This window comes from Nonomuraea sp. NPDC050478 (genome assembly GCF_044458265.1).
GTDB lineage: Bacteria > Actinomycetota > Actinomycetes > Streptosporangiales > Streptosporangiaceae > Nonomuraea > Nonomuraea ferruginea.
Genome location: NZ_JBITHT010000002.1, coordinates 775701 through 831673 on the forward strand (window position 1 = coordinate 775701; position 55973 = coordinate 831673).

A 55973-nucleotide genomic window follows, 5' to 3' on the forward strand; every position below is an offset into this window, starting at 1 on the left:
CTCGCGAAGTAGTGCTGGACCAGCCCGATGGACATGCCCGCCGCCGCGGCCACCTCGCGCATGCTGACCGCCTCCAGGCCGCGCGAGGCGGCGATGCCCCACAGCGCCTCGGTGATCTGCTCGCGCCGCTGCTCGTGGTCGACCTTCTTCGGCATCCGCCCGCCTTCCCGATTTTCGCCATATGATCGTACGACAAAGGACGCAATACGATCGTATGGCAAAGGAGGGTGAGATGCCGAAGATCGGCCGCTTCGCCACGCCCGCCGCGCGGGCGGCGTACGAGAAGGTCTATGACGAGACGCTGGCCGCGCTGCCGTCACCGGCCGGGACGCATGACGTGGCGACGCCGTTCGGGCGGGTGCGCGCGTACCGGTTCGGCGAGGGCGGCGGCACGCCGCTGGTGCTGCTGCACGGCAAGTCGGCGACCGGCGTCATGTGGCTGCCGAACCTCCCCGGGCTGGCCGCGGCCCGCCCCGTGTACGTGCTCGACCTGCTCGGCGAGGGCGGCCGCAGCGAGCAGACCGCGCCGATCAAGGACGCCGGCGACCAGGCCGCCTGGCTGTCGGCCGCGCTCGACGGGCTCGGGATCGGCGCCGCCCACCTGGTCGGCATGTCGATCGGCGGCTGGCTGGCGTGCAACCAGGCCGTGCGGGATCCGCGCCGCGTGGCCTCGATCAGCCTGATCGACCCGGCCAACACGCTGGCCCCTATACCGGCCGGGCTGATCCTGCGGACGATCCCGGTCATGCTGCCGTTCGTCTCGCGCTGGGCGCGGCCGCGCTTTCTCAGGTGGATCGACGGCACCGGCGGCGAGATCGCGCCGGACGACCCCGTGGCCCGGCTCATCTCCGCCACGATGGCGCACTACCGGCCCGCGCTCCCGCCTCCCGCGCGCTTCACCGACGAGCAGCTGCGCTCCATCACGGTGCCCGCGCTGGTGCTGGTGGCCGGGCGCAGCGTCATCCACGACCCGGCCCTGGCGATCCGGCGGGCGCGCGACCTCATCCCCGGCGTGCGCGCCGAGCTGTGGCCGGAGGCGACGCACTCGATCTCCGGCCACTTCGCGTCCGAGGTGAACGAGAGCGTGCTGGAGTTCACCGCCTCCCTCCCTTGAGACCTCCCCATACGGAAGACGCCCCGCCGGAGCGGGGCGTCCTCGTACGGATCAGGCGGCGACGCTGCCGGCCACCTGAGCCGGGACGAGCGCGATGTCCAGGACCTCGCGCACGTCGCTGACCGCGTGGATGGTGAGCTCGTCGCGGACCTCCTGGGGCACGTCGTCCAGGTCCGGCTCGTTGCGCGCCGGGATGAGCACCGTGGAGATGCCCGCCCGGTGCGCCGCCAGCAGCTTCTGCTTGACGCCGCCGATCGGCAGCACCCGGCCGGTGAGCGAGATCTCGCCGGTCATCGCCACGTCCCCGCGGACCTGCCGGCCCGACAGCAGCGAGGCCAGCGCGGTCGTCAGCGTCACGCCCGCCGACGGGCCGTCCTTGGGCACGGCGCCCGCCGGGAAGTGGACGTGCACCGAGCGGTCCTTCAGCGCGGTGACCGGCAGCTCCAGCTCCGCGCCGTGGGAGCGCAGGTAGGACATCGCGATCCTGGCCGACTCCTTCATCACGTCGCCGAGCTGGCCGGTCAGGGTCAGGCCGGTCTCGCCGGTCTCCGGGTCGGCCAGCGACGCCTCCACGTAGAGCACGTCGCCGCCCGCGCCGGTGACCGCCAGGCCGGTGGCCACGCCCGGCACCGAGGTGCGCTGGGCGTTCTCCGGCAGCGACGACTCCGGCACGAACCTGGGCCTGCCCAGATAGGCGGTCAGGCCGTCGGCGCCGACCGTGACCGGGAGCTCGTCTCCGGCCGCGACCTTGCGCAGGATGCGGGCGACCGACCGCTCCAGGGAGCGGACGCCGGCCTCGCGGGTGTACTCGGTGGCCAGCCTGCGCAGCGCCTCGTCCTCGACGGTGACCTCCTCGGCCGTCAGGCCGGCCAGCCCGAGCTGACGGGGCACCAGGTGGTCGCGGGCGATGGCGACCTTCTCGTCCTCGGTGTAGCCGTCGAGCGTGACGACCTCCATCCGGTCGAGCAGCGGGCCGGGGATCGCCTCCAGGACGTTGGCCGTGGCCAGGAAGAGCACGTCGCTCAGGTCGAGCTCGACCTCCAGGTAGTGGTCGCGGAACGTGTGGTTCTGCGCCGGGTCGAGCACCTCCAGCAGCGCGGCCGTCGGATCGCCCCGGTAGTCGGCGCCGACCTTGTCGACCTCGTCGAGCAGCACGACCGGGTTCATCGAGCCGGCCTCGCGGACGGCGCGGACGATGCGGCCGGGCAGCGCGCCCACGTAGGTGCGCCGGTGGCCGCGGATCTCCGCCTCGTCGCGGACGCCGCCGAGCGCGACGCGGACGAACTTGCGACCCATGGCGCGGGCGACCGACTCGCCGAGCGAGGTCTTGCCGACGCCGGGAGGGCCGGCCAGGGCGAGCACGGCGCCGCTGCGCCGGCCGCCCACCACGCCGAGCCCCTTCTCCTGGCGGCGCTTGCGCACGGCCAAGTGCTCGATGATGCGGTCCTTCACGTCGGACAGGCCCGTGTGGTCGGCGTCCAGCACCTCGCGGGCGCCGACGATGTCGTAGTTGTCCTCGGTACGCACGTTCCACGGCAGGTCGAGGACCGTGTCGAGCCAGGTGCGGATCCAGCCGGTCTCCGGGGACTGGTCGGAGGTCCGCTCCAGCTTGTCGACCTCCTTGAGTGCGGCCTCGCGCACCTTCCCGGGCAGGTCGGCCGCCTCGACGCGGGCGCGGTAGTCCTCCTCCTCGGTCTCGGCCGAGTCGCCGTTGAGCTCCTTCAGCTCCTTGCGGATGGCGGCGAGCTGCTGGCGCAGCAGGAACTCGCGCTGCTGCTTCTCCATGCCCTCCTGGACGTCCTTGCGGATCGTCTCGGCCACGTCCAGCTCGGCCAGGTGCTCGCGGGACCATTCGACCAGCTTGGCCAGCCGGTCGGCGGGGTCGCCGGCCTCCAGCAGCTCCACCTTCTGGGCGGTGGACAGCCACGGGGTGTAGCCGGAGCTGTCGGCCAGCACCGAGGGGTCGTCGATCTGGTTGACCTGGTCGACCACCTGCCAGGCGCCGCGCTTCTGCAGGATGGTGGTGGCCAAGGCCTTGTACTCCTTGGCCAGCTCGGTGGCGCGCTCACCGGCGGGGACCGCGTCCACGGTCACGGCCTCCACCCACAGCGCCGCGCCGGGGCCGGTCGTGCCGGCGCCCATGCGCACCCGGTCGACGCCGCGGACCACGGCGGCGGGCTCGCCGCCGGGCAGCCGCCCGACCTGCTCGACGACGGCGCGCACGCCGACGGCGCCGTAGCGGCCGTCGATGCGGGGAACGAGGAGCACCTGGGGCTTGTTGCCACCGGATGCCTGGGCCGCGTCGATCGCGGCGCGCACCTCGGAGTCGGACAGGTCCAGGGGAACCACCATGCCCGGCAGCACGACGGCGTCGTCCAGCGGCAGAACCGGCAGGATCAAGCTCTCACTCATGCGAACTCCAAAGGGTTGAGTTATACCGACTCAATTCATCGGAGCCTCGTAATGTTCCCTTGCTTGCCGATGTTCGCTCAGAGCGAGCGTAATCATGTAAGTGATACCTAAGGGTGAGAGCGGATCAGACCTGGGTGCGACGCGCGGCGCGTACCCGGCTCGTAGTCTTCAACCGTGTTCTCGGCCGTGCTGCGCCCCATCCCTCTCGTGCTCTACAAGGGCGAGGCCGACCCGCCCACGCCCCGGTCCCGCCGGCTGGCCATGCCGGTGCCGCGCTGGCTCGGGCTGCTGCCGTTCCGCACGCTCGACCTGGTGCGGACGGTCGACGCGCTGCTGGCCCTCGTCCTGTTCCTGACCACCTACGACCGGGTCCTCCAGCACGACGGACGCCTGGCCGTCGCCTATCTGGCCGCGCTGGGGGTCGCGGTGCCGCTCGTGCTGCGCGACCGGAGGCCGCTGGCGGCCTGGCGCGCCTCGCTGGCCCTGCTGCCCGCCGGGCTCTGGGTCTCCTTCGAGCTGGGCATCGACTACGAGGACAACCCCTACACCCCGGAGATGGTGCTCTCCTACCTGCTCGTGGCCTACTCGGTGGCGGTGCGCTGCGATCGGCGGATCACCGGCGCCGCCTGGGTGATCAGCGTGCTGGTGATGTGGATCGCCTTCCCCAACGGCATGCCGCTCGGGTCGGTCATCGTGGGCGCCGTCATGCTCCTCGGTTACAACGTCCGGGTGCGGCGCAGCGCCACCGAGCGGCTCGCCCTGGAGGAGCGGCGCAGCCAGGAGGCCATGGGCGCGCAGGCCGTGCTGGAGGAGCGCGCCCGCATCGCCCGCGAGCTGCACGACGTGGTGGCCCACCACATGTCGGTGATCGCGATCCAGGCCGAGGCGGTGCCGCTCAAGGCGGCGGGCGACCCGGCCCAGCTGGAGGCGGGGCTGGCCGGCATCCGCGCGCTGTCGCTGGAGGCGATCGCCCAGCTCCGGCAGGTGCTCGGCGTGCTGCGCGACGAGGAGGGCCGCACCGACACCGCCCCGCAGCCCGGCCTGGAGCAGGTGGACGACCTGGTGGCCAACGCGCGGGCGGGCGGGCTGTCCGTGCTGGTCAGGCGGCCCGAGTCGCTGGAGGGGGTGCCCCAGGCGGTGGGCATGTCCGCCTACCGGATCGTGCAGGAGTCGCTGAGCAACGCGATGCGCCACGCCCCCGGCGCGACCGTCGTGCTCGACATCGGCCGCGACGACCACGGCGTGCGCCTGCACATCACCAACGGCCCCGGCTCCTCCCCCGCCCACTCGCCGGGCGCCGGTCACGGGCTCGTCGGCATGCGCGAGCGGGCGGCGCTGCTCGGCGGCACACTGGAGGCGGGGCCGGTCCCGGTGGGAGGCTTCCAGGTGACCGCGGTGCTGCCGACCGGACGGGGTTCAGGGTGATACGGGTTCTGATCGCCGACGACCAGGGCATGGTGCGCACGGGCTTCACCGTGTTCCTGAGCTCCCAGCCCGACATCGTGGTCGTGGGCGAGGCGGCCGACGGGCGGGAGGCGATCGAGCGGGCCGCCGAGCTGGCGCCCGACGTGGTTCTGATGGACGTGCGGATGCCGGTGATGGACGGGCTGGAGGCCACCCGGCGGCTGTGCTCGCCCGGCTCGCGGTCCAAGGTGCTCATCCTGACCACGTTCGACCTCGACGACTACGTCTACGAGGCTTTGCGGGCCGGCGCCAGCGGGTTCCTGCTGAAGGACGCCTCGGCCGCCCAGCTCGCCGAGGCCGTCCGGGTGGTGGCGGCCGGCGACGCGCTCATCTCACCGGGCGTGACCAGGCGGCTCATCCACGAGTTCGCCCGGCTGGGGCCGCGGCCCGCGCCCTCGGCCGTCCGGCTGAGCCAGCTGACCGAGCGCGAGAGCGAGGTGCTCACGCTGGTCGCCCAGGCGCTGTCCAACCAGGAGATCGCGCGGAAGCTGGTGCTGGCCGAGCAGACGGTCAAGACGCACGTCGGGCGGGTGCTGATGAAGCTGGGGCTGCGCGACCGCGCTCAGGCGATCGTGTACGCCTACGAGACCGGGCTGGTGCGGCCGGGCGAGTGACGGGCCGGGGTTCCGGTCGTACAGTCGGCTGGTGGACCTGGTCAAGCTGTTCCATGACGTGGTGGAGACGGTGCCCGCGTACCGGGCGTTCCTGGCGGAGCACGACATCGACCCCGCCCAGATCCGGACATTTCAGGATTTTGTGGGCTTGCCGATGACAAGCAAGGACACGTACACGCGACGCCACCCGCTCCCTGACCTGTGCCGTCATGGGGTGATCGGTGACATCGTCGCGGTGTCGTCCGGGTCGACGGGTGAGCCCGCGTTCTGGCCGCGCACCGCCGCCGACGAGAAGGCCGTCGCGGCCCGCTTCGAGGAGGTGTTCCGCGACTCCTTCGCCGCCCACGAGCGGCGCACGCTGGCGGTGGTCTGCTTCACGCTCGGCACCTGGGTGGGCGGGCTGTTCACGCTCGCCTGCTGCCGCCGGCTGGCCGAGCTCGGCTACCCGGTGACGGTGGTGGCGCCGGGCGGCGACAAGCGGGAGATCCTGCGGGTGGTGCCCGAGCTGGCGCCGCACTTCGACCAGGTGGTGCTGCTCGGCTACCCGCCCTTCCTCAAGGACGTGATCGACGCCGGGCTGCCCTGGTCCCGCTGGCAGGTCAAGCTGGTCACCGCCGGCGAGGTCTTCAGCGAGGAGTGGCGCACGCTGGTGGCCTCCCGCGCCGGCATCGCCGATCCGGTGCGCGGGATCGCCTCCCTGTACGGGACGGCCGACGCGGGCGTGCTCGGCAACGAGACGCCGCTGTCGGTGGAGATCCGCCGCTTCCTGGCGGAGCGGCCGACGGTCGCGCGTGAGCTGTTCGGCGAGTCGCGGCTGCCCACGCTGGTCCAGTACGACCCGGGGGCGCGCTTCTTCGAGGAGCACGAGGGGACCCTGCTGTTCTCCGGCGACAACGGCATCCCGCTGATCCGCTACCACATCGCCGACGACGGCGGCCTGATCCCGTACGAGCGGATGCTGGCCTTCGTCCGCGACCACGGGCTGGAGCCGTCGGCGCCCGGCCCCGAACGGCCCTTCGCGTACGTCTTCGGACGCAGCCGCTTCACCGTGTCGTACTACGGGGCGAACGTGTACCCCGAGAACATCTCCGTGGGGCTGGAGCAGCCGGAGGTGGCCGGGCTGGTGACGGGCAAGTTCGTGATGGAGGTGGCGGAGGACGAGCGGCGCGACCGGCACCTGACGGTGACGGTGGAGTTGGCCCCCGGCGAGAAGCCGTCGGACGGCACGGCCGAGGCCGTGGGCGCGTCGATCCTGTCCCAGCTGCGGCGGCTCAACAGCGAGTTCGCCCACTACGTGCCGGAGGCGCGCCAGACGCCGGTGATCCGGCTGCGGGAGACCGGCGACCCTGACTACTTCCCCCCGGGGGCTAAGCACCGCTACACCCGCTGATTCCCCCGGAGGCCAAGCACCGCCACACCCGCTGATTCCCCCGGAGGCCAAGCACCGCCACACCCGCTGATTCCCCCGGAGGCAAGCACCGCCACACCCGCTGACTCCCCCGGAGGCAAGCACCGCCACACCCGCTGGCGTCCCGAAGGTGGCGGGCCCCACCCCTGACGCGGGGGTCGGCCGGTCATCCTTCCGGCGTCGCGATCCGACTCCGGTACTACCCGCAAGATCAGCCCGTGCGGTGACGCGGAATCCGGGTCCGGATCCGTACCTTCGACGCCATGCGATTCAGGCACGGGATCCTCGGCATGCTGGCGCTCGGCGCGCTGCTGGCCCCACCCGCCCAGTCCAGCGGACGGCTGGTCCGGGTCTACGGCGATGTGGCCACGGCCGACCGGGTGGCGGTCATCGTACCGGGCGCCGACATCACGGCGGAGACCTTCGACACCGGCAGCCACCGGCCGGGCGGCTCGGCCCGCGCCCTCCTGGCCGAGGCGGACGACCAGTCACCGGGCACGCGCCTGGCGGTCGTCGCCTGGCTGGGATACGACTCCCCACCGACCTGGAGCCTGAAGGTCATGACCGACTCCGCGGCCGGTGAAGGCGCGCAGGCGCTCCGCGGCATGGTCACCGACCTCCGCCGCCGGACCGCGGCCCCGATCGCGCTCCTGTGCCACAGCTACGGCTCGGTGGTCTGCGCCGAAGCCGCCGCCTCCGGCCTCCCGATCGCGGATCTGGCCCTCGTCGCCAGCCCCGGCGTGGAGTTCCCCGCCGCCACGTTCAGCCCCGTGCGGGTCTGGGCCGGCCTGGGCTCGGACGACTGGATGAGGTTCGTCCCGAAGACCAAGCTGGGCCCCCTGGGTTTCGGCCAGGACCCGACGGACCCCGCCTACGGCGCCCGGCTGTTCGACGCGGGCGAGGCCGGCCACAGCGACTACTTCCGCCCCGGCTCCACGTCCCTCCGCAACCTCACCCGGATAGCTCTCGGCCACATTGAGGAGGTCGGCCGTCCCCCGCCAGGGAAGACGACCACTGGGCCATGAGCGCGCGATCGCCGCCTCTCCGGGCGCATGCGGCACCGTCCCCCGGACGGCCACCGCTTACATGCAGCGCTGTTCCGGCAGGCCAGCGCTTGCCTCCGGCACATGCAGCGCCGTCCCCGACAGACCATCGCTTGCCTCCGGCACATGGAGCGCCGTCCCCCGGACGGCCATCGCTTGCATGCGGCGCTGTTCCGGCAGGCCACCGCTTGCCTCCGGCACACGCGGCACCGTTCCCGGCAGGCCACCACTGGAGGGTGCAGTCCTTACTCCGACCGGCCATGCTTGCTGTGCTCGCGGCCTCGATCCGAGTGAGCACGGCGATGAGTTGGAGTATGTCGGCCCACACCGTGACCGATGCCGTCCTCGACGTCCGCATCATGACGGTTCGCTCGGCGAGATCGGGGGTCGACATCCTGCTGGCCGACTGGAGCGGCGTGCTTCTGCCGCACCTGCTCGCCGCACCCGATCCACGGGTGGTCACCGTCAGCAGTGAGGGGCAACGCTTCGCCCGCTTCGACCTGGACAACCTCAACGCCGAACGCCGCTACCGCACGGCGTTCGCCTATGTGCAGTCCAAGCGGGCCAACCTCTACTTCGCCGTCGAACTGCAGCGCCGGGCCGACGCCGCCCGGCTGAAGCTGCGCAGCATGGCCGTGGCGCCCGGGCTGACCCGCACCAACGTGCTCACCGGAGGCGCCAACGGCAGCAGAGAACGGCTGCATGCGACTCGTACGCGCCTGCTGGTCCGCGTCGCCTTCTTGCCCACTCTGGAGGGCGCGAAGACCTCCCTGTACGCGGCGACCGTGCCCGATCTGCCCGGCGGCAGCTACATCGTTCCGGACGGGCCGCTGCAACTGCGCGGCGAGCCGACTCCCCGTACTCGCGAGCGCGCCATCCACGACACCGCCACGGCCGCTCACCTCTGGCGGCTGTCCGAACGGCTGGCCGGCGTCACCTATGTCCTGTCCGCCGCCGCGGCGACCCGCCTGCCGTAGTGTTAAACGCCGTTGAGTACGCCTACAGGACGTCTTCGCCGGGCCAGTTGCGGAGAACCCCTGAGGGTCGGCGGTGGGCCTGACGAGCCCGGTGAGCCCGCTGAGCCTGCTGAGCCCAGTAAGGCCGGTGAGCCCAGTAAGGCCAGACCCGGCGTCCGCAGCCGCCGGTACGCACCAGGGCGTCCCTACAGGTTCGTAGCCGCGGGCTCGTCGGGAAGCCGGGCGCGAAGGGCTTCCAGGTCGGGGAGGAACCAGAGCTCGTCGCCTCGGTTGGCTTCGCGTACCCAGTCCCTGAGGGCACCGCTGGAGGCCACGTATTCGGAGATGTCGCCGATGACGGCGACCTTGATGCGGTAGTTGGCGAACTTTTGGATGATCTCGCCGGCGACGCGGGTGCTGAGGCGCCAGAAGTCCTCGTGCAGCCTGCCTGCGGGGATGGCCACGAGGTGAGCGCGGTGATACCAGGAGTCGCCGATCAGGTCGAGGGCGTCGCGCTCCGTCCGCACCGGCGGGCCGTCCGCCTCGCACAGCAGGACACCGGGCATCGGGGTGGCGGGAGCGGGCTGGTCAGGCATGCGAGATCTCCAGGAGTAGGTCCGGCCGGTCACGGGCCGGGCAGGTCATGCGCCCAACGGGCGGGTCGGTGATGCGGCTAACGGACGGGGCTTTAATGCGACTAACAGGCGGGTCGGTGGCCTGGCGGGCGGTCAGAAGTACGTCTGGTGGGCTGGGCCGGTCATGGCGCCGACGGGTCGAGGGCTACCGTTTGACCAGGGCGTGAACAAGACGGAGCACCTGGGCGAATGCGCCTGGCGGGCTCGGCCAGTCATGACGCCGGTCGGTCCGGTCTACCGTTTGACCAAGGGCGTCGACCAGCCGGAACACCTGGGCGGATGCGCCTGGTGGGCTGGGCCGGTCGTGACGCCGGTCGGTCGGGGCTACTGCTTGACCAGGGCGTCGATCAGCCGGAGGACCTGGGCGGTCGCCTCGAGGTCGCCCAGGACGACGACTTTCAGCCGGCCGCGTTCCTCGTCGTACACGCATTCGGCGCGGACGCCGGTGGGCCGGCCGCCGAGCGAGGCCAGGAGCATGGTGCTGACCCTGTCCATCTCGGCACGGTCGATGCCGTCGACGTTGACGATGGCCGACGCCTCGGCGTGCCGACTGGCAGGGGGTGGGGCGATCGGCAGGCCGGTGAACGCCTCAAGGTCTTCGCGGGCGATCCGATACTGCTTGCCGATCTTGACGGCCTTCAACCGGCCGTCACGGACGTACGCGCGGACGGTCTTGACGTGCAGGTCGAGCAGGTTGGCCACCTGCTCGACGGTATATCGTTCCATATACTTCCTCAACCTACCCTATTCCAGGGAGTGATAGGGAATGGATCGCCGTTAGTGAAGAAGCTCTCGGGACCGGAGAGGCGGACGTACGTTGCCCGCATGGAACTGATCGAGCTGACCCCTCAGTTGCGTCTCCTCCGTTTCCCCGTCGGCAACGCCTACCTGTGGCACGAGCGCGACGCGCTGACCCTGATCGACACCGGCGTGGCGGGGTCGGGCAAGGACGTCGAGGGCGCGATCCGCTTCCTCGGCTTCACCCTCGCCGACCTGCGGCACGTGATCGTGACGCACGGGCACGACGACCACCACGGCGCGCTGGCGGAGATCGCGGCCGATGCCACCGTCATGGTCCACCGGGCCGACGCGCCGGTGGTGCGGGGAGAGGCCGCGCAGCAGACGCCTGAGCGGGCGGACATGCCCGAGTGGGAGCGGGAGATCTACGACAGCCTGCCTCCGATGCCTCCCGTGCCCGCGGCCCGGGTGGACCGGGAGCTGGAGGGCTGCGAGGTGATCGACTTCGGGGGCGGCGCCGAGGTGATCCCCATTCCGGGACACACCGACGGCAGCATCGCGCTGCACCTGCCGGCGCACCGGCTGCTGTTCGCCGGCGACACCGTCGCGAACGTGAACGGGCAGGTCATCCTGGGCGTGTTCAACGCCGATCGGGCCAGGACGGCCGCGTCCTTCCGTCGGCTGGCCGACCTGGACCTGGGCCTGGTCTGCGTCGGGCACGGTGACCCGATTTCCGGCGACGCCTCCGCGTGCCTGCGCGAGGTCGCGGCCCGGCTCTGAGCCGCATACCGCCTGCGCGAGGCGGCGGCCCGGCTTTGAGCCGCATGCCGCCTTCGCCCCCCTGCGCGAGGTGACGGCCCAGCTCTGAGCCGCATGCCGCCGCGCCTGCGCGAAGGTCGCGGCCCAGCTCTGAGCCGCATGCCGCCGCGCCTGCGCGAAGGTCGCGGCCCGGGTCTGAGCCGTATGCGCGAGGGACGCCGCCCGTGATCCTGGTGCCCGGGGTTGAGCTGCGGGGAATGCCTGAGGCCGCCGGCTGTGCTGCTGCCTGGGGAGGTTCGCAATGGACGACGGGCACATCGAGCTCCGATCGGCGCGTGGCCGGTGGGTGCTGGCGGCGACCGTGCTGGGGTCGGGGCTGGCGATGCTCGACAGCACGGTGGTCAACGTGGCGCTGCCCTTCCTCGGCGCCGAGCTGGGGGCCGGCATGGCGGGCCTGCAGTGGACGGTGAACGCCTACACGCTCACGCTCGCCGGTCTGATCCTGCTGGGCGGCTCGCTGGGCGACCGGTTCGGCAGGCGCCGGGTGTTCCTGATCGGGATGGTCTGGTTCGCGCTGGCGTCGGCGCTGTGCGCGGCGGCGCCGACGATCGAGTTCCTCATCGCGGCCCGCGCCCTGCAGGGGGTGGGTGGGGCGCTGCTCACGCCGGGCTCGCTGGCGATCATCCAGGCGTCGTTCTCCAAGGCGGACCGGCCGCGGGCGATCGGCGTCTGGTCGGGGCTGGGCGGGGTGGCGAGCGCGGTGGGGCCGTTGCTGGGCGGGGCGATGGTGCAGACGGCCGGCTGGCGGTGGGCGTTCCTGATCAACCTGCCGCTCGCGGCGCCGGCGCTGCTGGTGGCGGCCCGGCACGTGCCGGAGAGCAGGGACGAGCAGGCGGCGGGCCGTTTCGACGTGCTGGGGTCGGTGCTGGCCGCGCTGTCGCTGGCCGGGATCACGTACGGGCTGATCGAGCTGGACGCGCCGGTGCCGCTGGTCGCGGGCGTGGTGCTGGGAGCGGCGTTCGTGGTGCTGGAGTGGCGCCGGTCGCCGGACGCGCTGGTGCCGGTCGGCCTGTTCGCCGACCGGGTGTTCTCGGCGGTGAACGCGGTCACGCTCGTCATGTACGGGGCGATGGGCGTGGTGTTCTTCCTGCTGGCCGTGCAGTTGCAGGTGGTGTCGGGGTTCTCGCCGCTGGCGGCGGCGTCGGCGCTGCTGCCGGTGACCGTGCTGATGCTGCTGCTGTCGCCGCGCGCCGGCGAGCTGGCCAAGCGGCACGGGCCGCGCTGGCCGATGACGGGCGGGATCCTGCTGGCTGGCGTGGGGTTCGTGCTCATGAGCACGATCGGCGCCGACGTGTCGTACGCGCTGGTCGTGCTTCCGGCGGTCACCGTGTTCGGGCTGGGGCTGTCGGCGGCGGTCGCGCCGCTGACCGCGACCGTGCTGGCCACCGCCGACGACCGTCACGCGGGCACCGCGAGCGGGATCAACAACGCGGTGGCGCGCACCGGCGGGCTGCTCGCGGTGGCCGCGGTGCCGCCCCTGGTGGGGCTGGTCGGGGACGCCTTCAGGAACCCGGCGGTGTTCGACGCGGGGTTCCGCCGGGCGATGCTGGTCAGCGCGGTGATGATGGGCGTGGCGGCGCTGGTGACGGCCGTCGCCGTCAGGGAGAACGTGCTCGACCCTCAGAAGGTGAAGGCCTGACTGCGGACGCTGTTGTCGAAGTTGGACTCCAGCAGCTCCGGCTCCCCGACGGTGCGGATGCCGGGCAGCCTCGTCAGCAGCGTCCTGAACATGGTGCGCAGCTCCTGCCTGGCCAGGTTGGCGCCGAGGCAGAAGTGGGGGCCGGGGCCGCCGAAGCCGACGTGCGGCTTGGTGTCGCGGGTGATGTCGAACCGGTCGGGGTCGGGGAAGACGGACTCGTCGCGGTTGGCCGAGCCGTAGAAGAGCACGACCTTGTCGCCCTTCTTCAGCTCCAGCCCGCGCAGCGAGTAGTCCTGCGTGAGCGTGCGCCGGAACTGCATGATCGGCGAGACGTGGCGCACCATCTCCTCGATGGTGTTGCCGATGTGCGCGTCGAAGTCGCTCATGAGCAGCTCGCGCTGCGCCGGGTTGTCGGTGAGCAGCTTGATGCCGTGGGCCATGGTGTTGCGCGCGGTCTCGTTGCCGGCGACCAGCAGCAGCGCGAAGAACGAGCCGAGCTCGCGGTAGGTGAGCTTCTCGCCGTCGGGGTTGGCGGTGACCAGGAGGGAGACCAGGTCGCCCTTGGGGTCGGCGGCGCGTTCGTGGCCCAGCTTGATCACCATGCGCTGGAGGGCGAGCAGGGCCAGCATGTTCTGCCCGGCCATCTGGACGGTGCGGGCCAGGCTGGGCCGGATGCCGGTGTAGGCGGTGGAGATGTCGACGTGCTTGTGGACCCGTTCGCGCCACTCCTGCGGGATGTCGAGCATGTCGCAGATGACGTGGATGGGCAGCCGGGCGGCGACCTGCTGGACGAAGTCGCGCGGCCCCTGCGCGACGGCGTCGTCGACGATGCGCCCGCAGGCCGACTCGATGTCGGACTGCAGCCCCGCGAGCATCTTGGGGCTGAACGAGCGGGTCACGATGCGGCGCAGCCGGGCGTGTCGCGGGTCGTCCATGTTGACCATCGACTCGCCGAACACCTGCTTGACCCAGCCGGGCGGCTCGGGGTTGGTGACGGCCGGCTCGCTGGAGAAGACCTTGGCGTTGCGGCTGGCCTCGACCACGTCGGCGTGGCGCACCAGGGCGTAGAAGCCGGCGCCGGAGCGCAGGAACGGCACCTTCTTCTCCGGGAAGAACACCGGATGGTCCAGCTGCCGGAGCCGGGCGAACGCCTCGTGCCGCTCCTTGAGCGGCCTGCGCCAGAAGTCAAGATCAGCGAGGTCGATGTCCACGTGCCTATCCTGGCACGTTCCCGGGGCGTTCAATCCGGGTTCGGCTGGGCGCGACATGACTTGAGGTGTGAATGTTCTGCTCTCCGCGTGCCTGATTCTTCCCCTCGTCACCGGTACGGGCGCGGCGCTCCCGGCGTGTTCCGGCGCCCCCTCCGACTTCGACGGCGACGGCCGTCCGGACCTGGCCGTGGCCGCCCCGTACGACGACCGGCGGTCCGGTTCCGTGACCATCCTGTACGGGTCGGGACGCGAACAGCGGCTGGCCCAGGACGAGCCCGAGCCGGGTGACGCGTTCGGCGCGTCGCTGGCCGTGGGCCACTTCGACGGCGACCGGTGCGCCGACCTGGCGGTGGGGGTGCCGGACGAGTTCCTCGGCGACCGGGTGCCCGGCGCGGACGGGAACGGGGTGGTGCGGCTCTACCACGGCTCCCCCGGCGGGCTGCGGCCCGGCGAGGAGCTGTCGCTGCACGAACCGTCGAGCGACCGGTTCGGGGCGTCGCTGGCCGCCGGCGACTTCGACGGCGACGGCCGGGACGAGCTGGCCGCGGGCGCTCCCGGGCGCGGCCGGGGCGGCGGGGTGACGGTGTACTGGATGAAGGGGCGCGACCCGTACCCGATCACCCAGCGCACCGGCTGGGTGCGGCAGGCGGCGCGATCCACCGACGGGTGGGGAGAGACGCTCGCCGCGGGCGACTTCGACGGTGACGGGCGCGACGAGCTGGTGGTGGGCGCGCCCGCCGACACGGTCACGAAGGACGGCCAGGGCTCGGTCACCGTGCTGGACCCGCACCGTCGGCGGGCGCTGCGGCTGACCCAGAGCTCGCCGGGGGTCGCCGGCTCGGCGGAGAAGTGGGACGCGTTCGGCGCGGCGCTGGCGACCGGCGACTTCGACGGCGACGGGCGCGACGACCTGGCCATCGGCGTCCCTGGCGAGGGGCTCACCGCCGGGCAGCGGGCGATGGACTACGGCGACGGCGCCCTGCACGTGGTGTACGGGACCCGGAACGGGCTGCGCGGCGCCCGGTCGGAGATGTGGACGCAGCGGCTGCTGAAGGGCGAGCCGCGCTACTACGACCGGTTCGGGGCGTCGCTGGCGGCGGGCGACCTCGACGGCGACGGGGACGACGAGCTGGCGGTGGGGGTGCCCGGCGAGGACTCGGTGCAGGTGATGCCGGGCTCGCCGCGGGGCGGCCTGTCCCGGTACGGGGACGTACGGATCAAGGAGAAGGGCAGCACGGTGTCGGTGCTGCCCGCGCCGGGCGGGGGGCCCGCCACGCTGGTGGTGGCCGCGCCGGGCAGGGGCGTCGTGACGTCCCTGCCGGGGAGGCGCGGCGAGGGGGCGGCGCCGCGGTTCGGCAGGGCGCGCGAGATGGGCTCCGGCGAAGGGTTGTACGGATACGCGCTGGGCGCCCGGTGACCGGCGGCCGCGGCGTTCAGGCCGACTCGGCCGGGATGGTGGTGCGGTGGGACGTGCGGGCGGGGGCGCCGCGGCGGGAGACGTAGTCGAGGGTGCGGAAGTCGACCGACAGCTCGTCGCCCGTCAGCCGGGCCATGAGGTACCCGCGCCGCTGGTCCATGTACGAGATGTGCGGGTTCTCCGCCAGGGACTCGGCGATCCAGGTGCGGTCGCGGTAGCCGTCGCCGTCGCTGGCGATCGAGGTGGCGATCAGTTCGCGGGCCACCACGGGCGCGTCCGGGTCGTCGAAGTCGGTCTTGAGGTCGGCCAGGTGGTGCATGTGGGCGTCGCCGGTGAGGACGACGGGGTTGGCGGTGCCGGACAGGGCGTTCAGCACGCGGGTGCGCTCGGGGGCGTAGCCGTCCCAGGAGTCGAGGTTGACGTCCCGTCCCGGGCCGGCGCGGAAGTCGCGGTGGGTCATCATGATCTGCTGGCCGAGCAGGTTCCAGCGGGTGTCGGAGCCCTGGAGGCCGTCCTCCAGCCAGCGCCACTGGCCGTCGCCGAGCAGGGTGCGCCCGGTGGACAGGCGCTCGTCGCAGCCGGAGCGCACGCCGTCGCCGCAGGCCTGGTCGTCGCGGAACTGCCGGGTGTCGAGCAGGTGGAAGCGGGCGAGCGAGCCCCAGGAGACGCGCCGGTTCACCTGGATGGCGGCGCCGCGCAGGCTGCCGCGGCGCAGCGGCATGTTCTCGTAGTAGGCGCGGAAGGCGGCGGCCCTGCGCCGGGCGAAGGCGGGGGCGCCGGTGCTGGAGACGGGGCCGGCCCAGTTGTTCTCCACCTCGTGGTCGTCGAACGCCACCAGCCAGGGGGCGGCGGCGTGCGCGGCCTGGAGGTCGCGGTCGCTCTTGTACTGGGCGTGCCGCAGCCGGTAGTCGGCCAGGGTGGCGCACTTGCCGGGGGTGTGGGTACGGACCCGCTTCCCGGACAGCGCGGTGTAGCCGCTCGGCGCGTACTCGTACAGGTAGTCGCCGAGGAACACCACCAGGTCGGGCTCCTGCTCGGCCAGGCGCCGGTAGGCGGTGTAGAAGCCGTGCTCGAAATGGGCGCAGGCGGCGACGGCGAAGGCCAGCGGCGTCTCCACGCCGGCGGCGGGCGTGGTCCTGGTGCGGCCCTCGGGTGAGAGCCGGCCTTCGGCGCGGAAGCGGTAGAAGTACTCCCTGCCCGGGTCCAGGCCCTCGACCTCGACGTGCACGCTGTGGGCGTCGCGGGCGCGGGCGGTGACCGTACCGGAGGTGACGATCTCGGAGAAGCGCTCGTCGGCGGCGAGCTGCCAGCCGACGTCGACGTCGCGGGAGGGCATGCCGCCGAGGCCGGCGCCGCCGAGCGGGTCGGTGGCCAGGCGGGTCCAGAGCACGACCCCGCCGGGGGACGGGTCTCCGGAGGCGACGCCGAGGGTGAACGGGTCGGCTCTGAGCGTTCTGCGCGACGTGCCGGCCCGCGGGGCGAGGAGGCCCGCGGCGGCCGCGGTGAGGAAGGATCTGCGGTCCACGCTCCAGGTATGTCCGCACCCGCTGACCAGGCCGTGAAAGCGGCGTCAAAGGGGGATGAACAACACCCGTCGCCCTCCTCCGGCCCCCGGCTCACTCCAGGTGGGCGCGGAGGGCCGGGGCACCGGTGTAGCGGACCGCCCGCATGCCGGCCGCGCGGGCGCCCTCGACGTTGTCCTCGCGGTCGTCGACGAAGAGCACGTCGGCGGGGTCGGCCGCGAGCTCGGCGGCGACGTGCTCGTAGATCCGCCGGTCGGGTTTGACCAAGCCGAGCCGGGCGCTGTAGAAGCGGTGCGGGATGGCGGCGATCCAGGGCAGCTCGTCCAGGGCGTCGGCGACGCAGGCGGGCGCGTTCGACAGCAGGGCGACGTCGCGGCCCTGCTCCAGCAGCTCGCGCAGGATCGCCAGGGAGCCCTCGTCGGGGTGCGACCAGCTGGCCGCGTCCATGGCGATCAGCCGGTCGAGCTCGGCCGCGGACAGGGACCGGCCCGCGGCCTTCGCCCAGTACTCGGCCGGGCCGAGGGCGCCCCGGTCGAACTCCAGCCGGTGGGCCCAGTATTCACGCAGGAACTCGGCGGGGTCGGCGCCGGCGGCACGGGCCATGGCCTCCGCCTCGGCGACCGGCTGGGCGAGGGACAGGACGTTGCCGTAGTCGAAGAGGATCCATCTCATCCGAGGAATGGTCGCAGATGCGGCCCGAGCGCCGGGCAGCCGAGGTACTTCTCGGCGGTGTGGAAGTCGATCCAGTCGAGGTTGACCAGCTCCTCGGCGTCAACGCCGGTGAAGCAGCCGGCCAGCGCGGGCGGGATGGCCGCGATGTCGTCCTTGTCGGCGATGTTCACCCAGCGCCGCACGCCCTTGGGCCGCTCGCCGCGACCGTTGACCGGGGCGGGCAGCAGCCGCTCGAAGATCACCTCACGCATGCCGAGCGGGCTGCCCAGCGTGATGAGCAGGTCCGTCTCCAGGTCGGGATAGGCCCAGAAGGTCTCGTACGTGACGACGCTGCCGAGAGAGTGGGCGATGACCACCCTGGGCCGGTTACGGCGGATGGTGTCGGCGACCGCCCCCCTGACCCGCTCGCGCCTGCCCTGGTCGGTGAGGTACGCGGCGACCTCGGGGGCGAACAGCTCGGCGAACGCGGCCGACCGGCCCTCCAGCCGGGACAGCACCCAGGCGGTGAACGACCTCAGCGTACCGGTGACGTACTCGCCGAAGCCGAGGTTCGCGGCCCAGCCCGCCGCCTCGCCGCGGGCGGCCCGCAGCGAGGCGGCGCGCGTTGCGGCGGGGTCGCGGAGCAGGTGGGAGAAGTACGCGACCTCGCTGAAGTACGTCCTGGCCGGGCCGCCGAGCGAGGCGTGCAGGTAGCGGTCCCACTTCTCGCGCATGGCCGTGGCCGCCCCGGCGGCGGACCCGCCCGCCCTGAGGTAGTAGTCGTACTTGCCGATGCCGTGCACGCCGACGATGCCTGCCGTCATGACTCCCCCAGGTGATGGATGCGCGATAGTGGCATACGCCGCTTGCGGGGCGCCGTCAACCCCGCGGAATCACGCACATACCGGGGGTGTTGGGGGTATGACAGGAAATGTCGTTGCCCGGCACTCCCGCCCGTCTATACGTTGACCGTGCACAGAGGAAGGATCGTCATGCCCGCCACGCTGGTCGTCAACGACTCGGTCGTCATCCCCGACGCCGAGCTCGTCTGGCGTTTCTCCCGGTCCTCGGGCCCGGGCGGGCAGGGGGTCAACACCACCGACAGCCGGGTGGAGCTGACCTTCGACGTGGCGTCCAGCACGGCGCTGCCGCCCGCGCTGAAGGCCCGCGCCCTGGAGCGGCTCGGCTCGCCGACGATCACGATCGCCGCCTCCGAACACCGTTCCCAGCTCCGCAACAGGGAGGCCGCGCAGCAGCGGCTGGCCCAGCGGATCCGTGAGGCCATCGCGCCGCCGCCCAAGCGCAGGCGCCCCACCAAGCCGACCCGCGGCTCGGTCGAGCGCCGCCTGGCGGGCAAGAAGCAGCGCTCCGAGGTGAAGCGGCTGCGCCGCGATCTCTGATCAGACCGACAGCACCGGTTCGCGCAGGTGCGCCTGGCACAGCTGCCCGACCGTCTCGCACACCTGGGCGCGCAGGTCGCGGGCCCAGAGCCGGCCGTCGTCGTCGAAGTGCGGGCACACGGGCGAGATCACCAGCTCGGACCCGACGGCCACCGCCCCCGCGCCCAGCAGCTCCTTGTACAGCTCGGCCTGCGCCCACATGGCGCCGCACGCGCGGGCGCTGGCGCACATGACGGCCACGTGCTTGCCGTCCAGCACGCCGGCCCGCGCCATCCAGCCGAGCGCGTACTCCAGCTCCACCGGCAGCAGGCTGTGCTCGGGCGCGGTGAGCACCAGCGCGTCCGACTCCCCCACCAGCGCGAGCAGCTCGCGGACCACCGAAGGGGCCGGTCCCGGCTCGTGCGGGGGCACCTCGTGCAGGCGGGGCCACGCCTCGAGATCGGCGCCCGGCGGCAGTTCGCAGCGGATGGCGTCGAGGAGCCGGTTGACGTACGAACCCGCGTGGAGGCTGGCGGCGATCCCGATGATTTTCACCCACTGCTCCCCAAGGGGTCTTGTGTACGGCTGATGGGTCAGAAACCTGCCCGATGCCGTGGTTGTCCAAGACCATCCCTAAGTCAAGAGGATGTACGTTTCGCCGGAGTGTCCCGGGGGCGGCGGAAGATCAGAATCAGCACGCGCAGGACGAGCACGGCGCTGATCACCAGCAGGTTGTAGCCGATGAGCTGGAACAGCGTCATGCCGAGCTCCTCGCTGGCCACCGGCCCGCCGTCGACGCCGAGCAGGATGACGGCCATCAGCCCGGCGGTCGCGCCGAGCACGGTGAGCAGCACCTGGTGCAGCAGCCCGGTCAGGAAGCCGCGGTCGCGCTCGTCGGCCAGCAGCCGGACGTTGAGGCCGAGCCTGCCGTGCTCGGCGGCGCTGGCGATGCGCTCCACGCGCCGCGGCAGGCGGCGCAGCATCGGCAGCAGGGCGGCCAGCTCCTGCGCGGCCGCCTCCTTGAGGTTGCCGCCGTCGAACTGCTCGGACAGGTAGCGGCCGGCGAAGGCGCGGGCCTCGCTCATCAGGTCGAAGCCGGGTGAGAGCCGCACCAGCGTGCCCTCCAGCGTCGCCAGCGCCCTGAAGACGGCGGCCACCTCGGGCGGGATCGAGAGCCCGTACGAAGAGACGATCTTGAACAGGTCGGTGAACATCCGCACGCTGTCGAGGCCCGGCCCCAGGTGCTTGGCCATGAACTGGCCGAGCGCCCGCTCCAGCGCCGGCTCGTCGATGTCCTCCGGCCTGGGCACCACCTCCAGCAGGGCGTCGGTCACCGCGAGCGGGTCCTGCCGGTTCATGGCGAGCAGGAAGCGCTGCAGCGCGGCGCGGGCGGAGGCGTCGAGGCGGCCGACGGAGCCGAAGTCGAGCAGGCCCAGCGTGCCGTCGTCGAGCAGCATGAGGTTGCCCGGATGCGGATCGGCGTGGAAGACGCCCTCGACGAGAATCTGCCGCAGCAGGCAGTCGAGCAGGTCGCGGGCCAGGCGGGGGCCCTGCTCGGGGGTGGCGGCGGTGACGGGCTTGCCGACCAGGCGCTGCATGACCAGGACCCGCTCGGTGCAAAGCGCGCCGACCGGGGTGGGATAGGTGACGCCGCCGCCGTCGGAGGCGGCGACGGCGGCCATGTTGGCGGCCTCGACGCGGAAGTCCAGCTCTTCCCTGATCGCCACCGCGAACCCCTCGGCCAGGTCGCGCACGCCGAGCCCGCGACCCCACCGGGTGCGTGACTCCAGGGTGACGGCCAGGCGGCGGACGATGTCGAGATCCCTGGCCACGGTGCGGCCGATGCCCGGCCGCCGCACCTTGACCACGACGTCCTCGCCGGTGCGCAGCCGGGCGGTGTAGGCCTGCGCGATCGAGGCGGCGGCGAGCGGCGTGCGGTCGAAGGCGGCGAACACCTCCTCGACGGGCCCGCCCAGCTCGGCGCGGAGCACCGGCTCGACGAGCTCCCACGGCTCGGCCGCCACCTGGTCCTGCAGCCGGCCCAGCTCCTCGATGAACTCGGGCGGCAGCAGGTCGCGCCGGGTCGACAGCACCTGCCCCAGCTTGACGAAGGTGACGCCGCCGTCGTCGAGCGCGAGCCGCAGCGAGCGGGCCAGCCGCACGGCGCCGGTGTGGTCCTCCGGCCGGTCGCCGCGCCCGCGCAGGTACGGGCCGAGCCCGTGCCTGACGGCGATCCGGGTGATCTCGGAGTAGCGCCTGGCCCGCGACAACCGGCCGCGCAGCGACCTGACCAGCTCCAGCGGCCCGGGGATCGACCCCGTGGGCACCAGCGCCTCGGCGACGACCAGGATGACCATCGGGATGAGCACGATGCACATCACGACCAGGATCAGCACCCACAGCGGGCCGAGGCCCACGTCCCGCGTGCCGTCCATCTGCGGAAAAGGGCTCAGGATCGGCGTGGTCAGCGGCCCGGCCAGCGAGAACGCCAGGAGGGCCGCCAGGAAGGTGCGCACCGCGCCGAACCGGACGCCGAGCAGACGCTGGGCGGCCGCGGCCAGCGCGATCACCATGACGATCGTGACGACCGCGACGACGAGCGTGACGGGGAGATCCATGGGGACGAATCATCCCATGCTGGATCAGCCTCTGGCTCGGGCCCTGCGCTCCTCGCGGCGGGCGACGAACCGGGCGGCCGTCTCGTCGGTCCTCTGCAGGAACTCCGACAGCTCCTCGCGGGCCCGCTCGCCCTCGGGGCCGAGGCCGGTCTTGTCGAACACGGACCACTGCCGCAGCACCGGCATGAGCACGTCGTCGAGGTGGAGGCGCAGGTCGTAGATGCCCTCGTGGGCGATGGTCATCGCCATGCGGGTGAAGCCGGCGATGTTGGAGCCGGGCATCTGGAAGGTGGTCACCACGTCGGTGACGGCCCGCATGGTCTGGTCGGGGTCGAGCTCGAAGGCCGCCTTGAGCAGGTTGCGGTAGAAGAGCATGTGGAGGTTCTCGTCGGCGGCGATGCGGGCGAGCAGGCGCTCGCAGCCCTCGTCGCCGGAGGCCGTGCCGGTGTTGCGGTGCGCGATGCGGGTCGCCAGCTCCTGGAAGGAGACGTAGGCGAGCTGCTGCAGCATCGTGCCGTAGTCGGTCATGAAGCCGCTCTGCATGTGGGCCATGCGGGCGCGCTCCAGCTTGACCGGGTCGACGGCGCGGGTCACGGTCAGGTAGTCGCGGATCGCGGTGCCGTGGCGATCCTCCTCTGCCGTCCAGCGGTGCACCCACGTGCCCCAGGCGCCGTCGCGGCCGAAGGTGGTGGCGATCTCGTGGTGGTAGCTGGGCAGGTTGTCCTCGGTCAGGAGGTTGACGATGAGCGACACGCGGGCCGGCTCGGGCAGCTTGGAGTCGCCCTCCTGCCAGGCCTCACCACCGTAGGGGCCGTCGAAGTCGCGCCCCTCGCTCCACGGAACGTACTCGTGGGGGAACCACTCCTTGGCCATCTTCTCGTGGCGGTCGAGCTCACCTGCCACGATCGGCTCGAGCTCGTGGAGCAGTTGCGTCTGCGTCATCGGCATGAAGGGATCCTCTCCTCCTCAAGGTTACGGCACCGTAGGTTAGGGTACCCCAGGGACGCCCAGGTGAAATATGGTGTCCTCATGCGACCCAGCGTCCGGGGCCTGCTCCTCGACGACGACGAGCACCTGGTGATCTTCCGCCGCACGGTGCCGGGCCGCGCCGTCTACTGGTCGGTGCCCGGCGGTCACGTCGAGCCCGGCGACGCCACGCTCGAACACACCCTCCGCCGCGAGCTGCTGGAGGAGCTGGGCGCGACGGTCTCGGCCGTGACGCCGCTGACCACGGTCAGCTATCCGTGGGAGGGCGGGGTGAAGACCCAGCACGTGTACGGGTGCCGCCTGGTGGCGATGGACCCCGCGCTGCGCCACGGGCCCGAGCTCGACGACCCGGGCCGGGGCGTCTACGAGGTGGAGCGGCTGCCGCTGGAGCGCGAGGAGATCACCTCCCGCCACGTGGTCCCCGAGGCGGTGGCCGCCTATCTGTCCGGCCACATCGAGGCGCTGCCCCGGCTCATCGAGGATCGTCCCCCCGCCGGCGCGGCCGTCAGCGACGGTCCTCGATCTCCCACAGATGGTCGATGACGTGCCAGGCGAGGCGGCGCCGGGCGTAGGCGGGCGGCCAGGCGGTCTCCACCGGCGGCCGCCACGGGCGCGAGAGCACCTCGGCCAGCTCGGCGCGGAGCGCGTCCACGTCGGCGCGTGACCGGTAGGGCTTGTGGCGCACCCCGACCTGCCGGGCGTAGGCGCGCTCGGAGTCCTGCAGGTGGTTCACCATCTTGGTCAGGTCGCGCCCGCCGCCGCGCGGCCCCTTGCGCAGCTCTTCCGGCGACTCCCCCGCGACCTCGTCGAAGAGCTCCCAGGCGGCCCGCAGCAGCGCCACCTCGCGCCGGGCGGTCTCCTCGCCGACCGGTTCCAGGTCCTGCTCCGGGACGGTCTCGGGAGCGCCGAAGTCGGTCGTCGTGCCGCCGCGCACGCGGGCGACGACCTCGGGCTCGCCGGGGTCGAAGGCCAGGCCGGCCCGCTCGGCGATCACGCGGTAGCGCGGGGCGTACTCCATCAGCCGGTCGATCGCGGCCTCCCCGCCCTTGGCCACACGGCACCAGCCGGGCCAGGCGAACGAGCAGGCGAAGACCTTCTTCGGCCCTTCTTCCAGGTAGATCCGGGTCATGGCGGCAAGCCTGCCACCCATACCTGTCAGTCTCCGGCAGGTTCCACCAGATCGACGAGGTCGGCGACCGAGTCGACGATGAGCGACGGACGGAAGGGGAAGCGGTCGACCTCGTGACGCTGGGTGACGCCGGTCAGCACGAGGATGGTGAACAGCCCGGCCTCCATGCCGCACACGATGTCGGTGTCCATCCGGTCGCCGATCATCGCGGTGGTCTCGCTGTGGCCGCCGATCTCGTTGAGCGCGCTGCGCATCATCCGCGGGTTGGGCTTGCCGACGAAGTACGGCTGCACCCCGGTGGCGCGAGTGATCATGGCCGCGACGGCGCCGCAGGCGGGCAGCGACCCCTCGGTGGACGGGCCGATCGGGTCCGGGTTGGTGGCGATGAACCGGGCGCCGCCCTCGATGAGCCTGATCGCGCGGGTGATCTGGGTGAAGCTGTAGGTGCGGGTCTCGCCCAGCACGACGTAGTCGGGGTCGAGGTCGGTGAGCACGTAACCGGCTCCGTGCAGGGCGGTGGTCAGCCCGGCCTCGCCGATGACGTAGGCGGAGCCGCCGGGCCGCTGGTCGTCCAGGAACTGGGCGGTGGCCAGCGCGGAGGTGTAGATGGACTCGGCGGGCACGTCGAGCCCGGCCGCGGCCAGCCGCACCGACAGGTCGCGCCGGGTGTAGATGGAGTTGTTGGTCAGCACCCGGAACCGCTTGGAGGAGTCGCTGAGCCGCTTGATGAAGGTGTCGGCGCCGGGCACCGGCCGCCCTTCGTGCACCAGGACCCCGTCCATGTCGGACAGCCAGAAGTCGATCCGCTTACGCTCGGTCACCGGATCATCCTAGCGAGTGCGGCATATCGACTTCTCCACCGGTGCATGAAGAATGTGACTCATGTCGTTCACCGAAGCCGCACAGGACATGCGGGACGAGCTCGTCCGGCTGCGCCACTCGCTGCACACCACGCCGGAGATCGGCCTGACGCTGCCCCGTACCCAGGAGAAAGTGCTGGCGGCCCTCGACGGACTGCCCCTGGAGATCACCCTGGGCAAGGCGCTCAGCTCGGTGACCGCCGTCCTGCGGGGCGGCCGGCCGGGACCGGCCGTGCTGCTGCGCGGCGACATGGACGCGCTGCCCGTCGCCGAGCGCAACGACCTGCCGTACATCTCCCAGGTCGAGGGACGGATGCACGCGTGCGGGCACGACCTGCACACGACCATGCTGGCGGGCGCGGCGCACCTGCTGAGCGCGCGCCGCGAGGAGCTGGCCGGAGATGTGATCTTCATGTTCCAGCCGGGCGAGGAGGGGCAGCACGGCGCCAGGCACATGATCGAGGAGGGGGTGCTGGACGCCGCCGGCGACCGGCCGGTGGCCGCGTACGGGATGCATGTCGTCTCCTCGATCCTGCCGGCGGGCGTGTTCGCCTCGCGGCCGGGGCCGATCATGTCGGCGGCCGACGTGTTCGAGGCCACGGTGAAGGGGCGCGGCGGGCACGGTTCCACCCCGCACCTGGCGCGTGACCCGATCCAGGCCGGGTGCGAGATGGTGACGGCGATGCAGACCATGGTCACCCGGACGTTCGACGCGTTCGACCCGGTGGTGGTGACCGTCGGCAGCTTCCACGGCGGGTCGGCCGACAACGTCATCCCGGACGAGGCAAGATTCGAGGCGACGGTCCGGACGTTCAGCGCGGGCAACCGGGCCCTGGCCAAGCGGCGCCTGGTCGAGGTGGTGGAGTCCATCGCGGCGGCGCACGACCTGAAGGTGGAGGCGTCGATCCGCATGGGCTATCCGGTGACGGTCAACGACGCCGCCGAGGCGGCGTTCGCGGGCGCCGCGGTGGACGAGCTGTTCGGTCCCGGCCGCTACGTCGTCGCGCCGAATCCGGCCATGGGGTCGGAGGACTTCTCGTACGTGCTGCAGGAGGTGCCGGGGACGTTCGTGTTCCTGGGCGCCTGCCCGCCCGGCCGCGACCCGGCGACCGCGCCCTACAACCACTCCCCCGAGGCGCTGTTCGACGACTCCGTGCTGCCCGACGGGGCGGCCCTGTACGCCTCGCTGGCCCACAGGCGCCTGGCGGCGGCCGATGCGGGCCTGGGCGGTTGACCGGCCGGGGCCGATCGCGTCCCGGCCGCTGGTCATGGTGGAGCGCCCGATGCCCGAGCCGGGCCCGGGCGAGGTGCTGGTGCGGGTGGAGGTGTGCGGCGCCTGCCGCACCGACCTCCACCTGGCCGAGGGCGACCTGCCGCCCCACCGGCCGCTGACCACGCCCGGCCACCAGGTGGTCGGGCGGGTGGTGCGGCCCGACGGGAGCGACGGGGAGCGGGTCGGGGTGGCCTGGCTGCGCTCGACCTGCGGGAGGTGCCGCTACTGCCGGCGCGGCGTGGAGAACCTGTGCCCGGAGTCCACGTACACGGGCTGGGACGCCGACGGCGGCTTCGCCGACTACCTGACGGCGCCGCGCGACTACGTCTACCCGCTGCCTGACGACGTGCCGGCCGAGCGGCTGGCGCCGCTGCTGTGCGCGGGCATCATCGGCTACCGCGCACTGCTCCGCAGCGACCTGCCCGAGGGCGGGCGGCTGGGCATCTACGGGTTCGGCGCGTCGGCCCATCTGACCGCGCAGGCGGCCATCGCCATGGGCGCGGTCGTGCACGTGGTCACCCGCGCCGCCCGTCACCGGGAGCTGGCGCTCGAACTGGGCGCGGCCTCGGCCGGGGACCGGCCGCCCGAGCCGCTCGACTCGGCCATCCTGTTCGCGCCGGTCGGCGACCTGGTGCCGCCCGCGATGGAGGCGCTGGACCGGGGCGGCACGCTCGCCGTCGCCGGGATCCACCTGAGCGACATCCCGCCGCTTGACTACGACCGCCATCTCTTCCGGGAGCGGACGCTGCGCAGCGTCACGGCCAACACCCGGGCGGACGGGCGCGCGTACCTGGAGCTCGTGCGCGAGCACCCGCCGCAGGTCAGTAGCGTGGCATACACGTTCGAAGAGGCCGGCAGGGCGCTCTCGGACATCGCGCGCGACCGGGTCAAGGGCGCCGCCGTCATTCTCGTGGGCTGACGAGCCCGAGGCCTGTGGAGACAAACGCCGTCACGAGCACCCATGAAGGAAAGTTACATTAGCCTCACAACCACTGGAGATTATTGACGCACTCACCGCCTGACCGTAGGGTCCGGTCAATCCCACAGATCCTCATCAGGTCCGAACTTCCCCGGAGCGGTACATGAAGCGACTAGCAGCTGTAGTGGCGTTGCTGGGCCTTACCGCCGTCACAGCAGCGTGCAGTGGCAGCGGCACCCCCACCAATCAGTCCTCTTCGGGCGGCGGTGGCGGCGGGCTCTTCACCACGATCGACGTGAACAGGCCGGGCATCGACGCGAGCGGCCCCGCGAACCCGTACAACCCGAAGGGCAACTCCTTCCTCGGGTACAACGCGATGAAGCTCGCATGGGTCAAGAACCACCTGACCGACCCGAACCAGTTCTACCCGGGCATCGCCGAGAGCTGGGAGATCGCCCCGGACAACTCCGCGATCACCATCAAGCTGCAGCCGAACAACAAGTGGTCCGACGGCAAGCCGGTGACCGCCGAGGACGTCAGGCTGTCCATCGGCATCGCCTACACGCAGGGCAGCACCGCCTTCGCGATCACCCCCGGCGCGGCGGGCGCGGCGGCCGACGTCGAGGTCGTCGACGACAAGACGGTCAAGGTCACGCAGGACATGACCAACCCCAGCAGCAAGTTCGCCCGCGGCGTGCTCGACACCTTCGTGGCCCCCGCGCACATCTGGGGCAGCGTGCTGCCGGCCGACTTCTGGGACAAGCTCAAGGCCTCGCGCGGTGAGGGCGCGGACGCCGAGAAGGCCCGCGAGGAGATCACCGCCCTGGGCGAGAAGATCATCACCTTCGCCCCCGAGAAGGACGTCTCCGCCGGCCCCTTCATCCTGGAGCGGGTCAACCCCGGCGAGGCGCTGCTGGTGAAGAACAAGGAGTTCTACAACGCCGCCAACGTCGCCCCGGACCAGGTGAAGTTCCTCAACTACACCGGTAACGAGCAGATCTGGAACTACCTGATCTCCGGCAAGCTGGACCACGCGGGCTTCACCGCCGCCCCGGCCGACGTGATGAACCGGATCAAGCAGGCGCCCGGCACCAACATCATCAAGGGCTTCTCGCCGGTGGCCGTCGGCATGGCGTTCAACCAGACCAAGAAGCCGTACGACAACGTGCACGTGCGCCGCGGCCTGGCCTACCTGATCGACCGCGCCGAGGTCACCAAGGTCGCCTCGCCCGAGGGCGGCAACGCCGCGGTGACCACCTCCGGCATCCACCAGAAGCCGGCCCAGGAGTGGCTGGGCGCCGAGCTGAACAGCCTGGAGCCGTACAACGTCGACCCGGCCAAGGCCGAGGAGGAGTTCAAGGCCGCCGGGCTGCAGAAGAAGGACGGCAAGTGGGCGCTGGCCGACGGCAGCCCCTGGAAGGTCACCATGACCGCCCCGTCCGGCTTCTCCGACTGGATCTCCGCGCAGGAGAACATCAAGGGCCAGCTCGTCGAGGCGGGCGTGGACGCCGAGGTCGTCACCGTCGCCGACTACCCGCTGTACCTGGAGGAGATCGCGGCCGGCAAGTACGACGTCGGCTTCTGGCTGATCGCGCTCGGCCCCGCGCCGTACGACATCTACCAGCGTCTCTACGGCGCCTCCAACGGCTGGACCAACGTGGCCGGCAAGATCAAGCACGCCGAGCCGGGCAAGAGCGGCAACTGGATGGGCGGCGCGGAGAAGGTCGAGGTCGACGGCACCGAGATCAACCCGGGTGAGCTCACCGGCAAGCTGAACTCGGTCAGCGCCGAGGAGGCCAAGCCGATCATGCTCCAGCTGGCCAAGGCCGCCAACCAGGACCTGCCGGTCATCCAGCTGTGGGACTACGTGAACACCCAGTTCACCAACACGAGCCGGTTCACCGGCTTCCCCGAGCAGGAGAGCGACCTGCTCCGCCTGCCCGCCGGAGTCTGGATCCAGCTCGGCATGGTCAAGAAGACTCAGTAGGCATGACGGTCATCGCACGACGTCTCGCGGGCCACCTGGCCCGCGGGATCGTCATGATTCTCGTCGTCGCCACGATCAGCTTCTTCATCGTCCGCAACATCCCCGGCGACCCGGTTGCGGCGCGCTACCAGAAGCTGCTGGAGCAGGGCATGTCGCCGGAGGCGGCCGAGCGCGCCACGGCCGTGATGTACGGGTTCCTGCCCGAGGGCACGCTGTGGCAGCAGTACACGGACTACATGGCGGGCCTGTTCAGGTTCGACCTCGGCGTGTCCGTCACCCACCCCGGCTCTCCCGTGACCTCGGTGCTCGGCGAGGCCGCCAAGTGGACCGTTCTACCGGTGCTGGCCGGCACGCTGCTGAGCTTCCTGGTGGGCGTGATCATGGGCGTGTACGCGGCCATCAAGCGCTCCGGCAAGCTCGGCGACTTCCTGGCCATCTCCGGCTCGCTGCTGCACGGTGTGCCGCAGTACGTGCTGGCGCTGCTGATGGGCGCCATCTTCACGACGCTGATCCCGATCCTGCCGCAGGGCGGCACCGCCGACATCCTGTTCGAGCCCGGGTTCAACGCCGGCTACATCGGCTCGCTGATCGAGCACGCCACGCTGCCTGTCGTGACGTACGCGCTGGCCAGCTACGGAGGCTGGATCCTGGCCATGAAGTCGAGCGTGGTCACCGTGCTGGGCGACGACTTCATCCTGGCGGCCGAGCTGCGCGGGATGCGGCGGTCGATCATCTTCAGGTACGTGGCGCGCAACGCGATCCTGCCGCTGTTCACGATCCTGGCGCTCTCACTCGGCCTGCTGTTCGGTGGCGCGATCTTCATCGAGAAGATCTTCAACTACCCGGGGCTCGGGTTCCTGCTCATCGACAGCGTCGTCAACCGCGACTACGCACTGATGGGCGGCGCGTTCCTGCTGATCACGGCGGCGATCATCGTGGCCAACATCCTGGCCGACCTGTTCTACACGGTCATCGACCCGCGGGTCCGCTCCGGTGAGGAGGCGTCGGCGTGAGCAGCGCGATCCTGGAGACCACCAGCACGGCGGCGACCATGCGCCGCAACTTCTGGCGCGGCGTCTGGCGGGTGATGAAGCGCAAGCCCAGCCGCCTGGTCGGCGCCGTCATCGTGCTCGGCTTCACGTTCATGGGCGTGTTCGGGCCGATGTTCTACCCCGAGGTGCTGCCGCGCGACACGAGCCAGCTGTACGCGCCGATGAGCGCCGAGCACTGGTTCGGCACCGACGGGCAGGGCCGCGACGTGCTCGCCCAGGTCATCACCGGCTCCCGGTACGTGCTGCTGAGCGCGCTGGTCACCGCGGTGATCACGGTCGTGCTCGGCACCGCGATCGGGCTGTTCTCCGGCTTCAAGCGGGGCCGCTGGGACACCGTGCTCATGCGGCTGACCGACATGAAGCTGACCATCCCCGGGCTGCCGCTGCTGCTCGTGCTCTCCACCGTGTGGTCGTTCGGCAGCGCGCTGGAGATGGGGCTGCTGCTGGGGCTGCTCGGCTGGGGCGGCGTGGCGCGGGCGGTGCGCTCGCAGACGCTGTCGCTGCGCGAGCGCGGCTTCATCGAGGCGGCACGCGGGCTCGGCCTGTCCACCACCCACATCGTGGGCAAGGAGCTGCTGCCGAGCATGGCCCCGTACATCGCGATGAACATGCTCATCGCGGTCACCGGCGCCGTGTACGCGCAGGTGGGCCTGTTCTTCCTGGGCGTGCTCCCGTACGAGGCGGACAACTGGGGCGTCATGCTCAACCTGTCCGTGTTCGGCGGCGGGGCGCTGACCACGACCGCCGCGCTGCCGTACATGCTGGCGCCGCTGCTGGCGATCCTGCTGCTCACGCTCGGCATCGTGCTCGTGGTCGACGCCATGGACGAGATCTTCAACCCCCGGCTGCGTGAGGAGTAGGAGTGCCAGGACAAGCGCCGGGAGTGCGCATCGACGGCCTGACGGTCGTCTACAAGACACCCGCGGGCGAGCTGCCCGCCGTACGGGACGTGGCGCTGACGCTGGAGCCCGGTACGATCACCGGCATCGTCGGGGAGTCCGGCTCGGGCAAGTCGACGCTGGCGCTGTCGCTGCTGAACGCGGTGCAGCCGCCCGGCCGCATCGCGGCGGGCAGCGTGGACATCGACGGGCTCGGCGACGTGGTCGGGCTGCGCGGCGAGGAGCTGCGCAAGGCGCGCGGCAAGCACGTCGGGTACGTCTTCCAGGCCGCCCAGAACTCCCTCAACCCGCTCAAGACGGTCGGCAAGCAGGTGCTCGACCTGGGCCGCTCGCACGGCGTGGAGGACCTGCGCGGCCTGGTCCGCGACGCCAGGGAGCTGCTCGGCCGGATGGGCCTGGACGGGGCGCGGGTGCTCGACTCGCACCAGCACGAGCTGTCGGGCGGCATGCGCCAGCGCGTCGGCATCATGCTGGCGCTGGTGCTCAACGCCCACCTGGTGGTGCTGGACGAGCCGACCACCGCGCTCGACATGATCACCCAGGCGAACATCCTGAAGATCGTCCGCGAGGTGCACGCCGAGCGCGGCCTCACCACGCTGGTGATCACCCACGACATCGGGGTGGTGGCCGAGGTCGCCGACCGGCTCGCGGTCATGTACGGCGGCAGGCTGGTCGAGCAGGGGCCGACCAGGCAGGTGCTCGGCGACCCCCGCCACCCCTACACCAAGGGCCTGATCAGGGCCATCCCCAGGCTGACCGGCGACATCGCCGAGGCGCGGGCGCTGCCCGGCCGGCCGCCGACGCTGACGACCGTGCCCGAGCGGGGCTGCGTGTTCAGGGACCGGTGCGAGCTGCGGATGGACGTCTGCGACACCGACGACCCCGCGGCCGTCGCGCACGGGGACCGGATCGTGGCCTGCCACGCGGTGAAGGTGAGGGAACACGCGTGATCACCGGAGAAGGCATCGTCAAGACCTTCAAGCAGCGCGGCAACGTGCTCGGCGCACGCGAGGTGCGGGCGCTGCGCGGGGTGGACTTCGCCATCCCCAAGGGCGGCGCGGCCTCGTTCATCGGCGAGTCCGGGTGCGGCAAGACGACGCTGGGCCGGATCATCGCCGGCCTGGAGACCTACGACGAGGGCGAGCTGACGCTCGACGGCGTGCCCATGTCGTCGCTGAAGCCCAAGCAGCGCCAGCCGCACTTCCGCAAGATCCAGCTGATCCACCAGGACCCGTACTCGGCGCTGAACCCGACCCGCACCATCCACCAGACGCTGAACGCCCCGCTGACCCTGCGCGCCAAGCAGACCGGCCGGTCCAAGGCGTGGATCGAGGAGCGGGCCGCCGAGGTGCTGTCGATGGTCGGGCTCGACCCGGCCAGCGTGCTGGCCCGCTATCCGCATCAGCTGTCGGGCGGCATGCGGCAGCGCGTGGTCATCGCGCGGGCGCTGACCGTGGACCCGGAGATGCTGGTCGCCGACGAGGCCGTGTCGATGATCGACGTCTCGCTCCGGCTGGGCATCCTGGCGCTGCTGAAGGACCTGCGCGAGCGGCTCGGGGTGGCGGTGCTGTTCATCACCCACGACGTGGCCACCTCGCGCTACATCGGCGACGACGGCGAGCTGTACGTGATCTACCGGGGTCAGGTCGTGGAGCGGGGGCCGGTGGACACGGTGATCGCCGACCCGGTGCATCCGTACACGCAGTCGCTGCTGTCGGCGATCCCGGTGCTGCACGGCCTGGAGCGGCCCGGCGAGCAGCCGGTGACGCCGGTGGAGTCGATGGAGGCCGGGCAGGACGAGTCGGGCTGCCTGTTCGCGCCGCGCTGCCCGTTCCGCGGCGAGCGCTGCGCGGACGAGCGCCCCCTGCTGCAGGTGACGGAGGGCATCCCGCAGGAGCACGCCTGCTTCTACCCGGAGCGGCGCAGTGTCGTGGCCCGCCCGATGAGCGAGGTGTGAGGTGACCTCCCACCCCACCGTCCCCACACCCCCACCCGGAGAGACGGGGGAGGTCCGGGTGCTGCGCAAGCTGCGCGGCGCCGATCTGGCGCGGGCCGCCGAGGTGGCGCGGGCGGCGCTCGTCCATGACGCGGAAGAGGCCGGGGCGCTGGTGGAGAGGCTGGCCGCGCCGCCGGCCAACCGCCGCTGGGCCGCGCTGGTGACCGGCGGCGGCCTCGCCATGGCGTCGATGTCCACCGCGGACCCGGCCGTCGGCCACGTCGACCTCCTCGCCGTACACCCCGATCACCAGGGCCTGGGCGGCGGCCGGGCGCTGCTGCGCGCGGCCGAGGAGTGGCTGCGCGGCCAGGGCGCCCGCCGGGTCCGCCTGGCCGGGAACCCGCCCTGCTACGCCTGGCCCGGCATCGACGTGCGGTACACGCCCGCCGCCTGCCTGGCCGAGAGCCTCGGCTACGAGCTCGACCGCACGGCCTGGAACATGACCGCGGACCTGGACACCGACCTGGACGTGCGGGCCGACGTGGAGCGCCTGGCCAAGATCGGCATCGAGGTCCGCGCGGCCGGCGGCGACCGGGAGCGGGTGGCGGAGTTCGCCCGTGAGCACTGGAACGACGCCTGGGCCTGGGAGGCCGTCAACGCCTCCGGCCTGCACTACGCCGAGCGCGACGGCCGCGTGCTGGCCTTCGCCGCCTGGGGCACCCGCCCGTCCTGGTTCGGGCCGATGGGCACCGCGCCCGAGGCCCGCGGCACCGGCCTGGGCCGGGTGCTGCTCCGGCTCTGCCTGGCCGACATGCGGGCGGCCGGGCAGCGGACCGCCCAGATCGGCTGGGTCGGCCCGCTGCGGTTCTACGCGCGCGCCGTCGGCGCCCGCGCCGAGCGCGTCTTCTGGCTGTACGGGCGCGAACTGGCGTGAAGTCAGCCGTAGAGGAGAGGTCCGTCAGGGGGAGCGGGCTCGGCGCACAGGCCGCGCGGATCCTCCCCGGCGTCCAGGCACCTGGTCAGGCTGCCGGACCCCCACAGGTGGTCCATGAACTGCTCCGGCCCCCGCCACTCCAGGTGCCCCGGGTAGAGCGTGCGCGCCACGTGCAGCATGCTCACCCCGGTCAGCACCGGCCGGAACGCCTCCGGGTCGTGCACGTGCAGCTGAACTCCCCGTACCGGGAGGCCGGCGTGCTTGTGGAAGGTGGGCGTGAACCACGTCTCCCTGAACCGCACGCCGGGCAGGCCGAGCGCGGCCAGCGCGGGGGCGAACCGCTCGTCGGCGTAGGGGGCGCCGACGAGCTCGAAGGGCCGGGTGGTGCCGCGGCCCTCGGAGAAGTTCGTGCCCTCGAACAGCCCGGTCCCCGGGTAGACGAGCGCGGTGTCGGGGGTGGGCATGTTGACCGACGGCATCACCCAGGGCAGGCCGGTGGCCGCGAACGTCATGTCGCGCCGCCAGCCCTCCATGGTCACCACGCGCAGGTCGGCGTCGAAGCCGAACAGCGTGGCCAGCTCCCCCGCGGTCCTGCCGTGGCGCAGCGGCAGCGGGAAGCGGCCCACGAAGCTGGCGAACGCCGGGTCGAGCGGCGGGCCCTCGGTGACGGTCCCGCCGAGCGGGTTCGGCCGGTCCAGCACGACGAACCGCAGGCCCAGCCGGGCGGCCGAGGCGAGCAGGTCGTACATCGTCCAGATGTAGGTGTAGAAGCGGGCGCCCACGTCCGCGATGTCGAACACCAGCGTGTCCACGCCGGAGCGCTCCACCAGCTCGTCCAGCGCCTCGCCCTCGGTCTTGTGCGTGTCGTGGACCGGCAGCCCGGTCCTGGCGTCCACCGCGTCGCCCTCGCTGAAGCCGGCCTGCGCGGTGCCGCGGACGCCGTGCTCGGGGCCGAACAGCGCCGTCAGCGGCACTCCGGCAGCCAGCAGCGCGTCGGCGGTGGGGGTCAGATCGGGCAGGACCCCGGTGGGGTTGGTGATGAGGCCGAGGCGCGTCCCGCCGGCCAGCGACGGATCCGCGGCCAGCCGTTCGGCTCCGGTGCGTACGTATGACATGAACCCATTGTCTGAAAGATATTTACAAGAGAGAAGTAGAGGGTGGAAATTAGCGTCATGATTGATCCGCTACCAGAGCCGTCCACCGAGCAGAGCGATCCCCGTTACAGCCAGATCGACCGGCTGCCGACGCTGCAGATCGCCCGACTGATGAACGAGGCCGACGCCGCGGTGCCGGCGGCCGTGGCCCTCGCCATCCCGGCCATCTCCGACGCGATCGACGCGATCTCCGAGCGGATGAGCAAGGGCGGCAGGCTGCTGTACGTCGGCGCGGGCACGTCGGGCCGGCTGGCCGTGCTGGACGCGTCCGAGTGCCCGCCGACCTTCGGCACCGACCCGGAGCTGGTCCAGGGCGTCATCGCGGGCGGTCATGAAGCGCTCACCCGCTCGGTCGAGGGCGCCGAGGACGACGCGGACGCGGGCGCCGCCGCCCTGGCGGAGCTGGAAGTGGGCCCCCTCGACTCGGTGGTGGGCGTCTCGGCCAGCGGGCGCGCCCCTTTCGTGCTGGGGGCGCTGGCGGAGGCGGGCCGCCGGGAGGCGCTCACCGTCAGCCTGTCGTGCAACGAGGGCGCGCCGCTGTCGGCCGCCGCCGAGCACCCGATCGAGGTCGTGGTGGGCCCCGAGGTGGTGACGGGCTCCACCCGGCTCAAGGCGGGTACGGCCCAGAAGCTGGTGCTCAACATGATCTCGACGATCTCGATGGTCCGGCTCGGCCGCACGTACGGCAACCAGATGATCGAGATGTCGGCGATGAACAGCAAGCTGGCCTCGCGCGCGGTGCGCATGGTCAGCGACATCACCGGGGCCGGCCACGAGGCGGCCGGCCGGGCGCTGGCCGAGGCGGGCGGGCAGGCCAAGGTGGCGGTGCTGATGATCAGGCACAAGCTGGACGCGGAGGGCGCCCGCGCGCTGCTGCGTTCCCACGGGGAGCGGCTCAGCGACGCGCTGAGCGGCTGACGGGGATCTGTCGACTCGGGGGTCCTGGGTTTGGGTTCATTCGACGTACGGGGGGCTAGAGGATGTCCGATCGGCTGGACGCGATCTTGGCGGAGGCCGTGCCGGGGGTGTGCCCGGCGGCTGTCGCGCTGATCGCCGTGGACGGCGCGGTCGTGGCGGCCTCGGCCGCCGGCGAGCTGGTGCGCTACCGGGACGCCGCGTTCACGCTCGCCGAGTACAGGCCGCCCGCGAGCCGCGAGGCCGTCTTCGACCTGGCCTCGATCAGCAAGCTGTTCACCACGGCCGCCGTCCTGTCGCTGGCCGAGGAGGGCGTGCTGGGCCTGGACGAGCCGGTGGCGGCCTGGCTGCCGGGCCGCGACCCGCGGATCACCCTGCGCCGCCTGCTGACGCACACGGCGGGGTTCCAGCCCACCCGCCGCATCGACCTGGAGCTCCCGGACGCCTCTCCGGCCGCGCGCATGGCGGCCATGGTCTCGACACCGGTGACCTCTCCGGTGGGCGGGCCGTACCTGTACTCGGACGTGGGCCTGGTGATGGCGGGCCGGGTGGCGGAACTGGCCTCCGGCACCCCCCTCGACCAGCTGGTCCGCGCCCGCGTGACCGGCCCCCTGAACCTGACGGCCACGGGTTACCGCCCGGTCTCCAGCACTCCCACCCAGCCCACGACCGACAGCGGGCCCCCGTACGAGATCGGCTCCCCCACTCACGGCGAGCCACCGTACGAGAAAGGCTCCCGCACTCGCGGTGGGCCGCTCCACGAGATCGGCTCCCCCACCCCGCCTGCGCCCACGGGCGGGCCGTCTCAGGGGGCCGCCGACCTTTCACGGGTCGCCGCCACCGAGTGGAAGCCCGAGCGACCGGGGCCGGGCTGCGTGCGGGGTGAGGTGCACGACGAGACCTCGTACGCGCTCGGCGGGGTGGCGGGACACGCCGGCGTCTTCGGCACCGCGGACGACGTGCTGGCGCTCGGCGAGGCGCTCAGGCTGGGCGGCGGGGCGGCACTGCGCCCGGACACCGTGGCCGAGATGCTGCGCGACCAGGGCGTGACCGGCGCGCCGTTCCGGCACGGGCTCGGCGTCCGCATCGGCGACCCGGGCATCGTCGGCCCGCTGGACGACGCGTTCGGCCACTCCGGCTTCACGGGCACCTCCCTGATCGTCTCCCCGTCCCACCGCCTGACGGCGGTCCTCCTGACGAACGCCGTACACCCGCTACGCGGCCGCCCGGGCATCCGCGACCTACGCACCGCAGTCGCGACCGAAGCCCTGCGCCTGTCCTCCTAGACCCCACTCACCAACCCCGCACGCGCTACGCAGCCACCCGCAAGCCACGTACGAGTGTCGCGACCATGCGGACAACCGCCCCTCACCAACACCACGCCCCCCGCGAACCGCGCACGACGGTCGCGACCGCGACTATGACAGCGGTCGCCTTCGGGTGCCGGCCCGACCTGCTGCGCATGGCCAGGTCGCCGGGGCATGCCACGCCGTACGCCGCACGCGGCGAAGGTTCTGTCGGACCCGGCCTACCGCCCGGTCGAGGCCTGATGCCTACTCCCTTCGGGGTAATGCGTACAGCGAACGGTGCAAGGTCAAGTGACGATCAACGGACGACGCGCTCCCGCTGCGGCCCGGCCTAGCGTTTCTCCTCGAGATAGCCGGATGAGAACAGGAGGAATCGCCATGAGCAAGAGAGTGCTGACTGCGGTCGCCGGGCTGGGCTTGACAGCCGGTTTGCTGGGACTGGCCGGCGCGCCGGCTGGTGCCCAGGCCGGCACGGCCGGCGAGGCTGCCACCGCCGCGATGGCCGCGCCGAAGCCGCCGAAGGGCGCCAGGGCGGTGGTTCAGGTCAGCCCCAACCCCACCACCAAGCGCAGCCAGGAGGTGACGATCACCGGCCACTGCGGCGGCGGCAAGGGGCTCAAGGCCGTGCTCGCCGGGCTCGACAGGAAGCACCCGGTGTTGCAGAACATCCGCGTCGTCAAGGATGACCCGAAGGGATTCGTGGCCAAGGCGACCCTCAACCCCAAGATCGGTAACGGCGTCGGCCCCGTGTTCGTCGACTGTGGCGGCGAGGCAGGCGTGACCCTCTTGGTCACCCACGTCTGATCCGAACCTGCCCGGCCCAGGCTGGGGATCCAGAACTTCCCCAGTCCTTGAGCCCGCCGGTCCACGCAACTACGGAAGCCGAACACCACGACGGCGTCGCCCATGTCACCACCTGGGCGACGCCGTCCGGTACGCCCCGGCCCCGCGTTACACCTGTCGCCCCTCGAGAAAGAGCCTCCGCATGGCCGAGCCGCCCCCACGGCGCGAACCCGCTCCTGTCCGGCACCTTGCCCGGATCACCGATATCACGCTCGCTGCCCTCACCTTGGTCTTCTTCGTCGCCGTAGCCCTCGCCACCGGGGTGCATAACCCCTGGCAGGGCCCGATCCCCCTCGGGTTGCTTCTCGGAGCACTCCTGCTGGTCAGACACCGCTGGCCGATGACCGTGCTGCTGCTGTCGATCAGCGGGATCTTCGTCTATCACCTCACCGGACATTGGTCTCCCGCCGGTTGGATCTGGCCGGCCGCGGTCGCCTACTTCACCGCCGCCACCACACCGCGCGTGCGCTGGGTGGCCGCCATCGGCCTGGCCCAACTGGTCTACTCCGCGGTCGAATTCCGCTCGGTCCTGGACCGCAACCCGACCCACTACGTGCTCCACGTCGCGGGGGAAGGACTGCTCCTGGCGATCCTCATCGCCGCGGGCCTCACCTACGCCGCCGCGATGCGCTGGCGCGAGCGGCTGCGCGAAACCGACAGCCGTGCGCACGCCGCCGAGGAACGGCTGCGCGTCTCGCACGAGGTTCACGACGTCATCGCCCACACGCTGGCCGTCGTCGGCGTGCAGCTCAATGTCGCCGCCGACGCGCTGGAGGAGGACCCGGCAGCGGCCGCCGCCGCGCTACGCCTGGCAAAGGATGTCAGGAACCGGGCGATGACCGACCTCCGCTCCCTCATCACGATCTTGCGTGACAATCCCGGCGACACCGCGCCCCAGGCGGATCTGGCCTCCTTGGACACCCTCATCGCCGACGCCCGCACCGCCGGACTCGAGGTGACCCTCGACGAGCACGGCGACCGCGCGGCCGTCCCCGCCATTACCGCCATCGCCGTTCACCGTGTCGTACAGGAGTCCCTCGCCAACACGCTCAAGCACGCCGGGGCGAGCGAAGCCAAGGTGACGATCGGCTACCAGCCTCGCTCGATCATCGTCGAGATCGCCGACAACGGCCGCAGCGTCCCGGGCGGCACCGATGTCACTGAAGGCCATGGCCTGGCCGGCATGCGCGAGCGGGTGAGCGCACTCGGGGGCGCACTCACCGCAGGACCTGTCCCCGGCGGCGGCTTCGCCGTGCGGGCCGACATCCCTGTGGCAGGCTCGACGGCATGACGATCAAGGTGCTCATCGCCGACGACCAGGCACTCGTACGGGCCGGCTTCCGCAGCCTGCTGGCCCGCTCCCGGGACATCACGGTCGTCGGCGAAGCCCTGGACGGCGACGAAGCCGTACGGCTGGCCGCGAGCACCCACCCCGACGTGATCCTCATGGACATCCGCATGCCGGGCACCGATGGGATCACCGCCACCCGGCGCATCGTCACCGACCCGGCCACTCTGGGCTGTCGCGTCATCATCCTCACCACGTTCGACACCGACGAACACGTCTTCGCCGCCCTACGCGCCGGAGCCAGCGGCTTCCTCACCAAAGAGGTCGAACCCGCCGAACTTCGCCGGGCGGTCGCCGCCGTCGCCGGCGGAGACGCGCTCCTGTCTCCAGGCGTGACGCGGCGCGTCATCGAGCAGTTCGCCCACCGGCAGGACCTCATGCCCGGTGCGGGGCAGCGGCTGGCCGCCCTCACCTCCCGGGAACTGGAGACGGTCAAGCTCGTGGCGCTCGGACTCTCCAACAAAGAGATCGCCGAGCGCCTCGTCATCAGTCCGCTCACTGCCAAGACTCACATCACCAGGGCCATCGCCAAGCTGAACGTGCGCGACAGGGTCCAGTTGGTCATCCTGGCCTACGAGAGCGGCCTGATACGGCCCGGCGCCTGACATCGCCGTGCGACACAGAATACGAAGTGGGCATGTTCGGGAAGGCTAGGCGGACGGGGCGAGGGCCTCCAGGAGGTCCTCGGCGTGGCGCAGTGCCTCGTCAGGGGAGGCGGTGACGACGTGCGGGTCGAAGTTGAGGTCGTGGAAGAGGTCGGTCACGCCCTGCTCCGCCAGCCACGCGACATCGCTCCTGATCTCCTCCACGGTGCCCGTCAGCCGCCGCCGCTCCCCCGGCTCGGGCCGCACCCGGGTGACGCCCCGGCAGACGAACCGCAGCGACCCGGCGTCCCGCCCCGCCTCCGAGGCCGCCGCCTTCACCAGGGCGATGCGCCCGGCGATGCCCGACAGGTCCTCGCGACTGGAGCTCACCCACCCGTCGGCCAGCCGCCCCGCCCTGCGCAGCGCCACCTCGGCCGTGCCGCCCAGCAGGATCGGCGGCGCCGGGGACGGCTTAGGGTCGGCGTACGACGGCGAGATCCGGTAGAACTCGCCCCGGTGCTCCACCACCTCGTCGCCCCACATCTTGCGCAGCACCTCGACGAACTCCTCGCCCCTGCGCCCGCGCCGCGCGAAGCCGACCCCGGCCGCCTCGAACTCCTCCTCCACCCACCCGAGCCCCAGCCCGGCCGTCAGCCTGCCGCCCGAGAGGGTCTGCAGGGTGGCGAGTTGCTTGGCCAGCGGCACCGGCTGCACGAACGCGTTCACCACCGCCACCCCGAGCCGGATCCGCTCGGTCACGCCGGCCAGGTAGGACAGCGTGATCAGCGGGTCGTGCACGCTGCGATAGGTGGGCCCCATCTCGTGCCCCACCGGGTAGAGCATCCGCTGGAAGGTCCACAGCTCGTGGTATCCGAGCCGCTCCGCCCGGGTGGCGATCGTGCGCATGGCCTGCGGCGTGGCCCACGCCCCTGACTGGGGCACGGCGAATCCGATTCTCATGCCCCTAGTCTGACCGACCCGCACTCCTCCCCCAGAGGGGCTCATGACCTGGGAGGAGGATCGACACTCACGGTCCACCGGTGCGGCCATTGCGCGCATACTCCGTAGCGGCGTCCTGGGTCACGTCCACGGACGTGACCTTCGCCGTGAAAGCCGCAGGCTAGTCCCTTGGACGTCACCCTCGTTCCGGGCCTCCGCCACGAGGCCACGCATGAACTGCATGACGAACCAAGACTCCAGCAGCAACGCGATCAGGATCGTCGGCAGAATCTGCGCGGCCGTGGCAAGAACGCTTCCGTCCCCATGTCACGTAATCGCGATCAAGCGGGTCAGCGTTCCACCACCCGGCGCAGCACGGACGGGCCAGGCGACATGTGCACCAGCCGCTGACCTTCATCACTGATCACCACCTCCTCCCGCTACGCCACGCGATCAGATGCCCCCAGCAACACAATGGGGTATGGGACGGAAGCCGCCACGGCGAACACCAATCCTGCGCACCGCACCACGCCCCTTCGCGCGAACCACCACACGACTCGCCGCTCGCCCCCGGCCGCGTCCGCGGCGGCGTGTCCGAGACGTCCGCTGGAACGTCCAAGCATGGGCCGCCGTCGCCACCGTCCTAGCTGGCCTCATGTCCATCCCCGCGCTCCTCATCTCCATGAACGCCTTAGAGATCAGCGAACAACAGCGGACCGACGCACTCGCGCAACGCGCTGAGGACAAGCGCGAGAAGGAGAGAGCCAAGGCCGAGGAAGAAGCCAACGCGAGAACGGCGTTCATCCGAAACTTCGATGTTTCGGGCGGCCCATCTGTCGGGGGAGCTCACTACAACATCCGCAACGCCAACCCTCGCCGAGCCCAGCTGTGGGTTAGGGCCACATCATCAGACCTGGCTGAGGGGACGTACATCTACTCGGTCATGATCGATGCTTGCAGCGAGGCATCAGTCATCGTCCCCATTCCCTTTAGCCCCGGCCCTTCAAGAAGCAACTCGTACGACCCCGGACAAAAGGTCAGATTGGCCGTGGCGGAAGGGCGCTCGGTGGACGTCCGGGATCTGAAGAGCTCGGTGGGCGTCTGGGATCTGAGTGATGGGAACAAGCCGATCAGCCTTTCTCAATGGGCCGGAGGCGAGCTGCCACTCATACTTGGGGACCCGACGAACGTCCGGAAAGACATCCTGCCCTGCACCTGACAGCACGTCACCCCACCTCGTCCGCGACCAGGCCCACCCCTCGACCCCGCTCACGTAATTCCCACACGACCCGCACACGAAGAACCCCGCCTTCGCGTCCCACCACAGATTCCGATCACCGCACGCGCACCGCGCCAGCGTCAAGCTCGGCGGCTCGTCCTCCACCGTCCTCCTACCCGAGCGCCCCCTTCACCAGCTCACCTAGGCCGGCCGCTGCCGCGGCGAGCACCGCGTCCAGGTGATCCACCAGCGCGGAGTTCCAGTACATCGGGGTCTTCGCGCAGAGCACGCAGGGCCGTCCGCTGGTCGGAGGCACGGCGCCTGCCACGCGGCACCCCGGCGGCGTCAAGCGCACAGGATGGCGCGCCGGCGAGGTCGACCAGCTCCGACACGCCCGTGACTCGCCGCCGGATGATCCACGGTGCGGCTGCGGGGCTTGTTGATCGGCGGGTGCCTGCCGGACGGACAGCGTGCGGGTGCGCTCCCGCAGGCACGGCGCATGGTTGCGCGCCGTGTTGGTGCTGTCGTGGGCGGCTCGCGTCATGGTGCAATCGCCAGGGAAGCCGTGGCCACGAGCCGCAAGGTCATTCCACGCACCTTCCGCAACCAGCGGCATCCGCAGGCTTCGACTGGCACACACCGAACGTGGGCGGGCCGCCGCAACCGCAGGTCCCGCCGGGGGTTTGGCCCCATCCGGCGGTGGCGTCCGATCGCACTCGCCCCCGCACCGGCGAATACTCTGTACGCGTGGGTCTTGAGGGGGAGCTGGCCGGGGTCGCCGGCACGTACGGGGGCAGCGGCGATCCGGTGCGTCACCAGACGCGCTCGGACTCGGTGGTGGTGCGGCGCGGCGAGGTGGTGGTGAAGGCGCACGCCGTCCGGGAGGACGTGCCCGGCCTGCGCGCGCGATTACGCGCCTGCGCGTCCGCCGCGCTGGCCGGGGTGATGCTGGCGCCGCTGGTGCCCGACGTGCTCACGGTGTCGGGGCGGGCCGTGACGGTGTGGCCGGCGGGCCGCCCGATCAGGCGGGAGGAGGCGGATGACGCTCCCTGGGAGGAGGGCGCCAGGCTGCTGGCCCGGCTGCACGCGGTGCCTCTCACGCTGTTGCCGCGGCTGCCCGCGGCCGGCGGCCCGGGCAGGGCGGCCAGGGCGGTGCGGCGGATGGAGGGCGACGGGCCGGTGGAGCGGCTGATCCGGCGCGCGTTCGCGGAGCTGCCCGAGCCGGAGCCGGGGCCGGGGCTGCTCGCGCACGGCGACTGGCACCTGGGCCAGCTCGTGTTCCGCGACCGGTGGCTGCTGATCGACGCCGACGACCTCGGCGTGGGCGACCCGGCGTGGGACCTGGCCAGGCCGGCCGCGTGGTACGCGGCGGGCCTGCTGGAGCCGGAGGTCTGGGACCGCTTCCTGGGCGCCTACCTGGCGGCGGGCGGCCCGGCGCTGGGCGGCGACGACCCGTGGCGCCGCCTCGACCTGCCCGCCAGGGCGGTGACGGCGCAACTCGCGGCCGTGGCCGTCTGCCATGCCCACCGGGAAGGCAGGGAACTGGACGAGGTCGAGCATTCGTTGGTCGAATCGTGCAGCAGAATCGTCAGAGCGTGACGGCGACGCGCGCGATAGGTTTCACCCAGGACATCGAGGCCAAGGAGTGCGTGTAGATGCAGTGCCCGAAGTGCCGCGGCAACATGCGGACGTATGAGCGCAACGGTATCCACATCGAGCAGTGCGACAACTGCCGTGGGATCTTCCTGGACTACGGCGAGCTCGAGACGCTGACGCAGATGGAGGCGGCCTACCACGCCGCTCCTCCGCCGCCCGCGCCGGGCGGCCCGGCCTGGGGCGCGCCCCGGCCCGGCGGCCACTACGGCCACAGCAAGCATCACCGCCAGCGCAGCTGGGTGGGCATGCTCTTCTCCAGCTGATCCGTCAGAACGGGGCCGCGCGACCGCGAGGCCCCGTTTGCGCGATCAGGCCGGGAAGTCGTCCGGGTCGACCTTCGCGGTGCGGGCGTTGCCGCCGGAGATCGCGTGCAGGGTGATCCGCCAGTCGTGCCAGCGGATCTGCGTGGCGGTGTAGGTGGTCTTGAACCGCACCGACTTCTGGAAGCGCTCGAAGCTGCACTCCCGGGTGAACGAACGGCTCTTGCCGTCCCAGTCGACGCCGTGGGTGAAGTAGATGCGGTAGTTGCCGTCACCCACGTTGTTGATCTTGAACTTGGCCTTCTTGCGCACGTACACGCTGTAGACCTTGGACTTGCCGCGCACCAGGCTGATCACCGCGTCGCGGGTGCCGCCGTTGTGGATCTGCAGTGAGCTGCGGCCGCCGGAGCCGCCCTTGCGCAGGAAGTGGCCGTTGCCGAGCCGCCTGTTCTTCTTGCCCGCTGCCTTCACCGACACGATGTCGGCCTCGTAGTCGCCGGCGTCCTCCAAGGCCTTGCCGGCCCGGCCGAGCGCGGTCAGCGGGTCGTCCAGGTCGGTGAAGACGGCGGACGGGGTGCACAGGTCCCTGCTGCCCACCTTGGTCGCCGACGTGCCGAGCTGGAGCGCGACCTCGCGCAGGCTCTCGACGTACGCCGTGTGCTGGGCCTGGACCTCGGGCGGCGGGCTGAGCCGGGCCAGTTCGTCGGCGGCGCTCTGGAGGGTCTCCTGGGCCTTGACGACGCGCTGGTCGAGCGACTTCAGCGAGCGGGCGCCGGCCAGGGACTTGATGGCCTTGCTCATGTCGTCGCGCCGACCGTCGAGCTCGCCTTTGTAGGCGTCGGCGGTCAGCGCGGTGGGCACGGGGGTGGACGAGGTCGACGGGTCTCCCGCGACCGCCGCGCCGTCGCCGCCCGCCACGCCGCTCGCGCTGGTCTCACCACCGGTGACGGTGGGCGCGGCGCTGCACGCTCCGATTGTGAGAGCCGCCAGGGCGAGCGTGCAGGTGAAGATCCGAGGGGCAGTCACCTGCCACACTATCGCCCGCTTCATCCCCCGACGTCAATTCACGTTCCCGTGAGTCCCTTCTGCCGGGTACGGTGCGCCGCCACGTTGACCCGGTTGGCGCAGGAGAGCGAGCAGAAGCGCCTGCGCCCGTTGCGCGAGGTGTCCACGTACACGGTGCGGCACCCCTCACGGTCGCAGCGGCCGAGCCTGCGCCCGTCGGAGAAGCAGATGGCCATCGCCAGGCCGCCGGCGGTGGTGTCCTTGGCCCTGGCCACGATGTCGCCTTCGGTCGAGGAGAAGTGCAGGTGGGGCGTCAGTCCGTCGTGGGTGCTCACGAACGGCCTGGCAGCGGTGATCTCCAGCAGGTCGTTGACCAGGGTGATCTGCTTGGCGACCTCGGGCTCGCCGAAGACCGGGTCGAGACGGAGAGCCCAGGCCTCCATCTCCCCCGCCTGGGCGGGCGTCATCGCGGTGCGCAGCATCTCGTGCTCGGTCAGCAGCCCGGCGAGCGGCTCCGGCCGGAAGTCGGTGGCGTTGACCAGGGCCGCCGAGAGCGCGGCCCCGTTGCCCCCGTAAGTGTTGAAATGCACAAGACCATTACATCACCTTGGGGGCATGGACTCCAGACACCTCCATGACCCGCTCGCCCTGACCCTCGTCTCCACCCACGCCACCTCCGACGGCGTGGTGTCGTATCTGCGGTGCGCCTGCGGCGCCTGGGAGGTACGCACGTCGTGCCTCGTGGGCAGGACCTCGGGGGGCCGGGGGCGCAGCCCGTCGACTGGAGGCGCGCACTCGTCCTAGAGTCTGCTGCAACACCCCCACAGGAGGTCAGGCATGTCCAGCATCCCCTCTCTTCTCCGCGACCGGATCGCGGCCACCCCCGAAGCCGAGGCGTACCGGACGCCGTCAGGCGACGGATGGACGTCGCTGTCCTGGCGCGCCACCGGGGAGCGGGTCCGGGAGCTGGCGCTCGGCCTGGCCGCCCTCGGCGCGGGCCCTGACCGCCGGGTCTCCATCCTGTGCTCCACCCGCCTGGAGTGGATCCTGTGCGACCTGGCGGTGCTGTCGACCGGCGCGGCGACGACCACGATCTACCCGTCCAACACCGCGGCCGAGTGCGCCTTCGTCGTCAACGACTCCGGCACCTCGATCGTGATCGCGGAGAACGACGACCAGGTGGCCAAGCTGCGCTCGGTGCAGAAGGAGCTGCCTGACGTCACGCAGGTGATCGTGATCGACGGCACCGCGAGCGACGACGGCTGGGTGATCAAGCTCGACGACGTGCCGGGCAAGGCCGCGGCCGAGGCCGACTACGACGCCATGGTCGACGCCATCGGCGAGGCCGACCTGGCCACGCTCATCTACACCTCCGGCACCACGGGCCGCCCCAAGGGCGTGGAGCTCACCCACGACAACTGGCTGTACGCGGCGAGCGCGGTCCGCGAGCTCAACCTGATCACCTCCGACGACCTCCACTTCCTGTGGCTGCCGCTGTCCCACTCGTTCGGCAAGCTGCTGGAGGTGGTGATGATCGACATCGGCACGCCGACCGCGATCGACGGGCGGCTCGACCGCATCGCCGACAACCTGGGCGCGCTGCAGCCGTCGTTCATGGCCGCCGCCCCGCGCATCTTCGAGAAGATCCACAACACCGTGGCGGCCACCCAGCAGCGCGAGGGCGGCGCCAAGCTGAAGATCTTCAACTGGGCGCGCAAGACCGGCGTCCGGGTGGTCCGGGCGCGCCAGCACGGCGCCCCGATCCCGCTGACGACCAAGATCGAGTACGCGATCGCCGACCGGCTGGTGTTCAGCAAGCTGCGCGCCCGCTTCGGCGGCCGGATCCGCTACTTCATCTCCGGGGCGGCGCCGCTCTCGCAGGACATCGCCGAGTTCTTCGACGCGGCCGGGCTGACGATCCTCGAAGGCTACGGGCTGACCGAGTCCTCGGCGGGCAGCTTCCTCAACCGCCCGGCGAACGTGAAGTTCGGCTCGGTGGGCCAGCCCCTGCCCGGCACGGAGGTGCGCATCGCCGACGACGGGGAGATCCTCATCGGCGGGCGCGGCATCATGCGCGGCTACCACGGCCTGCCGGAGGAGACCGCCGAGGCGCTCGAAGACGGCTGGCTCCACACCGGCGACATCGGCGAGCTCGACGACCAGGGCCGACTGACCATCACCGACCGCAAGAAGGAGCTGATCAAGACCTCCGGCGGCAAGTACGTCGCGCCGACCCACCTGGAAGGCCGCATCAAGGCCGCGTGCCCGTACCTTTCGCACGTGTTCGTGCACGGCGACCGCCGCAACTTCTGCACCGCGCTGATGACCCTCGACATGGACGTGACCAGGCCGTGGGCCGAGGCCCAGGGCCTGCCGACCGACCCGGAGGAGCTGCGCGCGCACCCCCGGATGCGCGAGGAGGTCCAGAAGGCGGTCGACCAGGTGAACGCCGACCAGGCCAGCTACGCGACGATCAAGAAGTTCTCGATCCTCTCGCAGGACTTCGCGGTCGAGACCGGCGAGCTGACGCCCAGCCTGAAGGTCAAGCGCAAGGCGGTCGAGGAGCGCTACGGCGAGACCCTCGACTCCTTCTACGACGGCCAGGCGTAGCTCAGGAGCGCTTGAAGGCGGCCAGCAGGCGGTCGGCGGCGAGCGACGGGGTCAGGGTGCCGGCGAGCACCTCGCGCTCGATCCCGTCGCGGATCTCCGACACCCGCGGGTCGTCGCGCAGCTCGGCCAGCAGCCGGTCGTGCACCATCGTCCAGGTCCACCGCACCTGCTGGCGGCGGCGCTTGTCCGCCAGGTCCAGGCCCTCCTGATGGGCCAGGACCTGGCGCCACAGCTCCTCCAGCCCGTCGCCGGTCAGGCCGCTGCAGGTGAGCACGGGCGGCGGCGCGCTGTCGGAGCGCAGCATGCGCAGCGCCCCGGCCAGCTCGCGCGCGGCCTTGCGCGCCGCGAGCGCGTGCTCGCCGTCGGCCTTGTTCACCGCGATCACGTCCGCCAGCTCCAGCACGCCCTTCTTGATGCCCTGCAGCTGGTCTCCGGTACGGGCGAGCGTGAGCAGCAGGAACGTGTCGACCATGTCCGCGACCGCGGTCTCCGACTGGCCGACGCCGACGGTCTCGACCAGCACCACGTCGAACCCGGCCGCCTCCACCACGACGATCGCCTCCCTGGTGGCCTTGGCCACGCCGCCGAGGGTGCCGGACGTGGGCGAGGGCCTGATGAACGCGGCCGGGTCGACGGCCAGCCTCGACATCCGGGTCTTGTCGCCGAGGATGCTGCCGCCGGTCCTGGTGGAGGACGGGTCGACGGCCAGCACCGCGACCTGGTGGCCCTCCCCGGTGAGCATGGTGCCGAACCCGTCGATGAACGTCGACTTGCCCACCCCGGGCACTCCCGAGATGCCCACCCGCCGCGCCTTACCGGTGAGCGGGGTCAGCTCGACCAGCAGCTCCTGGGCCATCGCCCGGTGGTCGGGCCTGGTGGACTCCACGAGCGTGATGGCACGGGCGACCCAGGCCCGCGCCCCCGCCTTGACGCCCCGAACGTAGTCCTCCAGCGAGCGCACGCCACGCCCCTTCCTCGCAGATCCGGCTACAGCCTGACATCTTCGCCCACGCCGCAATGACACCGCCCCGGCACTTCGGATGCCGGGGCGGTGTCACGCGGAAAGCGCTACGCCCGCCCGCGCAGATCCTCCAGCAGTTCCAGTGCGGCGGTGGCGATCACGGTGCCCGGCGGGAAGATCGCGGCGGCCCCGGCGGCGCGCAGCTCGTCGAAGTCGCCCGGCGGGATGACCCCGCCCGCCACGATCATGACGTCCTCGGCGCCGAGGTCGGCGAGCGCCTTCTTCAGCGCGGGCACCAGGGTGAGGTGCCCGGCGGCGAGCGTGGAGACGCCGACGACGTGCACGTCGGCCTCGACCGCCTGCCTGGCCACCTCCTCCGGCGTCTGGAACAGCGGGCCGACGTCGACGTCGAAGCCCAGGTCGGCGAAGGCGGTGGCGATCACCTTCTGGCCCCGGTCGTGGCCGTCCTGGCCCATCTTGGCGACCAGGATGCGCGGCCTGCGGCCCTCGGCGCGCTCGAACTCGGCGCACGCCTCGCGGGCGCGCTCGATGTCGGCGGCCGGGCCCGCCTCGTCGCGGTACACACCTGAGATGGTACGGACCTGCTCGGCATGCCGGCCGAACACCTTCTCCAGCGCGGAGGAGATCTCGCCCACGGTGGCCTTCGCGCGGGCGGCGTCCACCGACAGCTTGAGCAGGTTGGCGTCGGGGCCGGGGTTGGCGGCGGCGTGGGTGAGCGCGTCGAGCGCCCGGCCGACCGCGGCCTCGTCCCGCTCGGCCCGCAGCGCGCGCAGCTTCTCCAGCTGCTGGGCGCGGACCGCGCTGTTGTCGACCTTGAGCACCTCGATGGGCTCGTCGGCGTCCGGACGGTACTTGTTGACACCGATGACGGGCTGGCGGCCGGAGTCGATGCGGGCCTGGGTGCGGGCCGCGGCCTCCTCGATGCGGAGCTTGGGCAGCCCCGCCTCGATGGCCTTGGCCATGCCGCCCGCCGCCTCCACCTCCTGGATGTGCTCCCAGGCGCGCTCGGCCAGGTCGTGGGTGAGCCGCTCGACATAGTAGGAGCCGCCCCACGGGTCGATCACCTGCGTGGTGCCCGACTCCTGCTGGAGCAGGATCTGGGTGTTGCGGGCGATCCTGGCGGAGAAGTCGGTGGGCAGCGCGAGCGCCTCGTCCAGCGCGTTGGTGTGCAGCGACTGGGTGTGGCCCTGGGTGGCGGCCATGGCCTCGACGCAGGTGCGCGCGACGTTGTTGAACACGTCCTGCGCGGTCAGCGACCAGCCCGACGTCTGCGAGTGCGTGCGCAGGCTCAGCGACTTGGGGTTCTTCGCGCCGAACCCGTCGACCAGCTTGGCCCAGAGCAGCCGGGCGGCCCGCAGCTTGGCGACCTCCATGAAGAAGTTCATGCCGATGCACCAGAAGAACGACAGGCGCGGCGCGAACCGGTCGACGTCCATCCCGGCGGCGATCCCGGCCCGCAGGTACTCGACCCCGTCGGCCAGGGTGTAGGCGAGCTCCAGGTCGCAGGTGGCCCCGGCTTCCTGGATGTGGTAGCCGGAAATGCTGATGGAGTTGAATTTCGGCATCTTTTCGCTGGTGTACGCGAAAATATCCGAAATTATCCGCATCGACGGCGCAGGCGGATAGATGTACGTGTTCCGTACCATGAACTCCTTGAGAATGTCGTTCTGGATGGTGCCGGCCAGCTGCTCCGGCGTCACCCCCTGCTCCTCGGCCGCCACGATGTAGAGCGCCAGGATGGGCAGCACGGCCCCGTTCATGGTCATGGACACCGACATGCGGTCCAGCGGGATGCCGTCGAAGAGCTGGCGCATGTCGTAGATCGAGTCGATCGCCACCCCCGCCATGCCGACGTCGCCGGCCACGCGCGGGTGGTCGGAGTCGTAGCCCCGGTGGGTGGCCAGGTCGAAGGCCACCGACAGGCCCTTCTGCCCGGCGGCCAGGTTGCGGCGGTAGAAGGCGTTGGAGTCGGCGGCCGTGGAGAAGCCCGCGTACTGGCGGATGGTCCACGGCTGGTTGACGTACATGGTCGGGTACGGCCCGCGCAGGTAGGGCGCGGCCCCCGGGTAGGTGCCCAGGAAGTCGAGCCCGTCGAGGTCGCGGCCGGTGTAGAGCGGCTTGACCGCGATCCCTTCCGGCGTCTCCCAGGCGGGGGCGTCAGGCCCCGGGCCGTCGCCCCCGGACGAGCGGGCCGTGAGCGGGACGGTCGAGAAGTCGGGGATCATCGGGTCACCTCCAGGTCGCGGAAGGTCGTGCGCAGGACGCCGAGCGCGTCGCAGCCGGCGTGGACATAGCCGTCGACGCCGTCATAGTCACCCTTCCCCGCCAGCCAGACCGTGCGCGCGCCGGCCCGTCTCAACGCGGCGGCGACCGCCTCGGCGTGCTGGCCGTAGAGCTTGTCGCTGGAGCACAGGCAGGCCACGGTGGCCCCGCTGACGGCGAAGGCGGTGGCGATCTGCTCGGGATCGGCGCCGGGGCCCGCGGTCTCGGTGTCGAGCCCGCCGGCCCGGAAGAGGTTGGCGGCGAACGCGGCCCGCGGCGTGTGCACGGCGACCGGCCCGATCGTGGCCAGGAACACCTTGGGCCGCTCGGCCTGCGCGTCGGCCAGGTCACGCAGCTCCTCGAACTCCTGCGCGTACCGGATCTTCGGCAGCCCGGCGGCGAGGGCGGCGGGCGAGTGGGACGCCAGGAACGGTCCAGAGGAGGAGGCTCCGTTGAGAGGCTTCTCCTCCAGATCGGGGAACTCGCTGACGCCGGTGAGCGGGAGGCGGCGGTGCGCGAGGTCGGCGGCGCGGCGCTCCCGGGTGGCGGCGACGCGGCCGGCGACCAGCTCGGCGGCGGCCTCGATGCCACCGGCCGCCTCGATCTCCTGGAACCAGGCCCAGGCCTGCCCGGCGAGCTCCTCGGTGCGGCGCTCGACGTACCAGGAGCCGCCCGACGGGTCGACCACGCGCCCGACGCCGGCCTCCTCCAGCAGCAGCGACTGCGTGTTGCGGGCGATCCGGCGGGAGAACGCGTCCGGCGGCCGGACCACCGCGTCGAACGGCTGCACGGTCACCGCGTCGGCGCCGCCGACCCCGGCCGCGAAGCAGGCGACGGTGACGCGCAGCATGTTCACCCAGGGGTCGCGGCCGGTCATCATGGCCGAGCTGGTCACCGCGTGCTGGCGCTGCGGCCCGGAGGCGCCGGTCACCTCGGTGACCCGGTCCCACAGCCGCCTGGCCGCCCGCAGCTTGGCGATGGTGGCGAACTGGTCGTCGGTGGCGGCGTATCGGAACTCGAGCTGGTCGCACGCCTGCTGGACGGTGAGCCCGGCGGCGGTGAGCGCGCGCAGGCCGGCCACGGCGAGCGCGAGCGAGCAGCCGAGCTCCTCGGCGTCGCCGCCGCCCGCGTCGTGGTAGGGGGTGGCGTCGACCGTGACGGCCCGCAGCCCGGGATGCCCGGCGGCGCATCGGGCCGCCAGCTCCGCGGCCTCGGGGCTCAGCGGCGAGGCGCCCAGGTTGCCCTGGAGCGGGGTGTCACCGGCCAGGGTGAGCAGGGCCTCGGCGGCCTCGGCCGTCAGCTCGCCCGCTTCCAGGACGACCGGCGCGAGGTCGAGGAAGACGCCCTTCAGCACCCGGGGCAGCTCGGCCACCGGGATCGCGCCGTCGCCGACGACGAGCCAGAGCGAGGTCACCCCGTTCTCCAGGTCGGCCATCACCGCCTCGGGGTCGGGCAGCGCGTGCCGCTGCCTGACGTCCCAGCCGCCGGCAGGTCGCGAGCCGCGCTCGAACGGCGCGGACGCGGGCAGGTCGGCGGCGTCGTACAGCGGTGCGACAGCCAGCCCGTCATAGGTGGAGTGGGACAGCGCCTCTTCGGGCGTCTCCGCGTCGACGCCGGACTTGCGCAGCACCGCTATGGCCAACGCCCGCCAGTCGTCGCGCGAGGTGGAAGGAAACCCCGCAGCCAGATCCATGGTCGGATAGTACGCATAGGCTGATTTACGAGGTAACCGGGGGTCGGCCCCAGTCCTACCCCTGAGGTGCCTCCCACGTGCGCCGCCATGTGACGGGGCCCACTACGCCGTCGTCGTCGATCTTCTGCTGGCGCTGGAAGCGACGGCACACGTCGCGCGACTGGGGCCCGTACGCGCCGTCCACGTCGATCTCCCACTCGCGCTCGGCCATCTTGGCCTGCCACGTGCGCACGTCGTCGCCGCGCGTCACCGGCGGGTACTTGAGCAGCCGGCCGGGGAACGGCGGCACGCCCGGCGGCTCAGGGGCGCCGTTGCCCCCGCCGTCGGGCCGGGGCGCGCCCCGGCGGACCCACGCGTACAGCGGCCCGCCCGGGCAGTCGGTGGCGTACCCGTCACGGTGCCCCTTGATCTCATCGCCCGCCCGCCCGTTCTGCCGGGTATGGTCAATGGCGTCCAGAATCGCGTGCAACATCCCGTCAGGCGGTTCCAACAGCCCCGCGTTGCCCACCAACCCGAGCACCGCGTAGTGGCCCCGGTTGAGCCCGGAGCCGTTGGCGGCGGGCAACCGGTTGAGCCCCCGTCCTTCGAAGACCTTTTTGTGCGGACATGCCACGAACGAGTAGCCGATGTCGATCCACCCGTTGCCGTCCATGTGCGAGTTCTGGATCGAGCGGACCAGCGCCGTGCAACGGTCGTGCTCGTCGACGATGCGAGGGTCGACCCGCCCGCCGGTGTAGTGGACCTTCACGCCCTTGGTCGAGTCGAGCCGGGTATGGCTCCCGCGCGGCGATCGGGCACCCCACGCTTTCCTGCTGATCAAGTCAATAGCCATGACTTACTCCCGGAAGACGTCACCTTGAACACTCAGCGTAACGTCCTCCCTCATTCAGGTGAGGATATTCGGTTGATTTTACCTATGGCCGGATGACCCGCTCTTCCGTCACGATCGCCGTGATCAGGTCATGTGGTGTCACATCGAAGGCGGGATTGAGCGCGTCCGTGCCTTCGGGAGCCACGCGCGTGCCGCGGAAGGCCACGATCTCGTCAGCTCCGCGGTCCTCGATCTCGATGTGCTCGCCCGACGGGGTGGCCGGGTCGATCGTGCTCTCGGGGGCGACGACGATGAACGGCACCCCGGCCCGCTCCGCGCCGAGCGCGAGCGCGTACGAACCGATCTTGTTGGCGGTGTCGCCGTTGGCGGCGATCCGGTCGGCGCCGATCAGCACCGCGTCGACGCCTCCCCTGGCCAGCAGGTACGGTCCGGCGCCGTCGGTGACGAGGCGGTGCGGCGCGCCCATCCTGGCCAGCTCCCAGGCGGTGAGCCGGGCGCCCTGCAGCAGGGGGCGGGTCTCCAGGGCGAGGACCTCGGCGAGCCTGCCGCGCTCGTGCAGGGTCTGCGCGACGCCGAGCGCAGTGCCCCGCTCGACGCAGGCCAGGCCGCCGGTGTTGCACACGGTCATGATGCGCAGCCGGTCGCCTTCGAGCAGCTCGGCGCCCCGCTCGCCCATGGCGTGGCAGGCCGCGATGTCGTCGTCCCTGATGCGCAGCGCCGTCTCCAGCACCGCCTCGGGCCCCTCCGGGATGCGGGCGGCGGCCCGGTCGACGCCCCAGGCGAGGTTGACGGCGGTGGGCCGGGCCGCGCGCAGCCGGGCGACGGCGTCCTGGTCGCCGCGGGCCAGCACCACGCCGAGCGCCCCCGCCACGCCGAGCGCGGGCGCGCCCCGCACGGAGAGCCTGCGGATCGCGCCGACCAGCTCGTCCACGGTCTCGACGCGCAGGGTCACGCACTCGTCGGGCAGCCGGGTCTGGTCGACGAGCTCGACGGCGCCGTCCACCCAGTCGATGGTCCTCACCCGCCGAACGCTAGCGCAGCTTCCAGGTACGGATCAGCGCCCGGCGATCACCCCGACGCCCCCGCCCGGAGAGATCGATCACCATACCGGCGAACCGGGGCGACCTGTAACGTAACGAACCATGGCGACTCCCCTGACGCCCGGCGATCCGGCCGAGCTCGGCGGCTACCGGCTGGCCGGGCGGCTCGGCGAGGGCGGGCAGGGCGTCGTCTACCTGGCGCATTCCGAGGCCGGCGAGCCGGTCGCGATCAAGCTGCTGAGCACGGGCGACCGCGAGACGCGGGCGCGGCTGGCGCGCGAGCTGGCGGCCCTGGAGGGCATCGCCTCGTTCTGCACGGCGCGGGTGCTGGCCGCCTCGACCGACGGGCCACGCCCGTACGTGATCAGCGAGTTCATCGACGGCCCCTCGCTGTTCGAGCGGGTGCGCGACCGGGGGCCGCTGGCGGGCGGAGACCTGGAGCGGGTGGCGATCGGCACGGCCACGGCCCTGGCGGCGATCCACGCGGCCGGCATCGTGCACCGCGACCTCAAACCGGCCAACGTGCTGCTGGGGCCGGACGGGCCGCGGGTGGTCGACTTCGGCATCGCCAGGGCCGAGGGGGCGGCGACCATGACGTCGGGGCTGATCGGCACCCCCGCCTACCTGTCGCCCGAGCAGATCGGCGGCGCCCCGGCGTCCCCGGCCTCCGACGTGTTCGCGTGGGCGGCGACCGTGCTGTTCGCGGCGACCGGGGTGAGCCCGTTCGGCGCCGACACGGTCCCCGCCGTGCTCCACCGCGTCCTGCACACCGAACCGGACCTGCGACCGCTCCCCCCGCGTCTGCGCGGCCCCATCGCCTCGGCCCTCGCCAAGGACCCGGCCCTGCGCCCCACCGCCCCCTCCCTGATGGTCCAGCTGGTCAACCCCGGCTCCCCCGGCCCGGTCGACGGCCCCACCGGGACGGGTGCTGGCGAAGGGCGGAGGGTGGATCGGACAGGGCCGGGGGCCCCCGCTCTCACCACCGGGCCGGGGCGCGGGCGCTCCAGGGCGGTGCTGGTCGGCGCGCTGGCCGTGGTGGTGGCGCTGGCGGCCGGCGGCGCGGCGCTGCTGTGGACGTACTTCGGCGCGAGGGACTCCGCCGCCCTTCCCACTCAGAACACCGTCTCCACGACGGTCCCGCCGTCCCCGAGCGGGGAGCCGACCCCGGCCGGGGAGCCGACCCGAGCCGGAGAGTCCACCCAGGCCGAGGAGCCCGTGCGTCAGGAGCCCACCCGCTCACCGGCTCAGAGCGGCCGGGGCGACCTGCGGATCCCGGCCGCGTTCGCCGGCACGTGGGAGGGCACCGCCGACAGCGAGATGCTGGACAGGAAGTTCGAGGACGAACCCGTCGCCATCACCCTCAAGGAGGGTGAGAGCACCGGCACCTGGCACGCCCCCGGCGAGGACGCGGGCTGCGAGACCGGCACACTCCAGGTGACGGAGGTGTCGGAGAAGAAGCTGTCGTTCCGGCTCGGCGGGCTGGGCGGTCTGTGCGCGGTGTACGACAGCGCCGGCGGCATGCGGGTGACGCTGGAGCGCACCGACGACAACGAGGCGGATTACCGGCTGACCATGCCGATGGGCGGAAAAAGTGACGGTGAGCTGAAGCGAGCAGGTTAAAGTTTTCGACACGCACACCCGAGGATGTGATCATAGACCCCATGTCTGTCATCAGGGAGGTGCCGTTCCCCAGCCCGGAAGACGCCG

At 71.8% G+C, this 55973-nt stretch carries 54 protein-coding genes (2 of these 54 cut by a window edge); 31 read left to right on the forward strand and 23 right to left on the reverse strand.

Annotation, left to right across the window (positions count from 1 at the left end; genetic code table 11):
* Positions 1-155 carry the start of a TetR/AcrR family transcriptional regulator gene (locus ACIBF7_RS11585; RefSeq protein WP_397197037.1) on the reverse strand. 436 nt of this gene lie to the left of the window's left edge, so the window shows 155 of its 591 coding nt (coding positions 1-155); the start codon lies at positions 153-155; its stop codon lies off the left edge, out of view.
* Between the two features lie 77 nt (positions 156-232).
* Here ACIBF7_RS11585 and ACIBF7_RS11590 point away from each other — a divergent pair, with 77 nt between their 5' ends.
* On the forward strand, positions 233-1114 hold the full coding sequence (locus tag ACIBF7_RS11590; RefSeq protein ID WP_397197038.1) for an alpha/beta fold hydrolase: 882 nt from the start codon (positions 233-235) through the stop codon (positions 1112-1114).
* 51 nt (positions 1115-1165) lie between these two features.
* Here the strand turns inward: ACIBF7_RS11590 and lon are convergent, their stop codons facing one another.
* The gene (gene lon, locus ACIBF7_RS11595) at positions 1166-3526 is read right to left on the reverse strand and encodes an endopeptidase La (RefSeq protein ID WP_219544522.1); all 2361 of its coding nucleotides are present in this window, start codon (positions 3524-3526) and stop codon (positions 1166-1168) included.
* Positions 3527-3700: 174 nt separating this feature from the next.
* Here lon and ACIBF7_RS11600 point away from each other — a divergent pair, with 174 nt between their 5' ends.
* The 5 genes from ACIBF7_RS11600 to ACIBF7_RS11620 all read left to right on the forward strand — a co-directional run bounded on the left by ACIBF7_RS11600 (position 3701) and on the right by ACIBF7_RS11620 (position 9032).
* Positions 3701-4951 carry a sensor histidine kinase gene (locus tag ACIBF7_RS11600; protein ID WP_397197039.1) on the forward strand — a complete coding sequence of 417 codons (1251 nt, stop codon included), beginning with the start codon at positions 3701-3703 and terminating at the stop codon, positions 4949-4951.
* Positions 4948-5604: a response regulator gene (locus tag ACIBF7_RS11605; RefSeq protein ID WP_397197040.1), complete on the forward strand. Its 657-nt coding sequence runs from the start codon at positions 4948-4950 to the stop codon at positions 5602-5604. Before ACIBF7_RS11600 ends, ACIBF7_RS11605 begins: the two co-directional genes overlap by 4 nt.
* A 31-nt stretch (positions 5605-5635) precedes the next feature.
* Entirely contained in the window at positions 5636-6994 is a 1359-nt protein-coding gene (locus ACIBF7_RS11610; RefSeq protein ID WP_397197041.1) for a phenylacetate--CoA ligase family protein, read from the forward strand.
* 281 nt (positions 6995-7275) lie between these two features.
* A complete protein-coding gene (locus tag ACIBF7_RS11615) occupies positions 7276-8037 on the forward strand; it encodes an alpha/beta hydrolase (protein ID WP_397197042.1) in 762 nt (253 codons plus the stop codon).
* Between the two features lie 332 nt (positions 8038-8369).
* Positions 8370-9032: a hypothetical protein gene (locus tag ACIBF7_RS11620; protein ID WP_397197043.1), complete on the forward strand. Its 663-nt coding sequence runs from the start codon at positions 8370-8372 to the stop codon at positions 9030-9032.
* A gap of 185 nt (positions 9033-9217) precedes the next feature.
* Here ACIBF7_RS11620 and ACIBF7_RS11625 read toward each other — a convergent pair whose 3' ends face one another.
* The gene (locus tag ACIBF7_RS11625) at positions 9218-9607 is read right to left on the reverse strand and encodes a DUF4180 domain-containing protein (RefSeq protein WP_397197045.1); all 390 of its coding nucleotides are present in this window, start codon (positions 9605-9607) and stop codon (positions 9218-9220) included.
* Between the two features lie 363 nt (positions 9608-9970).
* Positions 9971-10372, reverse strand: a complete 402-nt coding sequence (locus tag ACIBF7_RS11630) for a helix-turn-helix domain-containing protein (RefSeq protein ID WP_397197046.1) — start codon at positions 10370-10372, stop codon at positions 9971-9973.
* Positions 10373-10471: 99 nt separating this feature from the next.
* On the opposite strand from ACIBF7_RS11630, the gene ACIBF7_RS11635 reads away from it, so the two are divergent.
* Complete coding sequence (locus tag ACIBF7_RS11635; RefSeq protein WP_397197047.1) at positions 10472-11164, forward strand: MBL fold metallo-hydrolase; 693 nt, start codon at positions 10472-10474, stop codon at positions 11162-11164.
* A gap of 280 nt (positions 11165-11444) precedes the next feature.
* Positions 11445-12842 (forward strand): MFS transporter, encoded by a 1398-nt coding sequence (locus ACIBF7_RS11640; protein WP_397197048.1) that lies wholly within the window; start codon positions 11445-11447, stop codon positions 12840-12842.
* Here the strand turns inward: ACIBF7_RS11640 and ACIBF7_RS11645 are convergent.
* Positions 12824-14053 carry a cytochrome P450 gene (locus tag ACIBF7_RS11645; protein WP_261808643.1) on the reverse strand — a complete coding sequence of 410 codons (1230 nt, stop codon included), beginning with the start codon at positions 14051-14053 and terminating at the stop codon, positions 12824-12826. The two genes, ACIBF7_RS11640 and ACIBF7_RS11645, sit on opposite strands and share 19 nt — an antisense overlap.
* 67 nt (positions 14054-14120) lie before the next feature.
* Here ACIBF7_RS11645 and ACIBF7_RS11650 point away from each other — a divergent pair, with 67 nt between their 5' ends.
* Entirely contained in the window at positions 14121-15470 is a 1350-nt protein-coding gene (locus tag ACIBF7_RS11650; RefSeq protein ID WP_397197049.1) for an FG-GAP-like repeat-containing protein, read from the forward strand.
* Positions 15471-15486: 16 nt separating this feature from the next.
* On the opposite strand, the gene ACIBF7_RS11655 is transcribed toward ACIBF7_RS11650, so the two are convergent.
* The 3 genes from ACIBF7_RS11655 to ACIBF7_RS11665 form a co-directional block, all read right to left on the reverse strand.
* The gene (locus ACIBF7_RS11655; protein WP_397197050.1) at positions 15487-16995 is read right to left on the reverse strand and encodes an alkaline phosphatase D family protein; all 1509 of its coding nucleotides are present in this window, start codon (positions 16993-16995) and stop codon (positions 15487-15489) included.
* Between the two features lie 91 nt (positions 16996-17086).
* Positions 17087-17665, reverse strand: a complete 579-nt coding sequence (locus ACIBF7_RS11660; RefSeq protein ID WP_148032493.1) for an HAD family phosphatase — start codon at positions 17663-17665, stop codon at positions 17087-17089.
* A complete protein-coding gene (locus ACIBF7_RS11665) occupies positions 17662-18468 on the reverse strand; it encodes a hypothetical protein (protein WP_397197051.1) in 807 nt (268 codons plus the stop codon). The genes ACIBF7_RS11660 and ACIBF7_RS11665 overlap by 4 nt, the downstream gene beginning before the upstream one ends.
* A gap of 168 nt (positions 18469-18636) precedes the next feature.
* On the opposite strand from ACIBF7_RS11665, the gene arfB reads away from it, so the two are divergent.
* Positions 18637-19044, forward strand: coding sequence for an alternative ribosome rescue aminoacyl-tRNA hydrolase ArfB (arfB, locus tag ACIBF7_RS11670; protein WP_148032495.1), 408 nt, complete (start codon positions 18637-18639; stop codon positions 19042-19044).
* Here arfB and ACIBF7_RS11675 read toward each other — a convergent pair whose 3' ends face one another.
* The 3 genes from ACIBF7_RS11675 to ACIBF7_RS11685 form a co-directional block, all read right to left on the reverse strand.
* On the reverse strand, positions 19045-19578 hold the full coding sequence (locus ACIBF7_RS11675; RefSeq protein WP_397197052.1) for an NADPH-dependent FMN reductase: 534 nt from the start codon (positions 19576-19578) through the stop codon (positions 19045-19047).
* A gap of 83 nt (positions 19579-19661) precedes the next feature.
* Entirely contained in the window at positions 19662-21641 is a 1980-nt protein-coding gene (locus ACIBF7_RS11680; protein ID WP_271276479.1) for an AarF/ABC1/UbiB kinase family protein, read from the reverse strand.
* A 24-nt stretch (positions 21642-21665) separates the two neighbouring features.
* The gene (locus tag ACIBF7_RS11685) at positions 21666-22589 is read right to left on the reverse strand and encodes an acyl-ACP desaturase (RefSeq protein WP_148032498.1); all 924 of its coding nucleotides are present in this window, start codon (positions 22587-22589) and stop codon (positions 21666-21668) included.
* 81 nt (positions 22590-22670) lie between these two features.
* On the opposite strand from ACIBF7_RS11685, the gene ACIBF7_RS11690 reads away from it, so the two are divergent.
* Entirely contained in the window at positions 22671-23171 is a 501-nt protein-coding gene (locus ACIBF7_RS11690) for an NUDIX domain-containing protein (protein WP_148032499.1), read from the forward strand.
* On the opposite strand, the gene ACIBF7_RS11695 is transcribed toward ACIBF7_RS11690, so the two are convergent.
* Both ACIBF7_RS11695 and ACIBF7_RS11700 read right to left on the reverse strand, forming a co-directional pair.
* Positions 23134-23757, reverse strand: coding sequence for a globin (locus tag ACIBF7_RS11695; protein WP_148034703.1), 624 nt, complete (start codon positions 23755-23757; stop codon positions 23134-23136). The genes ACIBF7_RS11690 and ACIBF7_RS11695 overlap by 38 nt on opposite strands.
* A 26-nt stretch (positions 23758-23783) precedes the next feature.
* Positions 23784-24539: an HAD-IIA family hydrolase gene (locus tag ACIBF7_RS11700; protein ID WP_219544626.1), complete on the reverse strand. Its 756-nt coding sequence runs from the start codon at positions 24537-24539 to the stop codon at positions 23784-23786.
* A 100-nt stretch (positions 24540-24639) separates the two neighbouring features.
* Between ACIBF7_RS11700 and ACIBF7_RS11705 the strand changes: the two genes are divergently transcribed.
* The 8 genes from ACIBF7_RS11705 (at position 24640) to ACIBF7_RS11740 (ending at position 33617) form a co-directional block, all read left to right on the forward strand.
* Entirely contained in the window at positions 24640-25851 is a 1212-nt protein-coding gene (locus tag ACIBF7_RS11705; protein WP_148032501.1) for a M20 family metallopeptidase, read from the forward strand.
* A 34-nt stretch (positions 25852-25885) separates the two neighbouring features.
* The gene (locus tag ACIBF7_RS11710) at positions 25886-26809 is read left to right on the forward strand and encodes a zinc-dependent alcohol dehydrogenase family protein (protein WP_378583837.1); all 924 of its coding nucleotides are present in this window, start codon (positions 25886-25888) and stop codon (positions 26807-26809) included.
* 163 nt (positions 26810-26972) lie between these two features.
* On the forward strand, positions 26973-28796 hold the full coding sequence (locus tag ACIBF7_RS11715; protein ID WP_271276482.1) for an ABC transporter substrate-binding protein: 1824 nt from the start codon (positions 26973-26975) through the stop codon (positions 28794-28796).
* Between the two features lie 2 nt (positions 28797-28798).
* Entirely contained in the window at positions 28799-29809 is a 1011-nt protein-coding gene (locus tag ACIBF7_RS11720) for an ABC transporter permease (RefSeq protein ID WP_148032504.1), read from the forward strand.
* Positions 29806-30708, forward strand: a complete 903-nt coding sequence (locus tag ACIBF7_RS11725; RefSeq protein WP_261808644.1) for an ABC transporter permease — start codon at positions 29806-29808, stop codon at positions 30706-30708. Before ACIBF7_RS11720 ends, ACIBF7_RS11725 begins: the two co-directional genes overlap by 4 nt.
* A gap of 2 nt (positions 30709-30710) precedes the next feature.
* Positions 30711-31697, forward strand: coding sequence for an ABC transporter ATP-binding protein (locus tag ACIBF7_RS11730; protein WP_261808645.1), 987 nt, complete (start codon positions 30711-30713; stop codon positions 31695-31697).
* The gene (locus ACIBF7_RS11735) at positions 31694-32704 is read left to right on the forward strand and encodes an ABC transporter ATP-binding protein (protein ID WP_148032505.1); all 1011 of its coding nucleotides are present in this window, start codon (positions 31694-31696) and stop codon (positions 32702-32704) included. The genes ACIBF7_RS11730 and ACIBF7_RS11735 overlap by 4 nt, the downstream gene beginning before the upstream one ends.
* Position 32705: 1 nt before the next feature.
* Complete coding sequence (locus tag ACIBF7_RS11740; protein WP_397197053.1) at positions 32706-33617, forward strand: GNAT family N-acetyltransferase; 912 nt, start codon at positions 32706-32708, stop codon at positions 33615-33617.
* Between the two features lie 2 nt (positions 33618-33619).
* Here ACIBF7_RS11740 and ACIBF7_RS11745 read toward each other — a convergent pair whose 3' ends face one another.
* Entirely contained in the window at positions 33620-34732 is a 1113-nt protein-coding gene (locus ACIBF7_RS11745) for an exo-beta-N-acetylmuramidase NamZ domain-containing protein (RefSeq protein WP_397197054.1), read from the reverse strand.
* 57 nt (positions 34733-34789) lie between these two features.
* Here ACIBF7_RS11745 and murQ point away from each other — a divergent pair, with 57 nt between their 5' ends.
* The 5 genes from murQ to ACIBF7_RS11770 all read left to right on the forward strand — a co-directional run bounded on the left by murQ (position 34790) and on the right by ACIBF7_RS11770 (position 39789).
* On the forward strand, positions 34790-35689 hold the full coding sequence (gene murQ / locus ACIBF7_RS11750; protein ID WP_364227465.1) for an N-acetylmuramic acid 6-phosphate etherase: 900 nt from the start codon (positions 34790-34792) through the stop codon (positions 35687-35689).
* Positions 35690-35751: 62 nt separating this feature from the next.
* On the forward strand, positions 35752-36972 hold the full coding sequence (locus ACIBF7_RS11755; protein WP_364227462.1) for a serine hydrolase domain-containing protein: 1221 nt from the start codon (positions 35752-35754) through the stop codon (positions 36970-36972).
* Between the two features lie 399 nt (positions 36973-37371).
* The gene (locus tag ACIBF7_RS11760) at positions 37372-37797 is read left to right on the forward strand and encodes a hypothetical protein (protein ID WP_397197055.1); all 426 of its coding nucleotides are present in this window, start codon (positions 37372-37374) and stop codon (positions 37795-37797) included.
* A gap of 181 nt (positions 37798-37978) precedes the next feature.
* Positions 37979-39127, forward strand: a complete 1149-nt coding sequence (locus tag ACIBF7_RS11765; protein WP_397197056.1) for a sensor histidine kinase — start codon at positions 37979-37981, stop codon at positions 39125-39127.
* Positions 39124-39789, forward strand: a complete 666-nt coding sequence (locus tag ACIBF7_RS11770; RefSeq protein WP_364227453.1) for a response regulator transcription factor — start codon at positions 39124-39126, stop codon at positions 39787-39789. The genes ACIBF7_RS11765 and ACIBF7_RS11770 overlap by 4 nt, the downstream gene beginning before the upstream one ends.
* A gap of 45 nt (positions 39790-39834) precedes the next feature.
* On the opposite strand, the gene ACIBF7_RS11775 is transcribed toward ACIBF7_RS11770, so the two are convergent.
* Entirely contained in the window at positions 39835-40728 is an 894-nt protein-coding gene (locus ACIBF7_RS11775; RefSeq protein ID WP_397197057.1) for a TIGR03619 family F420-dependent LLM class oxidoreductase, read from the reverse strand.
* 634 nt (positions 40729-41362) lie between these two features.
* Here ACIBF7_RS11775 and ACIBF7_RS11780 point away from each other — a divergent pair.
* Positions 41363-41926 (forward strand): hypothetical protein, encoded by a 564-nt coding sequence (locus ACIBF7_RS11780; RefSeq protein ID WP_397197058.1) that lies wholly within the window; start codon positions 41363-41365, stop codon positions 41924-41926.
* Between the two features lie 172 nt (positions 41927-42098).
* On the opposite strand, the gene ACIBF7_RS11785 is transcribed toward ACIBF7_RS11780, so the two are convergent.
* Positions 42099-42242, reverse strand: a complete 144-nt coding sequence (locus tag ACIBF7_RS11785; protein WP_397197059.1) for a hypothetical protein — start codon at positions 42240-42242, stop codon at positions 42099-42101.
* A 431-nt stretch (positions 42243-42673) separates the two neighbouring features.
* Here ACIBF7_RS11785 and ACIBF7_RS11790 point away from each other — a divergent pair, with 431 nt between their 5' ends.
* Together ACIBF7_RS11790 and ACIBF7_RS11795 are read left to right on the forward strand one after the other, a co-directional pair.
* Positions 42674-43525 carry a phosphotransferase family protein gene (locus ACIBF7_RS11790; protein WP_148032514.1) on the forward strand — a complete coding sequence of 284 codons (852 nt, stop codon included), beginning with the start codon at positions 42674-42676 and terminating at the stop codon, positions 43523-43525.
* Between the two features lie 56 nt (positions 43526-43581).
* Positions 43582-43845, forward strand: a complete 264-nt coding sequence (locus tag ACIBF7_RS11795; protein ID WP_148032515.1) for a zf-TFIIB domain-containing protein — start codon at positions 43582-43584, stop codon at positions 43843-43845.
* A gap of 45 nt (positions 43846-43890) precedes the next feature.
* Here ACIBF7_RS11795 and ACIBF7_RS11800 read toward each other — a convergent pair whose 3' ends face one another.
* Both ACIBF7_RS11800 and ACIBF7_RS11805 read right to left on the reverse strand, forming a co-directional pair.
* Positions 43891-44868, reverse strand: a complete 978-nt coding sequence (locus ACIBF7_RS11800) for a hypothetical protein (protein ID WP_397197060.1) — start codon at positions 44866-44868, stop codon at positions 43891-43893.
* 38 nt (positions 44869-44906) lie between these two features.
* Positions 44907-45437 carry a CGNR zinc finger domain-containing protein gene (locus ACIBF7_RS11805; protein WP_397197061.1) on the reverse strand — a complete coding sequence of 177 codons (531 nt, stop codon included), beginning with the start codon at positions 45435-45437 and terminating at the stop codon, positions 44907-44909.
* 25 nt (positions 45438-45462) lie between these two features.
* Here ACIBF7_RS11805 and ACIBF7_RS11810 point away from each other — a divergent pair, with 25 nt between their 5' ends.
* A complete protein-coding gene (locus ACIBF7_RS11810; RefSeq protein ID WP_148032518.1) occupies positions 45463-45651 on the forward strand; it encodes a hypothetical protein in 189 nt (62 codons plus the stop codon).
* Between the two features lie 33 nt (positions 45652-45684).
* On the forward strand, positions 45685-47457 hold the full coding sequence (locus tag ACIBF7_RS11815; RefSeq protein ID WP_148032519.1) for a long-chain fatty acid--CoA ligase: 1773 nt from the start codon (positions 45685-45687) through the stop codon (positions 47455-47457).
* Between the two features lies 1 nt (position 47458).
* On the opposite strand, the gene meaB is transcribed toward ACIBF7_RS11815, so the two are convergent.
* From meaB to mtnA, 5 genes are all read right to left on the reverse strand, one after another.
* Positions 47459-48418, reverse strand: coding sequence for a methylmalonyl Co-A mutase-associated GTPase MeaB (gene meaB / locus ACIBF7_RS11820; RefSeq protein WP_148032520.1), 960 nt, complete (start codon positions 48416-48418; stop codon positions 47459-47461).
* A 107-nt stretch (positions 48419-48525) separates the two neighbouring features.
* Positions 48526-50664, reverse strand: coding sequence for a methylmalonyl-CoA mutase (gene scpA / locus ACIBF7_RS11825; protein WP_148032521.1), 2139 nt, complete (start codon positions 50662-50664; stop codon positions 48526-48528).
* Positions 50661-52394 carry a methylmalonyl-CoA mutase family protein gene (locus ACIBF7_RS11830; protein WP_271276489.1) on the reverse strand — a complete coding sequence of 578 codons (1734 nt, stop codon included), beginning with the start codon at positions 52392-52394 and terminating at the stop codon, positions 50661-50663. The genes scpA and ACIBF7_RS11830 overlap by 4 nt, the downstream gene beginning before the upstream one ends.
* A gap of 55 nt (positions 52395-52449) precedes the next feature.
* Complete coding sequence (locus ACIBF7_RS11835; RefSeq protein WP_271276490.1) at positions 52450-53226, reverse strand: N-acetylmuramoyl-L-alanine amidase; 777 nt, start codon at positions 53224-53226, stop codon at positions 52450-52452.
* An 82-nt stretch (positions 53227-53308) separates the two neighbouring features.
* Positions 53309-54247, reverse strand: coding sequence for an S-methyl-5-thioribose-1-phosphate isomerase (mtnA, locus tag ACIBF7_RS11840; protein ID WP_148032524.1), 939 nt, complete (start codon positions 54245-54247; stop codon positions 53309-53311).
* Between the two features lie 121 nt (positions 54248-54368).
* Between mtnA and ACIBF7_RS11845 the strand changes: the two genes are divergently transcribed.
* The gene (locus ACIBF7_RS11845; protein ID WP_271276491.1) at positions 54369-55886 is read left to right on the forward strand and encodes a serine/threonine-protein kinase; all 1518 of its coding nucleotides are present in this window, start codon (positions 54369-54371) and stop codon (positions 55884-55886) included.
* A 41-nt stretch (positions 55887-55927) separates the two neighbouring features.
* Positions 55928-55973, forward strand: partial view of a DUF5925 domain-containing protein gene (locus tag ACIBF7_RS11850; protein WP_148032526.1) — the start only. 1067 nt of this gene lie beyond the right edge of the window; 46 of the gene's 1113 nt are visible here — the first part of the coding sequence; it begins with the start codon at positions 55928-55930; its stop codon lies beyond the right edge, outside the window.

Excerpts from the sequence above, each read along its gene's own strand:
- ACIBF7_RS11590 (WP_397197038.1), top strand. The coding sequence starts at position 233 with ATGCCGAAGATCGGCCGCTTCGCCACGCCCGCCGCGCGGGCGGCGTAC.
- lon (WP_219544522.1), bottom strand. The coding sequence starts at position 3,526 with ATGAGTGAGAGCTTGATCCTGCCGGTTCTGCCGCTGGACGACGCCGTC.
- ACIBF7_RS11615 (WP_397197042.1), top strand. The coding sequence starts at position 7,276 with ATGCGATTCAGGCACGGGATCCTCGGCATGCTGGCGCTCGGCGCGCTG.
- ACIBF7_RS11620 (WP_397197043.1), top strand. The coding sequence starts at position 8,370 with ATGTCGGCCCACACCGTGACCGATGCCGTCCTCGACGTCCGCATCATG.
- ACIBF7_RS11625 (WP_397197045.1), bottom strand. The coding sequence starts at position 9,607 with ATGCCTGACCAGCCCGCTCCCGCCACCCCGATGCCCGGTGTCCTGCTG.
- ACIBF7_RS11630 (WP_397197046.1), bottom strand. The coding sequence starts at position 10,372 with ATGGAACGATATACCGTCGAGCAGGTGGCCAACCTGCTCGACCTGCAC.
- ACIBF7_RS11635 (WP_397197047.1), top strand. The coding sequence starts at position 10,472 with ATGGAACTGATCGAGCTGACCCCTCAGTTGCGTCTCCTCCGTTTCCCC.
- ACIBF7_RS11640 (WP_397197048.1), top strand. The coding sequence starts at position 11,445 with ATGGACGACGGGCACATCGAGCTCCGATCGGCGCGTGGCCGGTGGGTG.
- ACIBF7_RS11660 (WP_148032493.1), bottom strand. The coding sequence starts at position 17,665 with ATGAGATGGATCCTCTTCGACTACGGCAACGTCCTGTCCCTCGCCCAG.
- ACIBF7_RS11665 (WP_397197051.1), bottom strand. The coding sequence starts at position 18,468 with ATGACGGCAGGCATCGTCGGCGTGCACGGCATCGGCAAGTACGACTAC.
- arfB (WP_148032495.1), top strand. The coding sequence starts at position 18,637 with ATGCCCGCCACGCTGGTCGTCAACGACTCGGTCGTCATCCCCGACGCC.
- ACIBF7_RS11680 (WP_271276479.1), bottom strand. The coding sequence starts at position 21,641 with ATGGATCTCCCCGTCACGCTCGTCGTCGCGGTCGTCACGATCGTCATG.
- ACIBF7_RS11685 (WP_148032498.1), bottom strand. The coding sequence starts at position 22,589 with ATGCCGATGACGCAGACGCAACTGCTCCACGAGCTCGAGCCGATCGTG.
- ACIBF7_RS11690 (WP_148032499.1), top strand. The coding sequence starts at position 22,671 with ATGCGACCCAGCGTCCGGGGCCTGCTCCTCGACGACGACGAGCACCTG.
- ACIBF7_RS11695 (WP_148034703.1), bottom strand. The coding sequence starts at position 23,757 with ATGACCCGGATCTACCTGGAAGAAGGGCCGAAGAAGGTCTTCGCCTGC.
- ACIBF7_RS11700 (WP_219544626.1), bottom strand. The coding sequence starts at position 24,539 with ATGGACGGGGTCCTGGTGCACGAAGGGCGGCCGGTGCCCGGCGCCGAC.
- ACIBF7_RS11705 (WP_148032501.1), top strand. The coding sequence starts at position 24,640 with ATGTCGTTCACCGAAGCCGCACAGGACATGCGGGACGAGCTCGTCCGG.
- ACIBF7_RS11710 (WP_378583837.1), top strand. The coding sequence starts at position 25,886 with ATGGTGGAGCGCCCGATGCCCGAGCCGGGCCCGGGCGAGGTGCTGGTG.
- ACIBF7_RS11715 (WP_271276482.1), top strand. The coding sequence starts at position 26,973 with ATGAAGCGACTAGCAGCTGTAGTGGCGTTGCTGGGCCTTACCGCCGTC.
- ACIBF7_RS11720 (WP_148032504.1), top strand. The coding sequence starts at position 28,799 with ATGACGGTCATCGCACGACGTCTCGCGGGCCACCTGGCCCGCGGGATC.
- ACIBF7_RS11745 (WP_397197054.1), bottom strand. The coding sequence starts at position 34,732 with ATGTCATACGTACGCACCGGAGCCGAACGGCTGGCCGCGGATCCGTCG.
- murQ (WP_364227465.1), top strand. The coding sequence starts at position 34,790 with ATGATTGATCCGCTACCAGAGCCGTCCACCGAGCAGAGCGATCCCCGT.
- ACIBF7_RS11755 (WP_364227462.1), top strand. The coding sequence starts at position 35,752 with ATGTCCGATCGGCTGGACGCGATCTTGGCGGAGGCCGTGCCGGGGGTG.
- ACIBF7_RS11760 (WP_397197055.1), top strand. The coding sequence starts at position 37,372 with ATGAGCAAGAGAGTGCTGACTGCGGTCGCCGGGCTGGGCTTGACAGCC.
- ACIBF7_RS11765 (WP_397197056.1), top strand. The coding sequence starts at position 37,979 with ATGGCCGAGCCGCCCCCACGGCGCGAACCCGCTCCTGTCCGGCACCTT.
- ACIBF7_RS11770 (WP_364227453.1), top strand. The coding sequence starts at position 39,124 with ATGACGATCAAGGTGCTCATCGCCGACGACCAGGCACTCGTACGGGCC.
- ACIBF7_RS11775 (WP_397197057.1), bottom strand. The coding sequence starts at position 40,728 with ATGAGAATCGGATTCGCCGTGCCCCAGTCAGGGGCGTGGGCCACGCCG.
- ACIBF7_RS11780 (WP_397197058.1), top strand. The coding sequence starts at position 41,363 with ATGTCCATCCCCGCGCTCCTCATCTCCATGAACGCCTTAGAGATCAGC.
- ACIBF7_RS11795 (WP_148032515.1), top strand. The coding sequence starts at position 43,582 with ATGCAGTGCCCGAAGTGCCGCGGCAACATGCGGACGTATGAGCGCAAC.
- ACIBF7_RS11810 (WP_148032518.1), top strand. The coding sequence starts at position 45,463 with ATGGACTCCAGACACCTCCATGACCCGCTCGCCCTGACCCTCGTCTCC.
- ACIBF7_RS11815 (WP_148032519.1), top strand. The coding sequence starts at position 45,685 with ATGTCCAGCATCCCCTCTCTTCTCCGCGACCGGATCGCGGCCACCCCC.
- scpA (WP_148032521.1), bottom strand. The coding sequence starts at position 50,664 with ATGATCCCCGACTTCTCGACCGTCCCGCTCACGGCCCGCTCGTCCGGG.
- ACIBF7_RS11830 (WP_271276489.1), bottom strand. The coding sequence starts at position 52,394 with ATGGATCTGGCTGCGGGGTTTCCTTCCACCTCGCGCGACGACTGGCGG.
- ACIBF7_RS11835 (WP_271276490.1), bottom strand. The coding sequence starts at position 53,226 with ATGGCTATTGACTTGATCAGCAGGAAAGCGTGGGGTGCCCGATCGCCG.
- ACIBF7_RS11845 (WP_271276491.1), top strand. The coding sequence starts at position 54,369 with ATGGCGACTCCCCTGACGCCCGGCGATCCGGCCGAGCTCGGCGGCTAC.